The 56863-nt window shown below is 63.3% G+C and carries 54 protein-coding genes, 1 pseudogene and 1 other annotated feature (1 of these 56 cut by a window edge); of the genes and pseudogenes, 34 read left to right on the forward strand and 21 right to left on the reverse strand.

Going from position 1 to position 56863, the window contains the following annotated elements:
* From dnaA to ahpF, 5 genes are all read left to right on the forward strand, one after another.
* Entirely contained in the window at positions 1-1446 is a 1446-nt protein-coding gene (dnaA, locus tag LW136_RS00005; protein WP_045666536.1) for a chromosomal replication initiator protein DnaA, read from the forward strand.
* 33 nt (positions 1447-1479) lie between these two features.
* A complete protein-coding gene (gene dnaN, locus LW136_RS00010; protein WP_014818479.1) occupies positions 1480-2583 on the forward strand; it encodes a DNA polymerase III subunit beta in 1104 nt (367 codons plus the stop codon).
* A 9-nt stretch (positions 2584-2592) separates the two neighbouring features.
* A complete protein-coding gene (gene recF, locus LW136_RS00015) occupies positions 2593-3705 on the forward strand; it encodes a DNA replication/repair protein RecF (protein ID WP_234174313.1) in 1113 nt (370 codons plus the stop codon).
* The gene (gyrB, locus tag LW136_RS00020; protein ID WP_023446448.1) at positions 3702-6116 is read left to right on the forward strand and encodes a DNA topoisomerase (ATP-hydrolyzing) subunit B; all 2415 of its coding nucleotides are present in this window, start codon (positions 3702-3704) and stop codon (positions 6114-6116) included. Before recF ends, gyrB begins: the two co-directional genes overlap by 4 nt.
* 215 nt (positions 6117-6331) lie before the next feature.
* A complete protein-coding gene (ahpF, locus tag LW136_RS00025) occupies positions 6332-7894 on the forward strand; it encodes an alkyl hydroperoxide reductase subunit F (RefSeq protein WP_234174314.1) in 1563 nt (520 codons plus the stop codon).
* A 66-nt stretch (positions 7895-7960) separates the two neighbouring features.
* On the opposite strand, the gene LW136_RS00030 is transcribed toward ahpF, so the two are convergent.
* From LW136_RS00030 to glyQ, 5 genes are read right to left on the reverse strand one after another with little or no spacing between them, the layout of a single operon-like run.
* A complete protein-coding gene (locus LW136_RS00030; RefSeq protein WP_234174315.1) occupies positions 7961-9340 on the reverse strand; it encodes a GGDEF domain-containing protein in 1380 nt (459 codons plus the stop codon).
* Positions 9341-9393: 53 nt separating this feature from the next.
* Positions 9394-10143 carry a lysophospholipid acyltransferase family protein gene (locus LW136_RS00035; protein WP_014818493.1) on the reverse strand — a complete coding sequence of 250 codons (750 nt, stop codon included), beginning with the start codon at positions 10141-10143 and terminating at the stop codon, positions 9394-9396.
* The gene (gene gmhB, locus LW136_RS00040; protein WP_234175300.1) at positions 10140-10682 is read right to left on the reverse strand and encodes a D-glycero-beta-D-manno-heptose 1,7-bisphosphate 7-phosphatase; all 543 of its coding nucleotides are present in this window, start codon (positions 10680-10682) and stop codon (positions 10140-10142) included. Before gmhB ends, LW136_RS00035 begins: the two co-directional genes overlap by 4 nt.
* A 4-nt stretch (positions 10683-10686) precedes the next feature.
* Positions 10687-12741, reverse strand: a complete 2055-nt coding sequence (gene glyS, locus LW136_RS00045) for a glycine--tRNA ligase subunit beta (protein ID WP_104098668.1) — start codon at positions 12739-12741, stop codon at positions 10687-10689.
* On the reverse strand, positions 12738-13685 hold the full coding sequence (gene glyQ / locus LW136_RS00050) for a glycine--tRNA ligase subunit alpha (protein ID WP_003284253.1): 948 nt from the start codon (positions 13683-13685) through the stop codon (positions 12738-12740). Before glyQ ends, glyS begins: the two co-directional genes overlap by 4 nt.
* A gap of 107 nt (positions 13686-13792) precedes the next feature.
* Between glyQ and LW136_RS00055 the strand changes: the two genes are divergently transcribed.
* From LW136_RS00055 to LW136_RS00065, 3 genes are all read left to right on the forward strand, one after another.
* On the forward strand, positions 13793-14365 hold the full coding sequence (locus LW136_RS00055) for a DNA-3-methyladenine glycosylase I (RefSeq protein WP_234174316.1): 573 nt from the start codon (positions 13793-13795) through the stop codon (positions 14363-14365).
* A 92-nt stretch (positions 14366-14457) separates the two neighbouring features.
* A complete protein-coding gene (locus tag LW136_RS00060) occupies positions 14458-15345 on the forward strand; it encodes a lysophospholipid acyltransferase (protein WP_234174317.1) in 888 nt (295 codons plus the stop codon).
* Between the two features lie 33 nt (positions 15346-15378).
* A complete protein-coding gene (locus LW136_RS00065; protein ID WP_014818498.1) occupies positions 15379-15645 on the forward strand; it encodes a PilZ domain-containing protein in 267 nt (88 codons plus the stop codon).
* A 22-nt stretch (positions 15646-15667) separates the two neighbouring features.
* On the opposite strand, the gene LW136_RS00070 is transcribed toward LW136_RS00065, so the two are convergent.
* The 9 genes from LW136_RS00070 to def form a co-directional block, all read right to left on the reverse strand.
* Positions 15668-15985, reverse strand: a complete 318-nt coding sequence (locus LW136_RS00070) for a tetratricopeptide repeat protein (protein ID WP_014818499.1) — start codon at positions 15983-15985, stop codon at positions 15668-15670.
* Positions 15986-16130: 145 nt separating this feature from the next.
* A complete protein-coding gene (gene ehuA, locus LW136_RS00075; protein WP_041013091.1) occupies positions 16131-16967 on the reverse strand; it encodes an ectoine/hydroxyectoine ABC transporter ATP-binding protein EhuA in 837 nt (278 codons plus the stop codon).
* Positions 16964-17623, reverse strand: coding sequence for an ectoine/hydroxyectoine ABC transporter permease subunit EhuD (ehuD, locus tag LW136_RS00080; protein WP_234174319.1), 660 nt, complete (start codon positions 17621-17623; stop codon positions 16964-16966). The genes ehuA and ehuD overlap by 4 nt, the downstream gene beginning before the upstream one ends.
* Positions 17620-18279, reverse strand: coding sequence for an ectoine/hydroxyectoine ABC transporter permease subunit EhuC (ehuC, locus tag LW136_RS00085; RefSeq protein ID WP_234174321.1), 660 nt, complete (start codon positions 18277-18279; stop codon positions 17620-17622). Before ehuC ends, ehuD begins: the two co-directional genes overlap by 4 nt.
* Positions 18280-18399: 120 nt before the next feature.
* Positions 18400-19257: an ectoine/hydroxyectoine ABC transporter substrate-binding protein EhuB gene (gene ehuB / locus LW136_RS00090; RefSeq protein ID WP_234174322.1), complete on the reverse strand. Its 858-nt coding sequence runs from the start codon at positions 19255-19257 to the stop codon at positions 18400-18402.
* Positions 19258-19592: 335 nt separating this feature from the next.
* Positions 19593-20966, reverse strand: a complete 1374-nt coding sequence (trkA, locus tag LW136_RS00095; RefSeq protein WP_234174324.1) for a Trk system potassium transporter TrkA — start codon at positions 20964-20966, stop codon at positions 19593-19595.
* A 75-nt stretch (positions 20967-21041) separates the two neighbouring features.
* Positions 21042-22364: a 16S rRNA (cytosine(967)-C(5))-methyltransferase RsmB gene (gene rsmB, locus LW136_RS00100; protein ID WP_234174326.1), complete on the reverse strand. Its 1323-nt coding sequence runs from the start codon at positions 22362-22364 to the stop codon at positions 21042-21044.
* Positions 22361-23305, reverse strand: a complete 945-nt coding sequence (gene fmt / locus LW136_RS00105) for a methionyl-tRNA formyltransferase (RefSeq protein ID WP_014818506.1) — start codon at positions 23303-23305, stop codon at positions 22361-22363. The genes rsmB and fmt overlap by 4 nt, the downstream gene beginning before the upstream one ends.
* Before the next feature lie 55 nt (positions 23306-23360).
* Positions 23361-23867 (reverse strand): peptide deformylase, encoded by a 507-nt coding sequence (gene def / locus LW136_RS00110; protein WP_014818507.1) that lies wholly within the window; start codon positions 23865-23867, stop codon positions 23361-23363.
* 148 nt (positions 23868-24015) lie between these two features.
* Between def and LW136_RS00115 the strand changes: the two genes are divergently transcribed.
* From LW136_RS00115 to tsaC, 3 genes are all read left to right on the forward strand, one after another.
* Positions 24016-25041, forward strand: coding sequence for a LysM peptidoglycan-binding domain-containing protein (locus tag LW136_RS00115; RefSeq protein ID WP_234174327.1), 1026 nt, complete (start codon positions 24016-24018; stop codon positions 25039-25041).
* A gap of 86 nt (positions 25042-25127) precedes the next feature.
* On the forward strand, positions 25128-26225 hold the full coding sequence (gene dprA / locus LW136_RS00120) for a DNA-processing protein DprA (RefSeq protein ID WP_234174329.1): 1098 nt from the start codon (positions 25128-25130) through the stop codon (positions 26223-26225).
* A 176-nt stretch (positions 26226-26401) separates the two neighbouring features.
* The gene (gene tsaC / locus LW136_RS00125) at positions 26402-26959 is read left to right on the forward strand and encodes an L-threonylcarbamoyladenylate synthase type 1 TsaC (RefSeq protein WP_234175301.1); all 558 of its coding nucleotides are present in this window, start codon (positions 26402-26404) and stop codon (positions 26957-26959) included.
* 55 nt (positions 26960-27014) lie between these two features.
* On the opposite strand, the gene LW136_RS00130 is transcribed toward tsaC, so the two are convergent.
* On the reverse strand, positions 27015-27992 hold the full coding sequence (locus LW136_RS00130) for an NADPH:quinone reductase (protein WP_234174330.1): 978 nt from the start codon (positions 27990-27992) through the stop codon (positions 27015-27017).
* 153 nt (positions 27993-28145) lie between these two features.
* Here LW136_RS00130 and hemF point away from each other — a divergent pair, with 153 nt between their 5' ends.
* Positions 28146-29063, forward strand: coding sequence for an oxygen-dependent coproporphyrinogen oxidase (gene hemF, locus LW136_RS00135; RefSeq protein WP_041013095.1), 918 nt, complete (start codon positions 28146-28148; stop codon positions 29061-29063).
* A 43-nt stretch (positions 29064-29106) separates the two neighbouring features.
* Positions 29107-29919 carry a shikimate dehydrogenase gene (gene aroE, locus LW136_RS00140; protein WP_234174332.1) on the forward strand — a complete coding sequence of 271 codons (813 nt, stop codon included), beginning with the start codon at positions 29107-29109 and terminating at the stop codon, positions 29917-29919.
* On the opposite strand, the gene LW136_RS00145 is transcribed toward aroE, so the two are convergent.
* Positions 29916-30527 (reverse strand): NAD(P)-dependent oxidoreductase, encoded by a 612-nt coding sequence (locus LW136_RS00145; RefSeq protein WP_234174334.1) that lies wholly within the window; start codon positions 30525-30527, stop codon positions 29916-29918. The genes aroE and LW136_RS00145 overlap by 4 nt on opposite strands.
* 12 nt (positions 30528-30539) lie before the next feature.
* Positions 30540-30848 carry an ElaB/YgaM/YqjD family protein gene (locus LW136_RS00150; protein ID WP_003282345.1) on the reverse strand — a complete coding sequence of 103 codons (309 nt, stop codon included), beginning with the start codon at positions 30846-30848 and terminating at the stop codon, positions 30540-30542.
* Positions 30849-31082: 234 nt separating this feature from the next.
* Between LW136_RS00150 and pbpG the strand changes: the two genes are divergently transcribed.
* The 7 genes from pbpG to LW136_RS00185 all read left to right on the forward strand — a co-directional run bounded on the left by pbpG (position 31083) and on the right by LW136_RS00185 (position 39399).
* Positions 31083-32021: a D-alanyl-D-alanine endopeptidase gene (pbpG, locus tag LW136_RS00155; protein ID WP_042925900.1), complete on the forward strand. Its 939-nt coding sequence runs from the start codon at positions 31083-31085 to the stop codon at positions 32019-32021.
* A 154-nt stretch (positions 32022-32175) separates the two neighbouring features.
* On the forward strand, positions 32176-32568 hold the full coding sequence (locus LW136_RS00160; protein WP_046621973.1) for a DUF2946 family protein: 393 nt from the start codon (positions 32176-32178) through the stop codon (positions 32566-32568).
* A 120-nt stretch (positions 32569-32688) separates the two neighbouring features.
* On the forward strand, positions 32689-34737 hold the full coding sequence (locus tag LW136_RS00165; RefSeq protein WP_234174335.1) for a TonB-dependent receptor: 2049 nt from the start codon (positions 32689-32691) through the stop codon (positions 34735-34737).
* 5 nt (positions 34738-34742) lie between these two features.
* Positions 34743-36296: a PepSY domain-containing protein gene (locus LW136_RS00170; protein ID WP_234174337.1), complete on the forward strand. Its 1554-nt coding sequence runs from the start codon at positions 34743-34745 to the stop codon at positions 36294-36296.
* Between the two features lie 57 nt (positions 36297-36353).
* Positions 36354-38423 carry a maltose alpha-D-glucosyltransferase gene (gene treS / locus LW136_RS00175; protein ID WP_102833131.1) on the forward strand — a complete coding sequence of 690 codons (2070 nt, stop codon included), beginning with the start codon at positions 36354-36356 and terminating at the stop codon, positions 38421-38423.
* Positions 38424-38502: 79 nt separating this feature from the next.
* Entirely contained in the window at positions 38503-39108 is a 606-nt protein-coding gene (locus LW136_RS00180; RefSeq protein ID WP_234174338.1) for an eCIS core domain-containing protein, read from the forward strand.
* A gap of 105 nt (positions 39109-39213) precedes the next feature.
* Positions 39214-39399, forward strand: coding sequence for a hypothetical protein (locus LW136_RS00185; RefSeq protein ID WP_234174339.1), 186 nt, complete (start codon positions 39214-39216; stop codon positions 39397-39399).
* 16 nt (positions 39400-39415) lie between these two features.
* On the opposite strand, the gene pgm is transcribed toward LW136_RS00185, so the two are convergent.
* Complete coding sequence (gene pgm, locus LW136_RS00190) at positions 39416-41080, reverse strand: phosphoglucomutase (alpha-D-glucose-1,6-bisphosphate-dependent) (RefSeq protein ID WP_234174340.1); 1665 nt, start codon at positions 41078-41080, stop codon at positions 39416-39418.
* Positions 41081-41339: 259 nt separating this feature from the next.
* Between pgm and LW136_RS00195 the strand changes: the two genes are divergently transcribed.
* From LW136_RS00195 to LW136_RS00205, 3 genes are all read left to right on the forward strand, one after another.
* A complete protein-coding gene (locus tag LW136_RS00195; protein ID WP_234174342.1) occupies positions 41340-41537 on the forward strand; it encodes a DUF2934 domain-containing protein in 198 nt (65 codons plus the stop codon).
* Between the two features lie 184 nt (positions 41538-41721).
* Complete coding sequence (locus tag LW136_RS00200) at positions 41722-43203, forward strand: YdgA family protein (RefSeq protein ID WP_234174343.1); 1482 nt, start codon at positions 41722-41724, stop codon at positions 43201-43203.
* 427 nt (positions 43204-43630) lie between these two features.
* A complete protein-coding gene (locus tag LW136_RS00205) occupies positions 43631-45673 on the forward strand; it encodes an ATP-binding protein (RefSeq protein WP_234174345.1) in 2043 nt (680 codons plus the stop codon).
* Between the two features lie 11 nt (positions 45674-45684).
* On the opposite strand, the gene LW136_RS00210 is transcribed toward LW136_RS00205, so the two are convergent.
* Positions 45685-46572, reverse strand: coding sequence for a LysR substrate-binding domain-containing protein (locus tag LW136_RS00210; protein WP_234174347.1), 888 nt, complete (start codon positions 46570-46572; stop codon positions 45685-45687).
* A gap of 131 nt (positions 46573-46703) precedes the next feature.
* On the reverse strand, positions 46704-47243 hold the full coding sequence (locus LW136_RS00215) for a DUF421 domain-containing protein (RefSeq protein ID WP_234174349.1): 540 nt from the start codon (positions 47241-47243) through the stop codon (positions 46704-46706).
* A gap of 434 nt (positions 47244-47677) precedes the next feature.
* Here LW136_RS00215 and LW136_RS00220 point away from each other — a divergent pair, with 434 nt between their 5' ends.
* The 11 genes from LW136_RS00220 to LW136_RS00270 all read left to right on the forward strand — a co-directional run bounded on the left by LW136_RS00220 (position 47678) and on the right by LW136_RS00270 (position 56700).
* Entirely contained in the window at positions 47678-48532 is an 855-nt protein-coding gene (locus LW136_RS00220; RefSeq protein ID WP_234174350.1) for a TIR domain-containing protein, read from the forward strand.
* Positions 48533-48616: 84 nt separating this feature from the next.
* Positions 48617-48961 carry a hypothetical protein gene (locus LW136_RS00225; protein ID WP_234174352.1) on the forward strand — a complete coding sequence of 115 codons (345 nt, stop codon included), beginning with the start codon at positions 48617-48619 and terminating at the stop codon, positions 48959-48961.
* A 91-nt stretch (positions 48962-49052) separates the two neighbouring features.
* Positions 49053-49421, forward strand: coding sequence for an SMI1/KNR4 family protein (locus tag LW136_RS00230; protein WP_234174353.1), 369 nt, complete (start codon positions 49053-49055; stop codon positions 49419-49421).
* A 98-nt stretch (positions 49422-49519) separates the two neighbouring features.
* Complete coding sequence (locus LW136_RS00235; RefSeq protein ID WP_234174355.1) at positions 49520-50206, forward strand: hypothetical protein; 687 nt, start codon at positions 49520-49522, stop codon at positions 50204-50206.
* Between the two features lie 47 nt (positions 50207-50253).
* Positions 50254-51476, forward strand: a protein-coding gene (locus LW136_RS00240) for an IS3 family transposase (protein WP_101152418.1) whose coding sequence is annotated in 2 segments (ribosomal slippage) — positions 50254-50539 and positions 50539-51476 — 1224 coding nt in all. Because the reading frame shifts where the segments join, the coding sequence is not laid out codon by codon here.
* Positions 50532-50648 (forward strand) — a sequence feature (AL1L pseudoknot). (Overlaps the previous gene by 117 nt.)
* A gap of 297 nt (positions 51477-51773) precedes the next feature.
* A complete protein-coding gene (locus LW136_RS00245; RefSeq protein WP_234174356.1) occupies positions 51774-52232 on the forward strand; it encodes a DUF1993 family protein in 459 nt (152 codons plus the stop codon).
* A gap of 220 nt (positions 52233-52452) precedes the next feature.
* Positions 52453-54288, forward strand: a complete 1836-nt coding sequence (locus LW136_RS00250) for an ABC transporter ATP-binding protein (protein ID WP_234174358.1) — start codon at positions 52453-52455, stop codon at positions 54286-54288.
* 156 nt (positions 54289-54444) lie between these two features.
* On the forward strand, positions 54445-55071 hold the full coding sequence (locus tag LW136_RS00255; RefSeq protein WP_234174360.1) for a Type 1 glutamine amidotransferase-like domain-containing protein: 627 nt from the start codon (positions 54445-54447) through the stop codon (positions 55069-55071).
* Between the two features lie 214 nt (positions 55072-55285).
* The gene (locus LW136_RS00260) at positions 55286-55579 is read left to right on the forward strand and encodes a GNAT family N-acetyltransferase (protein WP_125860557.1); all 294 of its coding nucleotides are present in this window, start codon (positions 55286-55288) and stop codon (positions 55577-55579) included.
* A 116-nt stretch (positions 55580-55695) separates the two neighbouring features.
* Entirely contained in the window at positions 55696-56100 is a 405-nt protein-coding gene (locus tag LW136_RS00265; RefSeq protein ID WP_042925965.1) for a hypothetical protein, read from the forward strand.
* A 96-nt stretch (positions 56101-56196) separates the two neighbouring features.
* Positions 56197-56700 (forward strand): DUF4126 family protein, encoded by a 504-nt coding sequence (locus tag LW136_RS00270; protein WP_234174361.1) that lies wholly within the window; start codon positions 56197-56199, stop codon positions 56698-56700.
* Between the two features lie 99 nt (positions 56701-56799).
* Here the strand turns inward: LW136_RS00270 and LW136_RS00275 are convergent.
* Positions 56800-56863: pseudogene (locus LW136_RS00275) on the reverse strand (hypothetical protein); it runs 330 nt beyond the window's last position.

Raw genomic sequence — 56863 nt, forward strand, 5'->3', positions numbered from 1 at the left:
GTGTCGGTGGAACTTTGGCAGCAGTGTGTTGAGCTTTTGCGCGATGAACTGCCTGCTCAGCAATTCAACACATGGATTCGTCCACTACAGGTGGAAGGCGATGGTGATGAGCTGCGCGTCTATGCGCCCAATCGCTTCGTGCTCGACTGGGTCAACGAAAAGTACCTTTCCCGATTGTTGGAACTGCTGTCGGAGCGTTCAAGCGGAATCGCACCGGCGCTTTCTCTCCTTATAGGCAGTAAACGGACGTCATCCGCCGCTCTTCCTTCGGCTGCTGCTGCACGTGCTCAGCCACAGCCAATGGCAGTAAGCGCTCCTGCGCCGGCCATGCAGGCGCCACGCTTCGAGCCGTTGTCGGCTGACACCAGTGAACCCGAGCAGCCGCGTGTCGAGCGTACCGTGCAGGTCGAGGGTGGGCTCAAGCACACCAGCTACCTGAACCGGACCTTTACCTTCGAAAATTTCGTCGAGGGCAAATCCAACCAGTTGGCGCGAGCCGCTGCCTGGCAGGTTGCCGACAATCCCAAGCATGGCTACAACCCGCTTTTTCTGTACGGCGGTGTTGGCCTGGGTAAGACTCACCTGATGCATGCAGTGGGTAATCACCTGCTGAAGAAGAACCCCAACGCCAAAGTGGTTTACCTGCACTCCGAGCGCTTCGTGGCCGATATGGTCAAGGCACTGCAGCTCAATGCCATCAACGAGTTCAAGCGCTTCTATCGCTCGGTCGATGCACTACTGATCGACGATATCCAATTCTTCGCCAAAAAAGAGCGTTCGCAAGAAGAGTTCTTTCACACCTTCAACGCGCTGCTCGAAGGTGGCCAGCAGGTCATCCTCACCAGTGACCGCTATCCCAAGGAAATCGACGGCCTTGAGGAACGTCTGAAATCGCGTTTTGGCTGGGGGCTGACCGTTGCCGTCGAGCCGCCCGAGCTTGAGACTCGTGTAGCGATCCTGATGAAGAAGGCGGACCAGGCGAAGGTGGACCTGCCCCACGACGCGGCTTTCTTCATTGCCCAGCGGATCCGTTCGAACGTCCGTGAACTCGAAGGAGCGCTGAAGCGGGTCATCGCCCATGCTCACTTCATGGGGCGCGATATCACGATTGAACTGATTCGCGAATCGCTGAAGGACTTGCTGGCGTTGCAGGATAAACTGGTCAGCGTCGACAATATCCAGCGCACCGTGGCCGAATACTACAAGATCAAGATCTCCGACTTGCTGTCGAAGCGGCGATCGCGATCGGTCGCCCGACCGCGGCAGGTGGCCATGGCCCTGTCCAAGGAGCTGACCAACCACAGCCTCCCTGAGATTGGCGACGCGTTCGGTGGGCGGGATCACACCACGGTTCTGCATGCTTGCCGTAAAATCGCCGAACTACGGGAAACTGACGCGGATATACGTGAAGATTACAAGAATTTGCTGCGAACTTTGACAACCTGAGTGCGACCTAATCTATAGGCAAGGGACCAGACCATGCATTTCTCCATTCAGCGCGAAGCCCTGTTGAAACCCCTGCAGCTGGTTGCTGGCGTCGTTGAGCGCCGTCAGACCTTGCCGGTGCTGTCCAACGTACTGCTTGTGGTGCAAGGACAGCAATTGTCGCTGACCGGTACCGATCTCGAAGTCGAACTGGTCGGCCGTGTTGCCCTTGAAGAGGCCGCCGAGCCAGGCGAGATCACCGTTCCGGCGCGCAAACTCATGGACATTTGCAAGAGCCTGCCGAGCGATGCGCTGATCAATATCCGTCTCGATGATCAGAAGGTTGTTATCAAGTCCGGGCGCAGCCGCTTTACCCTTTCAACTTTGCCGGCCAATGACTTCCCTACGGTTGAAGAAGGTCCAGGTTCGCTTTCCTTCACCGTCGAACAGGGCAAGCTGCGCAAGCTGATCGAGCGCAGCAGCTTTGCCATGGCGCAGCAGGACGTTCGCTACTACCTCAACGGTATGCTCATCGAAGTTTCAAGCGGAATGCTGCGCGCCGTAGCGACGGACGGCCACCGCCTGGCGATGTGCTCGATGCAGGCGGGGATCGAGCAACCCGATCGGCATCAGGTCATCGTGCCGCGTAAGGGTATCCTCGAGCTCGCGCGGCTGCTCAACGATCAGGACGCCGAGGTCAGCATCGTTCTGGGCCAGCACCATATTCGCGCCACCACTGGCGAGTTCACCTTCACCTCCAAGCTGGTGGACGGCAAGTTCCCGGACTATGAGCGCGTGCTGCCGCGTGGTGGTGACAAGCTAGTGGTGGGAGATCGTCAGTTGCTGCGTGAAGCGTTCAGTCGCACGGCGATTCTCTCCAACGAAAAGTACCGCGGCATTCGTCTGCAGCTGGAAAGTGGGCTGTTGAAGATTCAGGCGAACAACCCCGAACAGGAAGAAGCTGAGGAAGAGGTTGCGGTCGACTACAACGGCAGTTCGTTGGAGATCGGTTTCAACGTCAGCTATCTGCTCGATGTGCTGGGCGTGATGACCACCGAACAGGTGCGTCTGATTCTGTCTGACGCGAACAGCAGTGCTCTGGTTCAGGAATTCGATAACGATGATTCCGCATATGTCGTGATGCCGATGCGTCTGTAAACCAGCTTCATGTCCCTCAGTCGCCTTTCCGTCACCGGGGTCCGCAATCTGCACCCGGTGACGTTATCTCCCTCCTCTCGAATCAACATCCTCTTCGGCGATAACGGTAGCGGAAAAACCAGCCTGCTCGAAGCCATTCACCTGCTCGGGCTGGCGCGCTCGTTTCGTAGCGTTCGGCTGAACCCCGTCATCACCTATGAACAATCAGCGTGCACAGTTTTTGGTCAAGTTGATCTGCCAGATCAGCACAGTCGTGCGTTGGGGGTTTCCCGGGATCGTAGCGGTGACGTCCGGATCCGTATCGATGGACAGGGGGTCAGGTCAGCCGCGGAGCTTGCCGATACGCTGCCTTTGCAACTGATCAATCCAGATAGTTTCCGCCTTCTCGAAGGCGCACCGAAATTACGTAGGCAGTTTCTTGATTGGGGCGTGTTCCACGTGGAACATCGGTTCATGCCAGCCTGGCTACGCATGCAGCAGGCGCTCCGGCAACGGAACTCGTGGCTGCGGCATGGTACACTGGACGGCGCTTCGGATGCGGCCTGGAGCCGGGAACTGACGCTGGCAAGTGATGAAATTGACGGATATCGACGGGCCTATATTCAGGCACTTAAACCTGTATTTGAATCGACCCTCGCGGCCTTGCTCGACTTGGACGGCCTGAAGCTGAGTTATTACAGGGGCTGGGATAAAGACCGCTCCTTGACTGATGTGCTGGTGTCTTCGCTGGAACGGGATAGGTCATTAGGGCACACCCAATCCGGGCCGCAGCGTGCGGATCTGCGATTGAAGGTTGGCAATCACAACGCGGCTGAAGTGCTATCGCGCGGCCAGCAGAAATTGGTGGTGTGTGCATTGCGTATTGCTCAGGGCCATCTGGTTAGCGAAACCAAGCGCGGTCAGTGCATCTATCTTGTCGACGACCTGCCGTCCGAACTGGACGCCCAACATAGGTTGGCGCTGTGCAAGTTGCTTGAGCAACTTAACTGTCAGGTGTTTATCACCTGCGTAGATTCATCCATTTTGCAAGAAGGCTGGCATGAACAGACGCCAGTCTCAATGTTTCACGTGGAACATGGGCAAATTACCCAGATCCACGGCCCCTCGGGAGTGAAGGCATGAGCGAAAACCACACGTACGATTCGTCGAGCATCAAGGTACTCAAAGGCCTTGATGCAGTGCGCAAGCGCCCTGGCATGTACATCGGCGATACCGACGACGGCACCGGTTTGCATCACATGGTCTTCGAGGTCGTCGATAACTCGATCGACGAAGCGCTGGCCGGGCATTGCAGCGACATCTCCATCACCATCCATACCGATGAATCCATCACCGTTCGCGACAACGGTCGCGGCATTCCGGTGGATATCCATGAGGAAGGTGTTTCGGCGGCAGAGGTCATCATGACCGTGTTGCACGCCGGCGGTAAGTTCGATGACAACTCCTACAAGGTATCCGGTGGACTCCACGGCGTGGGTGTTTCGGTGGTCAACGCGCTGTCCGAGGAGTTGATGCTGACCATCCGCCGCGAGGGCAAGGTCTGGGAACAGCTCTACCGCCATGGCGTGCCCCAGGCACCTTTGGCTCCGGTAGGTGAAACTGATACCTCGGGTACACAGATTCACTTCAAGCCGTCGTCCGAGACCTTCCAGAACATCCATTTCAGCTGGGATATTCTGGCCAAGCGTCTGCGCGAACTGTCATTCCTGAACTCGGGTGTCGGTATCGTCCTGCGGGACGAGCGTACCGCCAAGGAAGAGCTGTTCAAGTACGAGGGCGGTCTGAGCGCGTTCGTTGCTTACCTGAACACAAACAAAACCCCCGTCAACGAGGTGTTTCACTTCAACGTTCAGCGTGACGACGGCGTTGGTGTCGAGGTGGCGCTGCAGTGGAACGACAGCTTTAACGAGAACATTCTCTGCTTTACCAACAATATTCCTCAGCGTGACGGCGGTACTCACCTGGCCGGCTTCCGCTCCGCGCTGACGCGAAACTTGAATTCCTACATTGAGCAGGAAGGCCTGGCCAAGAAGCACAAGATCGCCACTACCGGCGACGATGCCCGCGAAGGCCTGACTGCGATCATTTCGGTGAAGGTTCCGGATCCTAAGTTCAGCTCGCAGACCAAGGACAAACTGGTTTCCTCGGAAGTGAAAACGGCCGTGGAACAGGAGATGGGCAAGTACTTCGGTGATTTCCTCCTCGAGCATCCGGGCGAGGCCAAGGCCGTGGTCGGCAAGATGATCGACGCCGCCCGTGCTCGCGAGGCTGCGCGCAAGGCTCGGGAAATGACCCGTCGTAAAGGCGCTCTGGATATCGCCGGCCTGCCGGGCAAACTTGCTGACTGCCAGGAAAAGGATCCCGCGCTTTCCGAACTCTACATAGTGGAGGGTGATTCTGCGGGTGGCTCGGCCAAGCAAGGTCGTAACCGCAAGACTCAAGCAATTTTGCCGCTCAAGGGCAAGATCCTTAACGTCGAGAAGGCGCGTTTCGACAAGATGATCTCATCCCAGGAAGTGGGCACCCTGATTACTGCTCTGGGCTGTGGTATCGGGCGTGAAGAGTACAACATCGACAAGCTGCGCTATCACAACATCATCATCATGACCGACGCCGACGTCGACGGTTCGCACATCCGGACGCTGCTGTTGACCTTCTTCTTCCGTCAGCTGCCTGAGCTGATCGAGCGCGGCTATGTATATATCGCCCAGCCGCCGCTCTATAAGGTCAAGCGTGGCAAGCAGGAGCAGTACATCAAGGACGACGAGGCGATGGAGGAATACCTCACCCAGTCGGCCCTGGAAGACGCCAGCCTGCACGTCAATGAGCATGCCCCAGGCCTTTCTGGTGGAGCGCTGGAGAAGCTGGTCAACGATTACCGTACGGTGATGAAAACTCTGCAGCGCCTATCGCGTCTGTATCCGTTGGAGTTGACTGAACACTTCATCTACCTGCCGCGTGTTTCAGTAGAGCAGTTGGCCGATCACACCGCGATGCAGGCCTGGCTGGAGCAGTACAGCGCGCAACTCAAGGTCGGTGAACGCTCCGGTTTGATCTACAACGTCAGCTTGCGTGAAGACAAAGAGCGCCACCTGTGGCTACCGGAAGTCGAGATTAGCTCCCACGGCCTGGCCAGCTACATCACCTTCAACCGTGATTTCTTCGCCAGCAACGATTACCGGACGGTAACTGCTCTCGGTGAGAAGCTGAACAGCCTGCTCGAAGAGGGAGCCTATGTTCAGCGCGGTGAGCGCAAAAAGCAGGTATCCACCTTCAAGCAAGCGCTGGAATGGTTGATGACCGAAGGCACGCGCCGCCACAGCGTTCAGCGATACAAGGGACTGGGCGAGATGAACCCGGATCAACTGTGGGAAACCACCATGGATCCAAACGTACGGCGCATGTTGAAAGTGACGATCGAAGATGCCATTGGTGCAGATCAGATCTTCAATACCCTGATGGGCGATGCAGTTGAACCGCGTCGCGACTTCATCGAAACCAACGCTCTGGCAGTGTCTAATCTGGACTTCTGATTCGATTCGCTCGCCGCCGTTCCAGACCAAGGCAACAAAACACAACCCCGACTCACAAGGTCGGGGTTTTTGTTTTTAGGGATAGGTTGTCTAAATCGAACTGACTGTTTTAATCAATTTCGAAATAGACCCCTTCCGGCGTAAGGTTGCTTCATTCGAGATTCATCACCTTACCGAGCCCTCCGGGCCACCATAGTTCACGAGGACAGTTGCCAATGTTGGACACCAATCTCAAGACTCAGTTGAAAGCCTACCTGGAGAAGGTCACCCAGCCCTTCGAGATCGTCGCGTCCCTCGATGACGGCGAGAAATCCCGGGAAATGCTGAGCCTGCTGCAGGACATCGTCGAGCTCAGCGACAAGATCACCCTCAAGACCGATGGCAACGATGCGCGCAAGCCGTCGTTCTCGCTCAACCGCATCGGCGGCAACATCAGCCTGCGTTTTGCCGGCATCCCTATGGGTCACGAATTCACCTCGCTGGTCCTGGCCCTGCTGCAGGTCGGCGGTCATCCGTCGAAGACTGCACCGGAAGTGATCGAGCAGATCAGGGCGCTGGATGGCGACTACAGCTTCGAAACCTACTTCTCGCTGTCCTGCCAGAACTGCCCGGACGTGGTCCAGGCGCTGAACCTGATGGCGGTGCTCAACCCGAACATCAAGCACGTCGCCATCGACGGCGCACTGTTCCAAGACGAAGTCGAAGCCCGTCAGATCATGTCGGTGCCGAGCATCTACCTCAACGGCGAGCTGTTCACCCAGGGTCGCATGAGTGAGGAAGAGATCCTCGCCAAGCTCGATACCGGCTCCAGCGCCCGTGACGCCGAGAAGCTCAAGGCCAAGGACGCCTTCGACGTGCTGGTGGTCGGCGGTGGCCCGGCCGGCGCCGCAGCGGCGATCTACGCGGCGCGCAAGGGCATCCGCACCGGTGTCGCCGCCGAGCGCTTCGGCGGTCAGGTGCTCGACACCATGGCCATCGAGAACTTCATCTCGGTGAAGGAAACCGAAGGCCCGAAACTGGCCCGCGCGCTGGAAGAGCATGTGCGCGAGTACGAGGTCGACATCATGAACCTGCAGCGCGCCAGCCAGTTGATCCCGGCCGGCGACGACGGCCTGCACCGCGTGCAGTTCGAGAACGGCGGCGAGCTCAAGGCCAAGACCCTGATCCTCGCCACCGGCGCGCGCTGGCGCGAAATGAACGTGCCCGGCGAGCAGGAATACCGCGGCCGTGGCGTCGCCTATTGCCCGCACTGCGACGGCCCGCTGTTCAAGGGCAAGCGCGTGGCGGTGATTGGCGGCGGCAACTCTGGTGTCGAAGCGGCCATCGACCTGGCCGGTATCGTCGCTCATGTGACCCTGCTCGAGTTTGGCGAAGAACTGCGTGCCGATGCCGTGCTGCAGCGCAAGCTCAACAGCCTGCCCAACGTCCGCGTGCTGAAGATGGCGCAGACCACCGAGGTCAAGGGCGACGGCCAGAAGGTCACCGGCCTGGTCTACAAGGACCGCAGCAGCGAAGAAATGCACAGCGTCGAGCTGGAAGGCATCTTCGTGCAGATCGGCCTGCTGCCCAACAGCGAATGGCTCAAGGGCACCCTGGAGCTGTCACGCTTCGGCGAGATCATCGTCGACGCCAAGGGCCAGACCAGCATCCCCGGCGTGTTCGCCGCCGGCGACGTGACCACGGTGCCGTACAAGCAGATCGTGATCGCCGTCGGTGAAGGCGCCAAGGCCTCGCTGAGCGCCTTCGATCACCTGATCCGGTCGTCGGCGCCGGCCTGAATCGAAGCGCAATAAAGAAGGGGAGCAGCCGCGAGGTTGCTCCCCTTTTTCATTGCGTGCCGTTTGCTAGGCGAGCGCCGGACTGTGAAGCACGCAGCGATTGCGCCCTTCGTGTTTTGCCTGATACAGCGCCTGATCGGCTTGTTGCAGCAGACGTTCGTAATCCGGATGGCCGTCATGCACTGCCATACCGATGCTGACGGTGACCTGCAGAACTGCTCCATTGGATAGACGGAACTGCTCACGGGCGATGCGCTCGCGCAACTTCTCTGCCGCGGCAAACGCCTTGTTGGCATCTATGTCCACTAGTACCAGCAGGAACTCTTCGCCGCCCAGGCGGAACGCATAGTCGCCACCGCGGGTGTTGCTGGCCAGCAGCGCACCGACCTGCTGCAGAATCTGGTCACCGCCGTCATGGCCATGGGTGTCGTTGATGCGCTTGAAGTGGTCGACATCGATGGCGAGCACGCCGAAGGTGTTGTTCGACTGGCGCGCGTAAAGCACTTCCTTGGCCATCACCACCGGCAGGAACTTGCGGTTGAGTAGCCGCGTCAGCACGTCTCGGCCGGCCTCCAGGTCGTTGGCCTGTTCGAACAGGCTGTCGAGCAAAAACTTGATCGAGCGGGTCTGTTCGCGGATCTGATGCAGCTTGCCCAGCCGCGCACTGGCGTCCTGCAGCCCGCCAATGGCTTTGAGCTCCTGATCGATGCGCTCGATATAGTCGAGGATACTGGCGCTTTCCGGTGAACCCTGGAACGCGTGGGAGGCCTTGTGGCGGAACCACAGGCCGAACTCGGAACCCGCCAGTTGCGGCAGCGCGCCGGTCAGGTTGCCGATCGCCAGGTCGAACATCAGCTGATTCTCCCAATCAAGCAGTGCCGCGCGCTGTCGCTCTTTTTCGACGCCGATGTTCTGCGAGACGGAGAACAGCCGATAGGCCTCCTCGGCGCGGGAGTTGCGATCGTGAGACTGGGAATAGGCGAAGCAGATGATCTCCACCGCCAAGTCGATCAGGTCGGAACCCATGCTGGCCGCTTTGCGTCGCACTGGCTCGGCGAGATCTCGCTGTTCCAGCAACTGGCGCAGGCGGCCCTTGAGCGAGCGGGAGCCGCGCAGCACCAGGCTGACCGGAATCTCGATGCGGGCGTGGATGTCGCCGACCTTTCGCTGCAGGTCGATGACGGCGTCGAGGTCGCTATGGGCCGTCGACGAACATACCGTAACGATCCACTTCTGCATCGATTTGCCGAGGCGGTTCTTCACCTGATCGTGGGACAGGAAGCTGGCCGAATGGGGATCGGCAAGCATCTGGGAATAGAAATGCTCGGCCAGCTCGGCGCTCTTTTCTTCGGCAACGGCCTGCAGTGCGATAGCCGCTTCGGTAGGATAGCCGTCCAGCAGGCGCAGCCATTCTGCGACCAGCTGGTGGTTGGGTATTTGCTGCATAGAGGGACTCGTGAAGCTGAGGCGCGCGTCCCTGCCCTGCCTCAGCGTAGTGATCAGAGGGTCGGGCGACCCTGAGCTTCGAGCTGGCTGACTTGCGCGTTGATCCAATCTTCGGCGCGTTGATTGAGCTCGGCGATGGCCCGCGGGCTCTCGCTGTCGGCGAACATGGCTGGGCCGATCACCACCTGGATAGTGCCGGGACGCTTGCCCCAACCGGCCTTCGGCCAGAACATGCCGGCGTTGTGCGCGATGGGCAGCACTGGCAGACCGGCGTTGACTGCCAGGGCCGCGCCGCTGCGGGAGAACTTGCCCTGCTCACCCACTGGTACGCGGGTGCCTTCCGGGAATATCAGCACCCAGGCGCCCTGCTCCAGACGCTCGTGACCCTGCTTGGCGACCTGGCGCAGCGCCGCCTTGGGGTTGTCGCGATCAATGGCGATCGGCTTGAGCAGCATGATCGCCCAGCCGAAGAACGGCACGCGCAACAACTCACGCTTGAGCACCTGAGTCAGCGGCTCGAAATAGGCCGAGAGAAAGAAGGTTTCCCAGGTGCTCTGGTGCTTGGCCAGGATCACGCAGGGACGCGCCGGCACATTTTCCGCGCCATGCACCTCGTAGCGCAGGCCAACCAGCGTCTTGCCCAACCACACGGCGCAGCGACACCAGTTCTGTACCACGAAGCGATAGCGCGCGCGGAACGCCATGAACGGGGCGAACACCAGACTCACCAGGCACCAGGCGAACGCGGTGAACGCCAGCATGAAGTAGAACAGGGCGATACGAACGGGTAACAGGAGGCTCATCGAGAACTCTCGAGTAGATGATCGACAACAGCGGCAAGGTCATCGAAGACCTGAGTGCCCGGCGGCAGAGCACCCTCCAGGGTGCGCAGACCTTTGCCGGTCCTGACCAGATAAGGCACGCCGCCGAGCAGCATGCCGGCGTGTAGATCGCGGTGACTGTCGCCTACCACCGGTACACCCTTCAGGTCCGCCAGGCCGAAATGCTCGGCGATGCTGCGGAACATTCCAGGCTTCGGCTTGCGGCAGTTGCAGCCGTCGTCCGGGCCGTGTGGGCAGTGCACGATCAGGTCGATGCGCCCGCCCTGCTCCATCACCAGCTGCTGCATCTTGAAATGCATGTCGCCGAGGGTGCTCAGATCGAACTTGCCGCGCGCGACACCGGACTGGTTGGTGGCAACCGCCACCGTCCAGCCGGCTTTGCACAGCCGCGCGATGGCTTCCAGCGACCCGGGAATGGGGATCCACTCCTCCATCGACTTCACGTACTTGTCGGAGTCCTCGTTGATTACCCCATCGCGGTCCAGCACGATCAGCTTCACGGGCTTAGCCAAGTGCGGAAATATCGGCAACGCCAAGGAACAGTCCTCTCAGCCGGGCCAGCAAGGCATAACGGTTGGCACGTACCGAAGCGTCTTCGGCATTTACCAGCACCGCCTCGAAGAAGGCATCCACCGGGCCACGCAGGTGCGCCAAACGCTCCAGCGCTTCGCGGTACTGACGCGCGGCGGCCAACGGTTGTACCGCCTGCTCGGCCTGCTGAATCGCCGAGTACAGCGAGAACTCGGTGGCGTTGTCGAACCAGCGTGGCTCTACCGCTTCCGGCAGCTTCGCATCGAACTTGCTCAGCAGGTTGGAGACGCGCTTGTTGGCGGCAGCCAGGGACGCCGCTTCCGGCAATGTGCGGAACGCCTGCACGGCCTGCACGCGCTGGTCGAAGTCCAGCGCCGAACCAGGCTGCACGGCACGCACCGAGAGGTAGGCAGCGACGTCGACGCCTTCGTCCTCGTAGCGCGCACGCAGGCGATCGAAGATGAACTCCAGGACCTGATCGGCGAGGCCGGCCGACTTGACCTGCGTACCGAACTGGCCGATGGCGAAGTTCACTGCCTCGACCAGATTCAGGTCCAGCTGCTTCTCGATGAGGATGCGCAGCACGCCAAGGGCGGCGCGGCGCAGGGCGTAGGGATCCTTGGAGCCGGTCGGCAGCATGCCGATGCCGAAGATCCCGACCAGGGTGTCGAGCTTGTCCGCGACCGCCACAGCAGCACCGGTGAGTGTGCTCGGCAGCTCGCCGCCGGCACCGCGCGGCATGTACTGCTCGTTCAGCGCCAGCGCCACATCTTCCGGCTCGCCGTCGTTGAGCGCGTAGTAGTAACCGGCAACGCCCTGCATTTCCGGAAACTCGCCAACCATCTCGGTGGCCAGGTCGCACTTACAGAGCAGGCCGGCGCGCGCGGCGCGCTGCTTGTCGCCGCCGGTACGCTCGGCGATCAGCCCGGCCAGGCGCGAGACGCGCTCGGCCTTGTCGTACACGGTGCCGAGCTGGGCCTGGAATACCACGTTTTTCAGGCGTTCGTTGAAGCTGTCGAGCTTCTGCTTCTTGTCCTGCTTGAAGAAGAACTCGGCGTCGGTCAGGCGCGGGCGTACGACTTTCTCGTTGCCGGAAACGATCTGCGCCGGGTCCTTCGATTCGATGTTCGCCACGGTGATGAAGCGCGGCAGCAGCCTGCCGTTGGCGTCCAGCAGGCAGAAGTACTTCTGGTTGTCCTGCATGGTGGTGATCAGCGCTTCCTGCGGCACTTCGAGGAAGCGTTCCTCGAACGAGCAGACCAGCGGCACCGGCCACTCGACCAGCGCGGTCACTTCATCGAGCAGCGCCGGCGGCACGATGGCCGTACCGTTCTGCTCGGCAGCCAGCTGCTCGACGCGCTTGGCGATCAGCTCGCGGCGCTCGACGAAGTCGGCGATCACATGGGCGCCACGCAGGTCTTCCAGATAGCTGGAAGGCTTGGAAATATGCACCTGGCCCGGGCTGTGGAAGCGGTGGCCGCGGGATTCGCGTCCGGCGCGCTGGGCGAGGATCTCGCAATCGATGACCTGCTCGCCGAAGAGCATCACCAGCCACTGGGTCGGACGGACGAACTCTTCCTTGCGTGCGGCCCAGCGCATGCGCTTAGGGATCGGCAGATCGTTCAGCGAGGTCGCGACGATACCCGGCAGCAGTTCGGCAGCCGGTTGGCCCTCGATGGTACGGCTGAACTTGAGCTTCGGCCCGCTGCGATCGATCTCGGCGAGGTCGACGCCACACTTGCGGGCAAAGCCCAGGGCAGCCTGGGTCGGCTCACCGTCGGCGTCGAAGGCGGCCTGCATCGGGGGGCCGTCGAGGTTGATGCTGCGATCAGGCTGCTGAGTCGCCAGCTGCTCGACCAGCACCGCCAGGCGGCGCGGCGCGGCGTAGGCCTGGGCTTTCACGAAGTCCAGGCCGGCGTCCTTCAGGCCCTTCTCGATACCGGCGCAGAAAGCTTCGGCCAGCTTGGCGAGCGCCTTCGGTGGCAGTTCTTCGGTACCCAGTTCGACGAGGAAATCCAGTGCACTCATTCTGCAGCCTCCAGCTTGGCCAGCACTTCGTCACGCAGTTCGGGGGTGGCCATGGGGAAGCCGAGTTTGGCCCGGGCCAGCAGGTAGCTCTGGGCGATCGAGCGGGCCAGGCTGCGCACGCGCAGGATGTATTGCTGGCGCGCGGTGACCGAAATGGCACGGCGGGCATCGAGCAGGTTGAAGGTGTGCGACGCCTTGACCACCATTTCGTAGGCCGGCAGCGGCAGCTCGGCAGCCATCAGACGGTTGGCCTCGCTCTCGTAGAAATCGAAGAGTTCGAACAGCTTCGGCACATTGGCGTGCTCGAAGTTGTAGGTCGACTGCTCCACCTCGTTCTGGTGGAACACATCGCCGTAGGTCACGGTGCCGAACGGGCCATCAGCCCAGATCAGGTCGTAGACCGAGTCGACGCCCTGCAGGTACATGGCCAGGCGCTCGAGACCGTAGGTGATCTCGCCGGTGACCGGGTAGCACTCCACGCCGCCGACCTGCTGGAAGTAGGTGAACTGGGTGACTTCCATGCCGTTGAGCCAGACTTCCCAGCCCAGACCCCAGGCGCCCAGGGTTGGCGATTCCCAGTTGTCCTCGACGAAGCGTACGTCGTGCACCGAGGTGTCGACGCCGATGCGGCGCAGCGACTCCAGGTACAGGTCCTGGATGTTGTCCGGGTTGGGCTTGAGCACCACCTGGAACTGGTAGTAGTGCTGCAGGCGGTTGGGGTTCTCGCCATAGCGGCCATCGGCCGGGCGGCGCGAAGGCTGAACATAGGCGGCGTTCCAGGTCTCGGGACCGATGGCGCGCAGGAAGGTGGCGGTGTGGAATGTACCGGCGCCCATTTCCATGTCATAGGGCTGCAGGACCACGCAACCCTGCTCGGCCCAGTAGCTTTGCAGGGCGAGGATCAGGTCTTGGAAGGTGCGCACGGCAGGCGTAGTCTGGCTCAAAATTTCACCTGTGCTGGGCTTCGACAGAAAGCCTCGAAGTATACCCCCCGCATGGTCGCGCTTGCGATGGTTTCGGCCATCGGACGAGGCCTGCGCAAGGAGATCACATGCCACGTTGCACCTGGTGCGGCACGGACCCGCTGTACATCGACTACCACGATCGCGAATGGGGCGTACCGGCCCGCGATCCGCAGGTACTGTTCGAATTCCTCTTGCTCGAAGCCTTTCAGGCCGGGCTCTCCTGGATCACCGTGTTGCGCAAGCGCGAGCGCTACCGGCAGGTACTGTTCGGTTTCGATGCCGAACGCCTGGCGCGCATGACCGATGCCGAGATCGACGAGCGCATGCAGAACCCCGGCATCATCCGCAACCGTCTCAAGCTCAAGGCGGCGCGGCAGAATGCCCGCGCCTGGTTGCAGCTGGAGGATCCGGTGGGTTTCGTCTGGTCGTTCGTCGGCGGCGAGCCGAAGATCAACCGCTTCGAGCGCATCGATCAGGTGCCGGCGGTCTCCCCCGAGGCCGAGGCGATGAGCCGCGCGCTGAAGAAGGCCGGCTTCAGCTTCGTCGGCCCGACCATCTGCTACGCCTACATGCAGGCCTGCGGCATGGTCATGGACCACCTGACCGATTGCGAGCGCCACGCCGAGCTGGCCGGGATGCTTGAAACACTGCACGCCTGAGCTGCCAGGACGTGTGTCGTTGCCGCCGCTGCGCCTGAAAGCCGGCGACGGTTGCAGGTAGACTAGGCAACCTGAAAATTTCGGAGTGCGGTGTGGAAAAGCTCAAAGGTGCCATCGTCGTCGGCTCCCTGCGACTGTTCGCTCGACTGCCCTGGCGCATGGTCCAGGGCCTGGGCTCGATGATCGGCTGGCTGATGTGGAAGCTGCCGAACCGCTCGCGGGACGTCGCGCGAATCAACCTGCACAAGTGCTTCCCCGAGCTGAGCCCGGCGGAACTCGACGCCCTGCTCGGCCGCACCCTGCGTGAAACCGGCATGACCTTCACCGAAAGCGCCTGCGCCTGGATCTGGCCGGCAGCAAAGACCCTGAAGCTGGTCCGCGAAGTCGAAGGCCTGGACGTGCTGCAAGCGGCGCTGGCTTCGGGTAAGGGCGTGGTCGGCATCACCAGTCACCTGGGCAATTGGGAAGTGCTCAATCATTTCTACTGCGCGCAATGCAGGCCGATCATCTTCTACCGACCGCCGAAACTGAAGGCGGTGGACGATCTGCTGCGCCAACAGCGTGTACAGCTGGGCAATCGCGTCGCGCCCTCGACCAGGGAAGGCATTCTCAGCGTCATCAAGGAGGTTCGGCGCGGTGGTGCGGTCGGTATTCCGGCGGACCCCGAGCCGAGCGAAGGCAGTGGCATCTTCGTGCCCTTCTTCGCCACCCAGGCGCTGACCAGCAAGTTCGTGCCCGGCATGCTCGCCGGCGGCAAGGCGGTTGGGGTGTTCCTTCATGCATTGCGTCTGGAGGACGGTTCGGGCTACAAGGTCGTCCTCGAGGCCGCACCCGAAGGGATGTACAGCGAAGATGCGGAAACTGGCGTAGCGGCGATGAGCGCAATGATCGAGAAGTATGTGCGCGCCTATCCCAGCCAGTACATGTGGACCATGAAGCGCTTCAAGAAACGCCCCGCCGGCGAGAAGCGCTGGTACTGATCAGGCTCAAACAACAACAACAGGGACGAGCGCATGCAAAACCAGAGACAGCATCCGCGTACCAACATGAAGTGCCGCATCCGCATTGCGCATCCGGCCTTTGGCGAGGTCTTCGCGCAGACCCGTGATCTATCCGATGGCGGCGTCTACGTCCGGCATCCGGAGCTGGTGGTGCTGCATCCCGGCGACGAGGTGACCGGCCAGGTCCAGGACCTGCCGATTCCGGCGCCGGAACTGCGAATGGTGGTGATGCGGGTGGATGCCGAAGGGGTCGGCCTGCAGTTCGTGCACGAAACCTGACCGCTGGCCGCGGCGCGCCGGTTCAGTCGGGCGTCAGCCGGTCGAGCCGGCGCAGGAATACGGTCATTTCCTTTTCCGCCTGCTTGTCGCCCTGGGCGTTCGCCGCGGCGATTCCGCGCTCCCACGCCTGATGGGCGCCGGGCTTGTCGCCATCGGCCTGCAGCGCCTTGCCCAGCAGTTTCCAGGCAGCGGAGTATTTCGGATCGAGTTCGACGCAGCGGCGCAGGTGCTCTGCCGCCCGCCCCGGCTGCCCGGCATCCATGTAGCCCTTGCCGAGGCCGAAACGCAGCATCGGATTGTCCATGCCTTGGGAAAGCATCTTTTCCAGCGATTCGAGCATCTTGAAGACCTTTTCGGTTCAGCGCTCCGGGGCGTTTCCTCACTTTAGTGCATCGCCGCCGGCGGGCAATAGCGGCAGCATACGCCATTGGTCTTAGCTGTTGCGGGGCTTTCGCCGTCTTCGTGTGGGCTGGGCTGCAAGCGGCTCAGTGGGCCTCGTTGACCGCGCTGAGAAACTCCCGGGTGCGTTCCTCGCGCGGGTTGTTGAACAGCTCGTCCGGGCTGCCCTGTTCGTGAATCCGGCCCTGATGGAAGAAGCACACGCGATCGGCGAACTCACGGGCAAAGCCCATCTGGTGGGTCACCATCAGCATCGTCAGGTTGTGCGCCTCGCCGAGGCGCCGGATGACATTGAGCACTTCGCCGCAGAGCTCCGGGTCCAGCGCCGAGGTCACTTCGTCGAACAGCATCACCTTCGGCCGCATCGCCAGTGCGCGGGCAATCGCCACGCGCTGTTGCTGACCGCCGGAGAGTTGCGCCGGGAAGTGCTCCAGCTTGTCCTCCAGGCCGACCATGGCCAGCAGCTCCTCTGCCCGCTCGCGGGCCTCGCGCTTGCTCAGCCCGAGCACCTGTACCGGCGCTTCCATGACGTTCTGCAACGCGTTCATGTGCGGGAACAGGTTGAAGCTCTGGAACACCATGCCGACCTTGCCACGCACACGTCGCAGGTGACGGGCATTGGCCGGGACCAACTGGCCGCTGGCGTCGGGCATGTGCGTCAGCGGCTCGCCGTCGACCTCGATCACGCCCTCGTCAATGCCTTCCAGGGTCATCAGCACCCGCAACAGGGTGGATTTGCCCGAGCCGCTGGGGCCGATGATCGCGACCTTCTCGCCTTCCTCGATCTGCAGGTCGAGCCCGTCGAGCACGGTCAGTTCACCGTAGCGCTTGGTCACGCCGGCGAAGCGCACCAAAGGTTGCGCCTGCTCCGGCTGTTGCGGCGTCGGGTTCAGGGTGTCCGTGGACTGCATCGGCGTATTCATCGGGCCAGCTCCATGCGGTTTTCCAGACGGCGCACGCACCAGGCGAGGCCGAGGCTGAGAATGAGAAAGAACAGGCCGACCATGGTGATCGGCTCCAGATAGCGGAAACTCTCCGAGCCGATGTTCTTGGCCCGCTGCATGATTTCCACCACGGTGATCGCCGACAGCACCGGCGTGTCCTTGAGGATCGAGATCAGGTAGTTGCCCAGCGCCGGCAGCACCGGACGCAGCGCTTGCGGCAGGATCACGTCGCGGTAGGCCGTCCAGGGCTTCATGTTCAGCGCGGTGACGGCTTCCCATTGCGAACGGGGTACCGCGTCTAGGCCGGCGCGGTACACCTCGGCGGTGTAGCAGGCGTAGTGCAGGGCGATACCGATGATGCCCGCCTGCATCGCGCTGAGGCTGAGGCCGTAGTTGGGGAACACGTAGAAAAGGAAGTACACCTGAATCAGCAGCGGTGTGCTGCGGATGAACTCGATCAGTCCGGTGATCGGCCAGGATAGCCAGCGCAGGCGGCTGCGGCGGCCAATGGCGAGGAACAAACCTAGCACCACGGCAATGGCGAAACCGGCCAGGGCGATGCCGATGGTGGTCAGCGAGGCATCCAGCAGGCGCGGCAGGATCTCGCGGGCGAACTGCCAGTCGAAGAAATTCATGACAGGCCTCCGCGCATCCGCCCGCGGGCCAGCCGGCGTTCCAGCTGGCGCATGCCGAAGTTGATCGCCTGGGCCAGGACGAAGTAGATCACCAGCGCCAGGCCGAAGATCTCCATGGTCATCAGCGTCGCCTGATCCAGCTGGCGGGCGCGGAAGGCCAGATCCGACAGGGTGATCAGCGACACCAGCGAAGTGTTCTTCAGCAACTCGATCAGCAGGTTGGTGCCGGGCGGAATTGCCGCGAGCAACGCCTGCGGCAGGATGATTCGGCGCATGCGTGTCAGCGGCGTCATGTTCAGCGCCTGACAGGCTTCGTGCTGGCCCTTGTGTACCGAGCGGATCGCGCCGCGCAGCACCTCGGCCCCATAGGCGCCGATGTTCAGGCCCAGGCCGACCACGGCCACGGCGAAGGCACTCATTTCGACATTGAACGGTGGCATCGGCAGCACGAAGTACAGCCAGAACAGCTGCACCAGCAGCGACGAGCCGCGGAAGACCTCGATATAGGTGATGGCCAGCCAGCGCAATGGCGCCACTGGCGAAAGCCGCGCCAGCGCGGCGATCAGCGCGCAGGCGATGGCCAGCAGTGAGCCGAAGAAAGTCACCTTCACGGTGACCCAGGCACCCTGCAGCAGCAGAGGAAGCAGTTCGATCATGATGGCGCTATCCGGTTTTCCGGAGCGCTGAGCGAGGCTGCGCAAACAGCGGCGCAGCCTTGGTCAGCGTTCACAGGCGGGACAGCGGTCGGCGGCGCCAACCAGCCGCCCCGACGGGCTTCAGGCGCCGCAGAGCTCGGCGGCAGTCTTGTCGGTGATGTTGGAGCGATCAAAGCCGAATGGCTCGATGGTCTTCAGATGCTCCTCGCTGCCCAGCCACTGCTTCAGCTCGGCATTGACCGCGTCACGCAGCGCCTTGTCCTGCGGACGGAAGGCCAGCGCGCCGTAACCGGCACGGGCTGGATCGTCCTTGAAGTCGGCGATGGCCTCGACATCGTCACCGGCCTTGTCCGCCAGCCCCTTCATGGTCAGCTGGGTACCGATGGCGGCATCGGCGCGACCACCGCGCACGGCCTGCAGCTGCGAGGTGGTATCCGGGACCTGCAGAATCTGCGAATCCTTGATGCCGGCCTTGCGCGCATAACCGAGGTTCACCGTGCCGGACATGATGGCGATCTTCACGTCTGGGTTGTTGGCGATGTCTTCGTAGCTGCGCAGGTTCTTCGGGTTGCCTTCGGCCACCAGCAGGGTGTCGAGCAGGCGGTAGTGCGGATCGGTGAACAGCACCTGCTTGCAGCGTTCAGGGGTGATGTACATGCCCGCTGCGATGAGGTCGAAGCGCCCGGCGCGCAGACCGGGGATCAGCGAGCCCCACTCGGTGAGTACCGGTTTGATGGTGTCAATCTGCATGCGCTCGAACACCTTGCGCACGATCTCTGGCGATTCGCCGGTGACGCTGCCGTCGAGCGCGGTATAGGCGAAGGGGGTTTCATTGGCGTAGCCGATGCGGGCGCTGCTGCTGTCCTTGATGTCTTCCAGGGTATCGGCCTGGGTCAGGCTGGCGAAACCGATGCTGGCCAAGGCGGCGCAGCCGATCAGCAGCCGGCGGGAGCGTGTCGGGATGGTGCTGTTCCTCATGGAGTTTCTCCTGTTCCTTGTAGAGACCCGAGGAATCGGATCGTTATTTGTCTAGGAGGGGCAATTGCTCGAGCTCATTTAGGGACTCTTCTGACGACGAATGGTGCGGTGAAACCGAGCGACGATAGCTTGGCTCAATCGTCAGGCCGCACAGGCGGCAAGCCAGGAGGGTACAAAAGCTGGCCATAAAATGGAAATCGGAGGGCATCGGGATCGAATGGAGGCGATCGGTGGGAATGCCGTCTATTTCCGCTGATCGGGCCGGCAGTCGTGGGTAATTGAAAAAACGAAACGGCCCGCCGAGTGGCGGGCCGTCCATGCAGCCGCAATGATCGCTAGAAGAAGGTCAGGCCGGCCTGGAACAGGCGCTCAACGTCGCGAATATGCTTCTTGTCGACGAGGAACAGGATGACGTGATCGCCGGACTCGATCCGTGTGTCGTCATGGGCGATCAGCACCTGGTCGTCGCGAATCACCGCGCCGATGGTGGTACCCGGGGGCAGCGCGATCTGCTCGATGGGGCGCCCAATCACCCTGCTCGAACGCGGATCGCCGTGGGCGATCACCTCGATGGCTTCGGCCGCGCCACGGCGCAGCGAGTGGGCGCTGACGATGTCGCCGCGGCGTACGTGGGTCAGCAGGGTACCGATGGTGGCGAGCTGCGGGCTGATGGCGATGTCGATCTCGCCGCCCTGCACCAGGTCGACGTAGGCCGGGTTGTTGATGATGCACATGACCTTGCGCGCACCGAGGCGCTTGGCCAGTAGCGAGGACATGATGTTGGCCTCGTCGTCGTTGGTCAGGGCGAGGAACACATCCGCTTCGTTGATGTTCTCTTCCACCAGCAGGTCGCGGTCCGAGGCGCTGCCCTGCAGGATGATGGTGCTGTCCAAGGTGTCGGAGAGGTAGCGGCAGCGCGCCGGGTTCATCTCGATGATCTTGACCTGGTAGCGGCTCTCGATGGCCTCGGCCAGGCGTTCGCCGATGTGCCCGCCGCCAGCGATGACGATGCGCTTGTAGTTCTCGTCGAGCCGGCGCATTTCGCTCATCACCGCGCGGATATGGCCCCTGGCGGCGATGAAGAAAACCTCGTCATCGGCCTCGATCACCGTGTCGCCACGGGGCAGGATGGCCTGGTTGCGCCGGAAGATGGCGGCCACGCGGGTATCGACGTTGGGCATGTGGCGGCGCAGCTGGCGCAGCTCCTGGCCGACCAGCGGACCGCCGTAGTAGGCGCGCACCGCCACCAGCTGCGCCTTGCCTTCGGCGAAGTCGATTACCTGCAGCGAGCCGGGATGTTCGATCAGGCGCTTGATGTAGTTGGTGACCACCTGTTCCGGGCTGATCAGCACGTCGACCGGGATCGCCTCGTTGGCGAACAGACCGGAGCGCACCAGGTAGGCCGCTTCGCGCACGCGGGCGATCTTGGTCGGCGTATGGAACAGGGTGTAAGCGACCTGGCAGGCGACCATGTTGGTCTCGTCGCTGTTGGTCACCGCCACCAGCATGTCGGCGTCGTCGGCCCCAGCCTGGCGCAGCACCGTCGGAAACGAGCCGCGGCCCTGGATGGTGCGGATGTCCAGGCGATCGCCGAGATCGCGCAGGCGGTCGCCGTCGGTGTCGACCACGGTGATGTCGTTGGCTTCGCTGGCGAGGTGTTCGGCGAGGGTACCGCCGACCTGGCCGGCGCCGAGAATGATGATCTTCACGCGATCACTCCTGAAAGGCGGATGTTTGCCGCCGCTTCCATGTTGGGCCCGCGCGCACTGCGCCGGGATTTCGACTCACCCACTGACACCACGTGGCTGCGCCGCGATCTTGATCAGCTTGGCATAGTAGAAGCCGTCGTGGCCGCTCTCCTGCGGCAGCAGCTGGCGACCATGCGGCTGCTGCAGGCCGAAGCCGCCCGGGAGGTCCAATTCGCGCGCGCCGGGCGTGCGTTCGAGGAAGGCGCCGATCACCTCGCGGTTCTCGGTCGGCAGCACCGAGCAGGTGGCATAGAGCAGGATGCCGCCGACGTCGAGGGTCGGCCACAGCGCATCGAGCATCTCGCCCTGCAGCGCGGCAAGGGGGGCGATGTCATCGGCCTGGCGCGTCAGCTTGATGTCCGGATGGCGGCGGATCACGCCGGTGGCCGAACAGGGTGCGTCGAGCAGGATGCGCTGGAACGGCTTGCCATCCCACCAGCGCTCGGTGGCACGGGCGTCGTCGGCGACCAGTGCGGCGTTGAGCTGCAGGCGCTCGAGGTTTTCCCGAACGCGCACCAATCGCTTGGGTTCCAGATCCAGCGCAATCAGCCCGGCCAATTGCGGCTCGCGTTCGAGCAGGTGACAGGTCTTGCCACCCGGTGCGCAACAGGCGTCCAGCACGCGTTGGCCCGGCGCCAGGTCGAGCAGCGAGGCGGCCAGCTGTGCGGCTTCATCCTGCACGCTGACCCGCCCTTCGGCAAAGCCCGGCAGCTGATGTACGTCGCACGGCGCAACCAGGCGAATGCCGTCCTCACTGAACTCGCACGGATGGGCGTCGATTCCAGCGGCCTGCAACTCAGCCAGATAGGCGTCGCGGCTGACCTGGCGGCGATTGACCCGCAACATCATCGGCGGATGGGCATTATTGGCCGCGCAGATGGCTTCCCAATGTTCGGGCCAATGCGCCTTGAGCGCCTTCTGCAGCCAGCGCGGATGGGCAACGCGAATCACCGGGTCGTGTTCCAGCTCCGCTAGCATCGCTTCGCCCTCACGCTGGGCGCGGCGCAGCACGGCGTTGAGCAGGCCCTTGGCCCAGGGCTTCTTCAGCTTGTCGACGCAGCCGACGGTTTCGCCGATGGCGGCATGGGCCGGGATGCGGGTATGGAACAGCTGATACAGACCGACCAGCAGAAGGGCTTCGACATCGCGATCGGCAGCCTTGAATGGCTTCTGCAGCAGCTTGTCGGCCAAACCTGCCAGGCGCGGATGCCAGCGCGCGGTACCGAAGGCCAGGTCCTGGGTCAGGCCGCGGTCGCGCGCGTCCACCTTGCCGAGTACCTCGGGCAGGCTGCTGCCCAGCGAGGCCTTGCCCGAGAGCACGACACTTAGCGCACGGGCTGCGGCCAGGCGCGGGTTCATTGACCGAGCACCAGGCCAGGGGCGAACTGCTCGCGGCGGCTGTTGTACAGGTCGCCGAAGCCAAGCGACTTGCCGCCGGGCAGTTGCAGACGAGTCAGCGACAATGCGCCTTCACCGCAGGCAACGGTCAGCCCTTCCTTGCTCGCTTCGAGAATGCGTCCGGGCTCGCCCTGGCCTTCGCCTAGGCGTGCCGCGTGAATCTTCAGCGTTTCGCCATTCAGCGTGCTGTGGCAGATCGGCCAGGGGTTGAAGGCACGGATCAGCCGCTCCAGCTCGACGGCCGGGCGAGTCCAGTCGATGCGCGCCTCGTCCTTGCTCAGCTTGTGCGCATAGGTGGCGAGGCTATCGTCCTGCACATCCCCTGTCAGCGCGCCGTCGGCCAGGGCGTCGATCGCCTGCACCACCGCCTGCGCGCCGAGAATGGCGAGACGGTCGTGCAGCGTGCCGCCGGTGTCGTCGTCAGTGATCGGCGTGCTGACCTTGAGCAGCATCGGACCGGTGTCCAGGCCCGCTTCCATCTGCATCACGGTGACGCCGGATTCGCTGTCACCGGCTTCGATCGCTCGCTGGATCGGCGCGGCACCACGCCAGCGCGGCAATAGCGAGGCATGGCTGTTGATGCAGCCCAGGCGCGGCAGGTCGAGCACCGCTTGCGGCAGGATCAGGCCGTAGGCGACCACCACCATCAGGTCCGCCTGCAGGTCCGCCAATTCCGCCTGCGCCGCCGGGTCACGCAGCGTCTGTGGCTGGAATACCGGAATGTCGTGCTGCACGGCGAGCTGCTTGACCGGGCTGGGCATCAGCTTCTGGCCGCGGCCTGCGGGGCGATCCGGCTGGGTGTAGACGGCAACGATCGATTTGCCCGCGTCGAGCAGGGCTTGCAGATGCTGAGCGGCGAATTCCGGGGTGCCGGCGAAAACGATGCGCAAGGGCTGGGTCATGAGGGCTCGCTAACAAAAAAGGCTTGCGTAGCAAGCCTTCGGGATTCGGGAATGATCAAGCCTGCTGGCGATGGATCTTTTCCAGCTTCTTCTTGATCCGGTCGCGCTTGAGGCTGGAGAGATAGTCGACAAACAGTTTGCCGTTGAGGTGATCGCATTCGTGCTGGATGCACACCGCGAGCAGGCCTTCGGCGACCATCTCGTAGGGTTTGCCGTCACGATCCAGCGCCTTGATCCGCACTTTCTGCGGACGGTCGACGTTCTCATAGAAGCCCGGTACCGACAGGCAGCCTTCCTGGTACTGGTCCATCTCGTCGGTCAGCGATTCGAATTCGGGATTGATGAAGACTCGCGGCTCGGACCGGTCTTCGGACAGGTCCATCACCACCACGCGCTTGTGCACATTGACCTGCGTCGCGGCCAGGCCGATGCCTGGAGCCTCGTACATGGTCTCGAACATGTCGTCGATCAGCTGACGGATCTCGTCATCGACCACATCCACCGGTTTGGCGATGGTGCGCAGCCGCGGATCGGGAAATTCAAGGATGTTCAGAATGGCCATATGCGTTTGTGATGCACTTATGGAATAAAGTCAAAAGCCGCTGCTAAGATGCCGAGCAGCATGGAAAACGGCTTAATGCCGCGATCCAAAAGGGTTCCGCGGCGCTAGGGCGCTTTACGTGAAGGCACATAATAAAGGGATTCACCACATGAGGAAATCACTACTCGCCCTGCTGCTGGTGGCCGTCGGCGGGCTCGCCCAGGCCGCGGTGCAGCTCAAGGACAACCATCCGGAGCGTTATACGGTGGTGAAGGGCGACACACTCTGGGACATTTCCGGCCGCTTCCTGCGCGAACCGTGGAAATGGCCGGAGCTGTGGCATGCCAACCCGCAGATTGCCAACCCTCATCTGATCTATCCCGGTGACACCCTGAGCCTGGTCTACGTCGACGGCCAGCCGCGTCTGGTGCTCGACCGCGGCGCCTCGCGCGGCACCATCAAACTGTCGCCGACCGTTCGCACCACGCCGATGGCCGAAGCCATTCCGACCATTCCACTGGAAGCGATCAACAGCTTCCTGCTGAGCAACCGCATCGTCGACACCGCCGAGCAGTTCCAGGGTGCGCCCTACATCGTCGCCGGCAACGCCGAGCGGGTGGTCAGCGGCGCGGGCGACCGCATCTACGGCCGCGGCAGCTTCGAAGAAGACATGCCGGCGTACGGCATCTTCCGCCAGGGCAAGACCTACGTCGATCCGGAAACCGGCGAATTTCTCGGTATCAACGCCGATGACATCGGCACCGTGGACATCGTCGAAGTCGAAGGCGATATCGCCACCATGCACCTGACCCGTACCACCCAGGAAGCCCGCATCGGCGATCGTCTGTTCCCCAGCGAGGAGCGTGCGGTCAACTCGACGTTCATGCCCAGCTCGCCTGAGACGGAGGTGGACGGTGTGATTCTCGATGTACCGCGCGGCGTTACCCAGATCGGCCAGTTTGACGTGGTCACCCTGAACAAGGGCGCTCGCGACGGTCTGAAGGACGGCAACGTGCTGGCAGTCTACAAGACCGGCGAAACCGTACGTGACCGCGTGACGGGTGAGAACGTGAAGATTCCGGACGAGCGTTCCGGCCTGCTGATGGTGTTCCGCACCTACGACAAGCTCAGCTACGGCCTGATACTGCAGGCCACCCGCTCACTGGCGGTGAGCGACAAGGTCCGTAACCCCTGAAACAAGAGAGCCCCGCGAATGCGGGGCTTTTTCATGCTGCGACAGCACCGCACGGATGCGGTGCAAAGAGACAAGGAGTGTTTGCCATGCCTGCCATTTCCCTTGCCGAGCTGGAAGCCCGGCTGCGTCTGCATCTATTGCCCGAACTCGGCCCACGCCGCCTGCGCAAGTTGCTGAGCGCCTTTCCCGATGCCGCATCGGCGTTGAGCGCGCCGGCCAGTGCCTGGCGGTCGCTGGGATTGCCGGCCAGTTGTGCCGAGCCACGACGCAGCGCCGACATCCGCGAGCGTGCCAGTGCCACCCTTGCCTGGCTGGAGCAGCCGGACCGGCATCTGCTCTGCTGGGACGACCCGAACTACCCCGCCTTGCTGGCTGAACTGCCGGATGCGCCACCGCTACTGTTCATTTCCGGCGATCCCGGCTTGCTCGAGCGACCCCAGCTGGCGATGGTCGGCAGCCGCCGCGCCTCGCGCAATGGTCTGGACAATGCCCGAGCGTTCTCCCGCAGCCTGGCCGGTGCCGGCTTCGTCATCACCAGCGGGCTGGCATTGGGCATTGATGGTGCCGCGCATCAGGGCGCGCTGGACGCCGGCGGCAAGACCGTCGCGGTGCTCGGTACCGGTCTCGAACGGCTATATCCGCAGCGTCACGTCGGCCTCGCCCAGCAGATCGTCGACGAAGGCGGTGCGCTGGTGTCCGAGCTGCCACTGGACTGCCCACCGCAGGCGAGCAACTTTCCGCGGCGCAATCGCATCATCAGCGGCCTGTCGCTGGGCGTGCTGGTGGTCGAGGCAAGCCCGTCGAGCGGTTCGCTGATCACCGCGCGACTCGCTGCCGAGCAGGGCCGCGAGGTCTACGCGATTCCCGGCTCGATCCATCATCCCGGCGCCCGAGGCTGCCATCAGCTGATTCGCCAGGGCGCGGCGCTGGTGGAGTCGGTCGAGGATGTGCTCGAAGCCCTGCGCGGCTGGCAGCGCGTCGACTTGCCCGACGGCGAAGGCCCGGCGCCGAAGCAGTCGGACAACCCCCTGCTGCGCGAGCTGCTGGCCGCCCCGCGCAGCAGTGAAGCACTGGCCATGGCGCTCGATCAGCCGCTGGGGCAGGTGCTGGCGCAGCTGACCGAACTGGAAGTCGACGGGCTGGTGGCCTGCGACAACGGCTTCTGGACGGCGATCTCGCGCTAGGCGGAGCTGAGTCGCACAGCAGACCTGTCGTGCGCCTGCCGATTCACGCCCTGTTGTTTGCGCGCTCGAAATGCGGAGGGTCTGTTGCAGGCTGTTGCGAATCGACCGCCCAGCCCCCTGCTCGACGGCAGATGCCTTGGGTAAACTGCCGGCTTTTCATTCAGGCAGAGGTCGGCATGATCGGCGATTGGCGTGTGCAGCAAGTGGCGCGGGTGGTTCGCGCCGGCGGAGTGATCGCCTACCCGACCGAAGCGGTCTGGGGCGTGGGTTGCGACCCATGGGACGAAGAGGCGGTGCTGCGTCTGCTGGCGCTCAAGGAGCGGCCGGTGGAGAAGGGCCTGATCCTGATCGCCGACAGCATCGAGCAGTTCGACTTCCTGCTGGACGATGTGCCCGAGCGCTGGCTCGACCGCCTGGCTGCTACCTGGCCGGGGCCGAATACCTGGTTGGTGCCGCATCGCGGTCGCTTGCCGAAGTGGATCACCGGGCGGCACGACAGCGTCGCGCTGCGGGTGACCGATCATCCACTGGTCACGCGGCTGTGTGCGTTGACCGGCCCGCTGGTCTCGACGTCCGCCAACCCTGCCGGCCGTCCAGCAGCGCGCTCGAGGCTGCGGGTCGAGCAGTATTTCCCGCGTCAGCTCGACGCCGTGTTCACCGGCCCGCTGGGTGGGCGACGTAACCCAAGCGTTATTCGCGATCTGCGCACGGGCGAAGTGATTCGTCCGGCCTGAGTCGGCGGTGAAAACCCGCTGTGCGGCTGTCCCTATAAAGGCAGCCGCCGCGGCGTCAGGGCAGCAGAATAGTCGATCCGGTGGTTTCCCCTGCCGCCAGTTTGCGCTGGGCTTCGGCGGCTTCGCTGAGCGGGTAGCGCTGGCCGATCTCGACCTGAATCCTGCCGCTGCCGATCATCTCGAACAGTTCATCGGCCATGGCCTGCAGACGTTCCGGCGTGTCAGCGTAGCCGGCCAGAGTTGGCCGAGTGACGAACAGAGAGCCCTTCTGCGCCAGCACACCCAGGTTCACCCCGGTGACGGCCCCGGAGGCGTTGCCGAAACTGACCAGCAGGCCGCGCGGGGCGACGCAGTCCAGCGAGATTTCCCAGCTGCTTTTGCCCACCGAGTCGTAGACCACCGGGCACTTCCTGCCTTTGGTCAGCTCCAGCACGCGCTGCACCACGTCCTCGCGAGTACGATCGATGGTGGCCCAGGCGCCCAGGGCCTTGGCTCGCTCGGCCTTTTCCGCCGAGCCCACCACCCCGATCAACTGCGCGCCGAGTGCGCGCGCCCACTGACAGGCGATCAATCCGACACCGCCGGCGGCGGCATGGAACAGCACCGTCTCGCCGGCCTGCAGCGAGTGGGTCTGGCGCAGCAGGTACTGGCAGGTCAGGTCCTTGAGCATCACTGCGGCAGCCTGCTCGAAGCTGATGGAGTCCGGAAGCTTGACCAGATGCCGAGCCGGCAGCGTGTGGTGCTCCCCGTAGGCGCCGAGCGGGCCGGTGGCATAGGCGACCCGGTCACCCGGCTGCAGGTGCTGCACACCCTCACCCACCGCATCGACCACACCGGCACCCTCGGTGCCCAGCCCGGATGGGAGGCTCGGCGGCTGATACAGACCGCCGCGGAAATAGGTGTCGATGAAGTTCAGGCCGATGGCATGGTTGCGCACCCGCACTTCGCCTGCAGCCGGCGCGCTGAGCGGCATATCGACCTGTTCCAGGACTTCGGGACCGCCGTGCTGGCTGAATTGGATGCGCTGGGACATGTCGGGCTCCTGGTCATTGAAAGAGGGTCTATCCAACCCGCCGGGGCTGCGTTCGTCAATCGGCTGAATGCTATGCTTGCCGGCCGACCCCGTTTCAAAGCACCGCCCAGTCGCGCCTCAAGGGCTGCGTGCGGTCATTCGCAAGGTGATTTCGTGAACCACAGGACCGAAGCCGTCAAAGCCTATCTGCTCGATCTGCAGGACCGCATCTGCGCTGCGCTGGAGGCCGAAGACGGCGGCGCGCGCTTCGCCGAGGACGCCTGGACGCGGCCCGGTGGCGGCGGTGGCCGGACGCGGGTGATCGAGAACGGCGCACTGATCGAGAAGGGCGGGGTGAACTTCTCCCACGTGCATGGCGACAGCCTGCCGCCGTCGGCCAGCGCTCATCGCCCGGAGCTGGCTGGGCGCGGCTTCGAGGCGCTTGGTGTGTCGCTGGTGATCCACCCGCACAATCCGTATGTGCCCACCTCCCACGCCAACGTGCGCTTCTTCATCGCCGAGAAGGAAGGCGAGGAACCGGTCTGGTGGTTCGGCGGCGGCTTCGACCTGACGCCTTATTACGGCGCCGAGGAAGACTGCGTGCACTGGCACCGGGTCGCGCGGGACGCCTGTGCGCCGTTCGGTGCGGATGTCTATCCGCGCTACAAGGAATGGTGCGATCGCTATTTTCACATCAAGCACCGCCACGAACCCCGTGGTGTCGGCGGGCTGTTCTTCGACGACCTGAACCAGTGGGACTTCGACACCAGTTTCGCCTTCATGCGCGCAGTCGGCGATGCCTACCTCGACGCCTACCTGCCCATCGTTCAGCGGCGTAAGGCCACGCCGTTCGGCGAGCGCGAGCGGCAGTTCCAGCTGCTGCGCCGCGGCCGCTACGTCGAATACAACCTGGTCTATGACCGCGGCACGCTGTTCGGTCTGCAGTCGGGCGGGCGTACCGAATCCATCCTGATGTCGCTGCCGCCGCAAGTGGCCTGGGGCTATGACAAGCACCCCGAGCCGGGCACGCCGGAAGCGCGGCTGACCGAGTATTTCCTGCAGGACCGCGACTGGCTCGCCGAGCAGCCCTGACCGTCGATTGCTACCTGTATCCAACACCGCGCAAGGATCACCCATGGATCGCTACGGCGTCTTCGGCAACCCCATCGGCCACAGCAAATCACCGCAGATTCACGCCCTGTTCGCCGCGCAGACCGGCCATGTGCTTTGCTACGAGGCACTGCTGGCGCCGCTGGACGACTTTCCGGGGTTCGCCCGTACATTTTTCCGGGACGGTCAGGGCGCCAACGTCACCGTGCCGTTCAAGGAACAGGCCTATGGGATGGCCGATCAACTCACCGAGCGCGCCCGCCGTGCCGGCGCGGTGAATACCCTGAAGAAGCTCGAAGACGGCCGCCTGCTCGGTGACAACACCGACGGTGCCGGGCTGGTGAGCGATCTGCTGAACGCCGGTGTATCGCTGGCGGGCCAGCGCATTTTGCTGCTCGGCGCTGGCGGGGCCGTGCGTGGCGTACTCGAGCCGTTGCTGGCGCAAAAGCCCGCGGCGCTGATCATCGCCAACCGCACGCCGAGCAAGGCCGAACAGCTGGTGCAGGAATTCGCCGAACTGGGGCCGCTGTCCGCCAGCACCTTCGCCGATCTTGCCGAACCGGTTGACCTGATCATCAATGGCACCTCGGCCAGCCTCGGCGGCGAACTGCCACCGCTGGCCGATAGCCTGATCCGGCCAGGTCAGAGCTTCTGCTACGACATGATGTACGCCGCTAGGCCCACGGCGTTCTGCCAGTGGGCGGCAGCGCTGGGTGCGGACACCCGGGACGGGCTCGGCATGCTGGTGGAGCAGGCGGCGGAGGCGTTCGAACTGTGGCGCGGCGTACGCCCGGACACGGCGCCGGTGCTCGCCGAACTGCGTCGGCAGCTTAGCTAGCCGCTGAAGTGAATGCGCTGATGAATGTGCTGGGGGGTTTCCAGTTCATCGACGATGCCGGCGGCGATGCGCTGCAGATCCCGATAGGGATTGGCGTCACCCTTGCCAGCCGCTTCGGCCAGCGCCTCGATGGTCAGCTGGTTACCGGCTGACGGCGCGTCTACCAGCGTCCAGCGCAGCGGATGGGCTATCAGCCGTTGCAGGGCAGCCTCGACCTCTGGCTGCAACTCGATTGCCGGAAAGTCGGCAACCAGCAGCAGGCGTTCGACCTTGGCGCGCTCCAGCCCGAGCAACAGCGCCTCCACTGCCTGGTAGAAATCGTGCTGGGGCGACTCCCCGGTAACCGTATCGGCACCCGGCAGACGCGGCGTCTGAAACAGACAGACCACCGCATCCATCCCGGCCACGCTCTCGCTGACGCTCACTGCATCGAACGGATCGCCCGGCTTGGTCCGCAGACCTGGCCGGGCGGCTATCGAATTGAGGTCGTCGAGCAATGCCACGGCCTCATGCTGGCGGCTGAGCAGCTCCACCAGCAGCGCGCTGCCAAGGTCGTCGTGAGCGCCGTAAAGGGCGAACTTCAACCGCGGCGTTTCGGCATTGAGCATGACGGCTGCCGATCAGCGACGGGTGATCAGATAGCCGATCACGGCAAAGGCGCCCGCGGCCAGAGCCAGGGTACCCAGCGGATGCTCCTTGGCGCATTCGCGCGCAGCACGGCTGGCTTCGCGGGTGCGTCGGGAGATATCGGCATAGTGCTCATCCCAGTCGTTGTCGTGCCAGAGTGACTCGGCACGCGAACGCAGTGCGCTCAGGCGCTTGCGCGAGTCGTGGGCGGCATCGTGCTTGAGCTCATCGAGCGCGCGCATCAGGCTGTCGATCTCGTGTTGGACTTCTTCGCGGGTGGTGGCTTTGCTGAAACGGGACATGGTGGGACCTCCCCTCGGTAAGTGTGGTTGTTTGACTCCGAAAACAGGCAGAGGTGCGGCCCGATCTTTGCGCGCAACATCGGCCGGATCGTCACGCGGCCGCTCTGGCGCTGCTCTTCCGACGAACCGCTCATCGGAAAGAGGCGAGCCTGCGGGCGATTCCCTATACTGGCGAAACGTCTACCACGTCGCATTCAGCGCATTTCGCCCTTCCATCGCGGGGAAACACCCATCGTGAACTTTCGTCGTACCCTCGCCAGTCTGCTGTTCGCCTGCCTGGCCTCGTTGCCGGCCATCCACGCCCAGGCCGCCAAGCCGGCCGTTCAGGAACTCGCCTCCGGCAGCGCCCTGCTGGTCGATCTGAAGACCAACGAAGTGCTCTACTCCAGCAATCCAGACATGGTGGTGCCGATCGCCTCGGTGACCAAACTGATGACCGCCATGGTCGTGCTGGACGCCAAGCTGCCTCTGGATCAGGCGCTGCCGGTGACCATCCGCGATGCCAGGGAGATGCAGGGCGTGTTCTCCCGCGTGCGTATCGGCAGCGAGATCAGCCGCCGCGAGATGCTGCTGCTGACCCTGATGTCTTCCGAGAACCGCGCCGCCGCCAGTCTTGCCCACCACTATCCGGGTGGCTACTCGGCCTTCATCCAGGCGATGAACGCCAAGGCGCGGGCGCTGGGCATGACCCGCACACATTATGTCGAGCCTACCGGGCTGTCCGAACGCAATGTCTCCAGTGCCAATGACCTGGTCAAGCTGATCCGCGCCAGCCGCCAGTACGCGCTGATACAGCAGTTCAGCACCACCGACGAGAAGACCGTCGCCTTCCGCAAACCCAACTACACCCTCGGCTTTCGCAACACCAACGCCCTGGTGCGCAAGAACAACTGGGACATCCAGTTGAGCAAGACCGGTTTCACCAATGCCGCCGGGCATTGCCTGGTGATGAGCACCACCATGAAACAGCGGCCGGTGGCGTTCGTGGTGCTCGATGCGTTCGGCAAGTACACCCATATGGCCGATGCCAACCGCCTCAAGAAGTGGCTGGAAACCGGCACCGTGACCCCGGTACCCGCCGCCGCGCTGGCCTACAAGCAGCAGAAGCAGGCCCAGCGCCAGCTGGCCGGCCAACCGGCGGACGCTGCCCAAGCGCTGCTGAAAACCCGCTGAGGTCTGCCGTTCGCTGCGTGACGATGGCGTCGCGCAGCGAACCTGACCGGCAGGCCTGACGATCAGCGAACATTCTTGAGTTTGCTCAACTCTTTTTGCTGAGAGTCGTTCCTATCATGAACGCCATTCGCACCCGCGCCTGATCGGATCGTCGATGACACGCCGCCGCCTTCCCGCCTGGCTCGCCAGCCTGGCCCTGCTGATCCATCTGCTGAGCATGCCGCTGTCGGGCCTGTTGCCGGCAGAGAGCAAGCGGCTGCTCGGCTGGAGCGGACATTGCCCGTTGATGCAGGCACAGCTGCAGCAGTCGCACGCACTGCACGGGTCGGCGGAGCATGGCGAGCATGAACCGGCAACCCATGGCGGGATGCCGCCGTGCTGCTGCTGCGCCGGCTCGATGGGCCTGGCAGCGCTGCCCGGCGCCGCACCGCTGCTACCGCAGGAAATTCGTGGCGGCCCGGTCCTCGCTGTCGAAGCAGGCGCCCATCGGCCGTCGCCACGGCAACAATGGCCGGCCCTCAATCCTCGCGCCTCCCCCCTCGCCTGACGCCGCTGGCGTCACCCTTCGTTGCTTCGCCTGAACTGTCTGCACCGACCACGGTGGTGCTGGCGTTTGCCTGCGGCTATTCGCCGTGCGGCCCTGTCTGTTGCACAAGGAACATGTGAGATGCTCGATCATCCTGCGCACCCTTCGCGGCGCTCTGCGCTGCCACGTCTTGTTATCGCGGCCCTGGCCGCTGCCTATCTGCCGGCAAGCCTTGCCGATACCGCCGCCTCCGCGCTGTCGCTGGGCAGCAGCACCGTCACCGCCACCCAGTCGGGTGGTGGTCTGTCGACCAGCAGCGTGATCAGCTCGGTCGATCTGCTCGGCGGCGACATTCTCGAACAGCAACCGGTGCTCTACAGCTGGGAGCTGTTTCGTCGCGCGCCGGGAGTGATGCTCACCGAGTTCGGCCAGGGCACCAGCTCCGGCAAGCTGTCCTTTCGTGGCTTCAACGGCGAGGGCGAGGTCAATGCGGTCAAGCTGCTGATCGACGGCATCCCGAGCAACAGCAACGACGGCAACATGCCCTATCTGGACATGCTGTTTCCGCTGGAGATCGACGGCATCGAGGTGGTGCGTGGCACCAACGATCCGCGCTACGGCCTGTACAACATCGCCGGCAACGTCGCCGTGCAGTCGCGCATCGGCGGTGACTACGGCAAGGCGCGGCTGCGCTACGGCAGCTACGACACCCAGGAGCTGCAGCTGGCCAAGGGCATCGAAAGCGGCAACTGGACGCAGAACTACTTCATCGGTCAGCAGAAGAGCGATGGCTACCGCGACCATGCCGGCAGCGAGCGCACCAGCCTGTCCGGCAAATGGTTCTACACGCCGGACGCCGGCAACTGGCGCCTTGGCCTGATCGCCCGGCATTACGAGGCCGAGGCCGACGAGCCGGGTTACCTGTCCCGCGAGGACGCGCGGCACTCGCCCCGTCAGTCCTACGCGCTGTCATCCAGCGACATGGGCGAGCGGCGCATGAATCAGCTCAGCCTGCATCTGGACAGCCAGCTGGCCAGCGATCTCAGCTGGGCGACCAAGGTCTGGCTCAACACCCTGGACGACGACCGCTGGGTGCGTTTCTCGCAATCGGCGCCACAGCAGCGGCGTACCAGTGAGGAAAAGCACTACGGCGCCCGCACCTCGCTGACCTATCGCCCGGACGTGTCCTGGCTGCATGACCTGGCCATTGAAGGCGGGCTCGACACCGAGCAGCAGCGCAACCGCAGCGAGCGCTACACCACCGTCGAGCGCCATGCCGTGACCCAGACCCGCGACCAGCGCTTCGACTACGACAGCTACGGCGCCTACCTGCAGGCGGTGATCCAGCCGGTCGAGTCGCTGAAGATCATCCCGGCGTTTCGCGTCGACCGCATCGAGGGCGACTTCACCGATGAGCTGAGCGGCAACGATTACGCGATCAACGACTACGGCAGCATCGAGCAGCCGAAGATCAGCCTGATCTACACCCCCATTGAGCAGCTGAGCCTGTATGGCAACTGGGGCCGGACCTTCCAGATCGGCACCGGCGCGGCCGCCTACAAGGTGCCGCCACGCACCAGCGATCTCTCGCCGTCGATCAACGATGGCTGGGAAGCCGGCATCAAGTTCAGCCCGGCGCACTGGATCGACGGCCGCATCGCCTACTGGGAGCAGGTGGCCACGGACGAGGTGCGGCGTCGGCTCAACGACCCCAGCGGTGAATCGGAGAACCTCGGGCAGACTCGCCGCTGGGGCTACGACGCCCAGCTCAACCTCTACCCCGCCAGCGATCTGAATCTGTGGCTGGCGCACTCCTGGCAGTTCTCCGAAATCGAGAAGGCCGACCCGAGCCTGCCGGCCAGTCAGGGCCAGCAGATCGACCACGTGCCGCAGCGGCTGTACTCGGCCGGCAGCAGCTACCAAGCGACGCCGGACCTGCAGCTCAGCGCCTGGCTCAACGGCCAGACCGACTACTACCTCGAACGCGAGAACACCCAGGGCAAGTACGGCGGCTACGTGCTGTTCAACCTGGGCGCCAGCTATCAGCTGACCGAGCAGCTGGCCGTCGACCTGCAGCTGAAGAACCTTACCGACCGCTATTACGAGTACGTCTGGTTCGACGGCGCGCAAACCCTGCATGCGCCGGGTGATGGCCGCGCGCTGTATGCGGCCGTGACCCTGGACTTCTGACTGGCATGAAACGCTATCTGTACCTCGCACACCGCTGGCTGGGCATCGGGCTCGGTCTGTTCGTCCTGCTCTGGATCGTCAGCGGCGTGGTGATGCTCTTCGTCGGCTACCCCAAGCTGACGCCAGAGGAGCACCTGTCACGCCTGCAGCCGCTAAGTGCCGATTGCTGCGTCGCACCAGGCGCAGCGCTTGCCGCCAGCGCAGACCCGCGCACGCCGCTCAGCCTGCGTCTGACCGGTGCCGGTGGCTCGCCGCGCTACCTGCTGGACTACGGCGACGGCCCGCTGCTGGCGGTGGACGCGCGCAGCGGTCGGCGCATCGAGCGCATCGGCCCTGCCGAGGCGCTGGCCAGCGCGGGGCAGTTCGCCGGTGCCGGGGTGCACTTGCTCGACCAGGTCGAGGAGGATGCCTGGACGCGCAACCACGCCCTGGCTCGCGAGCGACCGCTGTATCGCGTACAGGCGGACGATGCGGAAGGGCATCTGCTGTACGTCTCCAGCCATACCGGGCTGGTGGTGCGCGACGCCACCGCCCACGAGCGCGCCTGGAACCTGCTGGGCGCCTGGCTGCACTGGATCTACCCGTTGCGTGAAGTCATGCCGAAGGCGATCTGGTCGGTGGCGCTGGTCTACGGTGCGCTGCTGGCCGCGGTGCTGGTGCTGCTGGGCATGGCGATCGGGCTGCTGCGCTGGCGCTTCGCCGGTCGCTACCGCAACGGCTCGCACTCGCCCTACCCGGCTGGCGCTGGCCGCGTGCACCACGTTGGCGGGATGCTGGTCGGCGTGGCGATGCTGGTCTGGCTGGTCAGCGGCATCCTGTCGATGGAGCCCTGGGGGCTGTTCGAGAAACGTTCGACCGTCGATGCCGCCGCGCTAAGAAAGGCGCCGCTAAATGCCGAGGCGCTGGATTCGGATCTGGCCTCCGCGCTGGCCCGATTCCGCCAGGCTGGTATCGAACCGGTGGAGCTGCAGTGGCAGGTGCTCGGCGATCAGCACTATCTGCTCGGTATCGATGCCGGGGGTGAAACACGCATTCTGCTCGCCACCCATTCCGAGCCGGCACAGGATCGCCTTGAGCGCGCCCTGCTGGAACGCGAGGTCCGCCAGGCCTGGCCGGAGCAGTCGCTGCATTTCGACTGGCTGGAACACGAGGATTTCCACTACTACGCCCGCAGCGAACCGAGCCTCTACAGCCATCTGCCGCGCCGCTTGCCGCTGCTACGGGTGCGTTTCGACGATCCGGCCGCGACCTGGCTGCACATCGATCCTTACAGCGGCGCCCTTATCGAACAGCTCGACCAGCGCCGGCGTGCCGTGCGCTGGGTGTTCAAGCTGCTGCACAGCTGGGACTGGCTGCCCTTGCTGCAACGGCCGCTGCTGCGTGACGGCCTGCTGCTGGCATTCAGCGCCGGCATGCTGGTGATCGCCGTCAGTGGCGTGCTGCTGGGCTGGCGCCGCCTGCGTGGTCGGCCACGGCGCGTCAGGCCACGGGCCGCGCCGGATGCCCGGTCGTCGCGGCTGGTCGGGACAACTTCGGCGGACGATTCGATGCAACGATGACGGAACACCCGACTCAAACGACTACATTTCCCTTAGCACAGCGGGAACCGACGTCGAATGAGCACCCCAGACGATAGCTATATCCAGTGGCTGGTGGACCAGTCCATGTTGCACGCGGCGCGCGAGCGGTCGCGCCTCTACGCCGGTCAGGCGCGGCTCTGGCAGCGGCCCTACGCCCAGGCGCGGCCGCGCGATGCCAGCGCCATCGGCTCGGTGTGGTTCACCGCCTATCCGGCAGCCATCATCACCCCCGAGGGCAGCTCGGTGCTCGAAGCGCTGGGTGACGATCGCCTGTGGAGCGCGCTCTCCGAGCTGGGTGTGCAGGGCATCCACAACGGCCCGATGAAGCGTTCCGGGGGCCTGCGCGGTCGCGAATTCACGCCGACCATCGATGGCAACTTCGACCGCATCAGCTTCGATATCGACCCGAAGCTGGGCACCGAAGAGCAGATGCTGCAGCTCAGCCGGGTCGCCGCCGCGCACAACGCCATCGTCATCGACGACATCGTCCCGGCGCACACCGGCAAGGGCGCCGACTTCCGCCTCGCGGAAATGGCCTACGGGGACTACCCGGGGCTGTACCACATGGTGGAGATCCGCGAGGAGGACTGGGAATTGCTGCCCGAGGTGCCGCCGGGACGCGATTCGGTCAATCTCGAACCGCCGGTCGTTGATCGCCTGCATGAAAAGCACTACATCGTCGGCCAGCTGCAGCGGGTGATCTTCTTCGAGCCCGGCATCAAGGACACCGACTGGAGCGCCACCGGGGAAGTCACCGGGGTCGACGGCAAGGTCAGGCGCTGGGTCTACCTGCACTACTTCAAGGAAGGCCAGCCCTCGCTGAACTGGCTCGATCCGACCTTCGCCGCCCAGCAGCTGATCATCGGCGATGCCCTGCATGCCATTGATGTGGCCGGCGCCCGCATGCTGCGCCTGGATGCCAACGGCTTTCTCGGTGTCGAGCGAAGGGCCGAGGGCACCGCCTGGTCCGAGGGCCATCCGCTCTCGGTCACCGGCAACCAGCTGCTCGCTGGCGCGATTCGCAAGGCCGGTGGCTTCAGCTTCCAGGAGCTGAACCTGACCATCGACGACATTGCCGCCATGTCCCACGGCGGCGCCGACCTGTCCTACGACTTCATCACCCGTCCGGCCTACCATCACGCGCTGGTGACCGGCGACACCGAGTTCCTGCGCATGATGCTGCGTGAGGTGCACGCCTTCGGCATCGACCCGGCCTCGCTGATCCATGCGCTGCAGAACCACGACGAGCTGACCCTGGAGCTGGTGCATTTCTGGACCCTGCACGCCTACGACCACTACCACTACAAGGGCCAGACGCTGCCCGGCGGGCATCTGCGCGAGCTGATCCGTGAGGAGCTGTACGAACGGCTGACCGGCGAGCATGCGCCCTACAACCTCAAGTTCGTCACCAACGGCGTGGCCTGCACCACCGCCAGCGTGATCGCGGCAGCGCTGAACATTCGCGATCTGGACGCCATCGGCCCGGCTGAAGTGGAGCAGATCCAGCGCCTGCATATCCTGCTGGTGATGTTCAATGCCATGCAGCCCGGCGTGTTCGCCCTATCCGGCTGGGATCTGGTCGGCGCCCTGCCGCTGGCGCCGGAGCAGGTCGAGCACCTGATGGGCGACGGCGACACGCGCTGGATCAACCGTGGCGGCTATGACCTGGCGGACCTCGCACCCGAGGCGTCGACGTCCGCCGAAGGTTTGCCGAAAGCCCGCGCCTTGTACGGCAGCCTGGCCGAGCAGCTGCAGCACGGCGGCTCTTTCGCCTGCCAGCTCAAACGCATCCTCAGCGTGCGTCAGGCCTACGACATCGCCGCGAGCAAGCAGATCCTGATTCCCGATGTGCAGGCGCCGGGGCTGCTGATCATGGTTCACGAGCTGCCGGCCGGCAAAGGCGTACAAATCACCGCACTGAACTTCAGCGCCGAGACCATCAGCGAAACCGTCTGCCTGCCCGGCGTAGCGCCCGGCCCGGTGGTGGACATCATCCACGAGCGCGTGGAAGGCGACCTCACCGAGAACTGCGAGCTGACCTTCAACCTCGACCCCTACGAAGGCCTGGCCCTGCGCGTGGTGAGCGCGGCATCGCCGGTGATCTGAAGGCCCTCTTCGCGAGCCCCGGGCGCACGGCTATAGTGCGCACCGGCCCGGGGCTCGCCCTCGCCTTCGAGGACTTCGCGTGTCGTTCACCCCGCTTCTTCGCCGCCTTTCCCTGCTGCTCGCCTGCATGGCATGGGCCGGCGCTCCGGCTCTTGCACAGACGGCCTGCCCGCCTGGCCAACAGCCAATCTGCCTGAGCGGCAGCTGCCTCTGCGTGCCCGGCTCGGCCAGCGATACCCAGGCCGTCTACGACCGTGTGCAGCGCATGGCCGCGCTGGCGCTGCAGAACTGGATTCAGCAATCGCGGGATCGCCTGATGGCCAGCGACGTCGAGCCGATGCCGCTGCATATCCGTTCGCAGCTCGAACCGTTCTTCGATCTCGCCGTGCTGGAAAGCGCGCACTACCGCGTCGGCGACGAAGTGGCGCTGAATGCCGGCAACACCCTGCTGCGCAATCCGGACGTCAACGCCGTGACCCTGATCGACGTCATCGTCTTCCGCCACGCCAGCGATGCGCAGGACAACGTCGCGCTCTGGGCCCATGAGCTGAAGCACGTCGAACAGTATCTGGATTGGGGCGTCGCCGAGTTCGCCCGACGCTACACGCTGGATCATCGCGCCGTGGAACAGCCGGCCTATGCGCTGGAAATCGAGGTGGAAAAGGCGCTGGATGCGCGACCCTGAGCGGTCGCTCGCGTCGCAGCGGATGCTCGGCGCCCGGTTTCAGCGGATCGCATCGGCCGCGGCGCAGTCAGATGCCAGACAGCACCCGCCAACAGGAGCCGCGGCATGAGCGTGAGCCTGACCAAGCTCGAAGGCGACGACATCCCCGAACATCTGCGCCACCCGGATATCGCCAGGGTCTATCGGGTCACCGATGTCCATGGCAACAGCCGTTACCTGACCGACGCTGTCGAAGCCGCGCAGCTGGCGGTCAGCATCAGTGACCGCCAGCAGCTGGAGCCCGACGCCTGAGGCCGGGCCCTGTTTCTCAGCCGGCCAGTACCGAGTCCACCAGCGCCTTGGCCTCGGCCTGGATGCGCGCCAGGTGCGCTTCGCCTTCGAAGCTCTCGGCGTAGATCTTGTAGACGTCCTCGGTGCCGGACGGCCGCGCGGCAAACCAGCCGTTTTCGGTTTCCACCTTCAGCCCGCCGATGGCCGCGCCGTTGCCCGGTGCCTCGGTGAGGATGCGCGTGATCGGCTGACCGGCCAGCTCCTTGGCACTCACCTGCGAGGCAGAGAGCTTGCCCAGGCGCGCCTTCTGCTCGCGGTTGGCCGCGGCGTCGATGCGCTGATACACCGGCGCGCCGAAGCGGTCGGTCAGCGCCTTGTAGCGCTCGCTTGGGTCCTTGCCGGTCACTGCGGTGATCTCCGCGGCGAGCAGGCCGAGGATCAGTCCGTCCTTGTCGGTGGACCAGGCGCGGCCCTGCTTGTCGAGGAACGAAGCGCCGGCCGATTCCTCGCCGCCGAAGCCCAGGCTGCCATCCATCAGGCCGTCGACGAACCACTTGAAGCCCACCGGTACCTCCACCAGCCGACGCTCGATGCCGGCGGCGACGCGGTCGATCATCGACGAGGACACCAGCGTCTTGCCGATGCCGGCCTCGGCGCTCCAGCCCGGGCGATGGGTGAACAGGTATTCGATGGCCACGGCCAGGTAATGGTTGGGGTTCATCAGGCCGCCGGAGCGGGTGACGATGCCGTGGCGGTCGTGGTCGGTGTCGCAGGCGAAGGCCACGTCGAAGCGGTCCTTGTTCTCGATCAGCCCGGCCATGGCATGTGGCGAGCTGCAGTCCATGCGGATCTTGCCGTCCCAGTCCAGGCGCATGAAGCGGAAGGTCGGGTCGACCACCGTGGACAGCACCTCCAGCGGCAGGCCGAAGCGCTCGGCGATGCGCGGCCAGTAGTGCACGCCGGCGCCGCCCAGCGGGTCGACGGCGAACTTCAGACCCGAGCCGCGGATGGCGTCGAGGTCGATCACCCGCTCCAGCCCGCCGACATAGGCGTCGATGAAATCGAAGCGCTGGGTGGTCGAGGCCTTCAGCGCCTGGCGGTAATCCATGCGCTTGACGCCATCGAGTCCGGCGACCAGCAGCGCATTGGCGCGTTCCTGAATCCACTTGGTCACACCGGTGTCGGCCGGGCCGCCATTGGTGGGGTTGTACTTGAAGCCGCCATCGCCCGGTGGGTTGTGCGAAGGCGTGATGACGATGCCGTCGGCCAGCCCGCTGCTGCGGCCGCGGTTGTAGCTGAGGATCGCGTTGGAGATCGCCGGGGTCGGCGTGTAGCCCGGCTCGCCGCTGGTTTCCGGGCAACCGGCGTCGATGCGCGTCTCGATGCCGTTGGCTGCCAGCACTTCCAGCGCCGAGATGAACGCCGGTTCGGACAGCGCGTGGGTGTCCATGCCCATGAACAGCGGGCCGTCGATGCCTTCCTGGCGGCGGTAATCGCAGATCGCCTGGGTGGTGGCGAGGATATGCCACTCGTTGAAGCTGCCCTTGAGCGAGGAGCCGCGGTGCCCGGAGGTGCCGAACGCCACCTGCTGCGCCGGGTCGGACGGGTCCGGCCGGTCGCTGTAGTAGCGCGCCACCAGGCGCGGCAGGTGGGTCAGGGTGTGCGGGTCGGGCAGGCGTCCTGCGTTGGCGGCGATACTCATCGGTCAGTCCTGTGCGAAAAGGCGGTACGCCGGCCCAGGCGGGCGTGGCGCGAAGCGAATGAAACGCCAGTCGGCGCCATTTATCCAGAGCTTCGACCGCATCAGCGCCGGCGGTTCCATGCGCGATGTTATCCAGCCTGCGACGCCACGGCGCAACCAGGGCCATGCGCGCTCGTCGCCCCGCCGGAACCTCCGCCACAGCCCCCTTTCCACTGCTTAGCGGCTCGCGTTCGCGAGCCCGTGACCAGGAGGTTGTCACATGAACGTCGACGAACGAATCCGCCAGCGCGCCTATGAAATCTGGCAAGCCGAAGGCCAGCCGGAAGGCAAGGAAAGCGAGCATTGGCAACAGGCCCGCGAGGAAATCGAACCCTTCTACAAGGAAGGCGACGCCGAGGCCGGCAGTGTGGAAAGCAGTGTGGCGATACCCGTGCCAAAATCGGACAACATGCATTAACCACGCAGGCAGGGCGGCGAAGGCGCAGCAGGCGTCGTCCCGCCCGAATCTGCTGCCACGTTCTCACCCTTCCCATCCTCTGCCCCGGCGCGCTGGAGCCTGCCGCTGCGCGCTGCTAGAGTGCCGCCGCTTGCCAACCACCGGCTGACAGGACGTCTGCCCAGCCACCGCACAGGATGCCTCCATGAAAAAGCTCGCACTCGCCGTTGCCGTACCTCTGGCCCTCTTCGGCGCCGCCACCTTCTACACCAGCACCCAGGTCGAATCGACCGCCCGTGATGCCGTCGACCAGGCCAACCTCAAGCTGCGCGAGATGGGCGTCGGCGCCGGTGCCGAGGTCGGCCTCACCCTGCTCAGCTTCGAACGCGGCCTGCTCTCCAGCACCGCGCATTACCAGATCGACATCGAAGTGGCGGACGACGAAGGCAACACCGAACACTACGCCCTGCTGCTGCAGGATCGCCTCGAGCACGGTCCCTTCCCCATGTCGCGCCTGACCCGTGGTCAGCTGATGCCGGTCGCCGCGCAAAGCCATTTCGAACTCGAACGCACGCCGCTGACGCAAAAGCTGTTCGACGCTGCCGCCGGCGAAGTGCCGCTGGTGGGTGACGTGACCATCGGCTACGACGGCGGCCAGGCCGGCGACCTGCGCACCGCCGCGCTGAACATCAAGGACGAAGACGGCAGCGTGCGCATCGCACCGGCCAACCTCAACTTCGAGGCGAACAAGGCCGGCAGCGACGTACGCATGGACGGTGAACTGGCGGAAGTCGACATCGACCTGCAGCGCAGCGACAGCGGCCAGCCGGTACAGGTGAGCCTGCGTGGCATCGGCCTGAGCGCCGACAAGCAGGACTATGACGCGGGCTTCGGCTTCGGCCCGTCCGCCATCACCCTGGAACGCATGGAGATCAAGGCCGGCGACGAACCTGCCGTGGTCATCCAGCAGGCCTCCGTCGAGGAGTCGCTGAGCCGCGGCAGCCGTGGCCTCGACCAGACCATCGCCTACCGCATCGGCGAGGTCAGCGCCAAAGGCCAGACTTTGCGCAACCTCGCCCTCGCCTTCAGCCTGCGCAACCTCGAGGAAAGCAGCCTCAAGGCGCTGGTCGCGAGCTACAAGGAAATTCTCGACAGCAGCGCCACCCCGCAGGAATCTTTCGCCGGCATGACCGCCGCCCAGCAGCAGGAGCTGCAGGCGCATGGCCTGCAGCTGCTGGAACACAAACCCACCCTGGCCCTCGACGAGTTCGGCTTCGAAACCGCTCACGGCTCGGCTCGCCTGTCCGTCGTGCTCGACCTGCAATCGCCGAGCGCAGACGCCTTCACCCCGGACGCGATGATCACCAGCATGCTCGCCTCGCTCAAGGCCGACGCCGGTATCGACAAGAACCTGGTGCGCGACATCGCCGGGCTGGTCGCGCAGAACAACCAGCCTGACGGCCAGCTCGACCCGGCGGCACTGCAGCAGGAAAGCGATGCCGCCACCGAGCTGTTCAGCGGCATGGCGCTGGACACCGGCTGGTCGCGCCTGGAAGGCGAACGCCTGGTCAGCTCGCTGCACTACGCCGACAACCGGGTGACCTTCAATGGCCGGGAAATGAGCGTGCAGGAGTTCATCGGCTTCGCCTTCGGCTCGGCACAGAGCGCCGGCCTGCTCGGCCAGTAAGCGCCAGCCTGCGGATGCGTCCGCAGTAACAGAAATACCCCGCGGCCCTGTTCAGCACCTCGCTGGGCAGGGCCGTCTGGTTCTGGGCCGGCTGCGGCCAGCCCGACCCGCTTCATCATCCTGAACCGCCCTTCCCCAGCCGGCCATGCGACCGCGATCCGCGCGACCGCTGCCTGCATCGCATGCCACCCGCCCGTCTGCGCGAATGACCCACGCGTCGGTCGTATTCGCCTGCGCTCCGTCAGGTGGCTGGAACCATCATCGCCCTCGCCGCCTCTGCTGAATATGACAGATGCGCCCGGTGGAGCCGGGACTTGGCCGATTCCGGCCTGACGCAGCGAGAAGCACACGCTCATTCAAACCATGCAGACCCCGGCCGGCGGCAAACCACCCTGCCGGGGATTCATTCAAAGGGCCCGTTTGTCCGATGACGCAGACGCTCAATTATCAGGCGATATTCGAAGCCGTCCCCAACCTGCACCTGATCCTGGCGCCTGACCGGGACTTCACCATCCTCGCCGCGAGCGATGCGCAACTGCGCGCCACTCATACGCGCAGGGAAGGAAGCATCGGCAGACCGGTCTTCGACGTGTTCCGCAAGAACCCGGACGATCCGACCGAGTTCGGCACCAGCGTACTGCGCGATTCACTCGAACGCGTGGTGCGTACCCGTGCGCCGGATCGCATGGCGATCACTCGCTATGACATCCCGCGGCCTACTGCGCAGGGCGGCGGCTTCGAGCTGCGCTACTGGCGGCCTTTGAACGTGCCGGTGCTCGATGAGCAGGGCGAGCTGCTCTACATCATCCACCAGGTCGAAGACGTGACCGAGGAAGTCAGGCGCCAGAAGAAGGCCAGTCTCAGCCACTCCGAAGAGCTCTTTCGCGCAGCGCTGCTCGCCTCCGGTACCGGCACCTTCACCTGGTTGCTCAGTGATGGCAGCCTCAGCCTGGACAGTGCGCTGGAGCAGCTCTTCCGCCTGCCGCTCGGGCTGAAGGTGGCCAACGTCGATGCCTTCGTCGAGCAGGTCCATCCCCAAGACCGCGCCGATGTGCGGCTGGCCTTCGAACACTACGCCAGGGGCGATGACTACACCGCGGAGTTTCGTCTGCTGCGTACCGGCGCGGAGTGCTGGCTGGCCTGCAAGGCCAAGGCGTTCCGCGATGCTGATGGCAGGCTGGCCTACGTAGCCGGGGCCTGCACCGACATCAGCGCCCGCCGCCGTGCCGAAGACGCGCTGCGCGTCAGCGAGAACAGCCTGCGCCAGCTCAACGAGACCCTCGAAGCGCGGGTGGCCACCGAGGTCGCCGAGCGCAGCCGCGCCGAAGAAGCCCTGCGCCAGGCGCAGAAGATGGAAGCCGTCGGCCAGCTCACCGGCGGCATCGCCCACGACTTCAACAACCTGCTGACCGGTATCATCGGCAGCCTCGACCTGATGCAGCGGCGCCATCAGCGCAACGAGCCGCTGGAGCTGGAGCGCTACATCGGCGCCGCTGTGACGTCCGCCCAGCGCGCCGCCGCGCTGACCCAGCGGCTGCTGGCCTTCTCCCGGCAGCAGGCGCTCGACCTCAAGCCGGTCGACGTCAACCAGCTGGTGGCCTCGCTGGAGGATCTGCTGCATCGCACCACGGGCGAAAACATCACCATCGAGACGCGCCTCAGCGCCGGGCTGCTGCCCGCCTGCATGGACGTCAACCAGCTGGAAAGCGCGCTGATCAACCTCGTCATCAATGCGCGGGATGCCATGCCCTACGGCGGTCGCATCACCCTGTCGACCGCCAGCTTCACCATGGGCGACACGCCCGATCCGAAGAAGCGCGGCATGAGCGCCGGCGAGTACGTGCTGCTCAGCGTCACCGACACCGGCACGGGCATGGCGCCAAACGTCATGGCGCGGGCCTTCGAGCCATTCTTCACCACCAAGCCGATCGGCCAGGGCACCGGGCTCGGGCTGTCGATGGTGTATGGCTACATCAAGCAGGCCAAGGGCTACATCCAGATCGAGTCCGAGCCGGACATCGGCACGCGGGTGCACCTCTACCTGCCGGTGCATCAGGGCGAAGCCACCGCCCTCGCCCACGAACCTGAGCGCACGCCCACAGGCGCTGGCGAAACCATCCTGGTGGTCGAGGATGAGCCGGTGGTCCGCTTGCTGGTGGTCGAGGTGCTGAACGAGCTGGGCTATGAAACCCTGGAGGCCGGCGAAGCCAGCGAAGCGCTCTGCATCACCGAGAGCGAGCAGCGCATCGACCTGCTGATCTCCGACGTCGGCCTGCCCGGCATGAACGGCCGGCAACTGGCCGATATCGCCCGCCAGCAACGCCCCGGCCTGAAGGTCCTGTTTGCCACCGGCTATGCCGAAAGCTTCGCCGCCAATGATTTTCTCGGTCCGGACATGGCGGTGCTCACCAAGCCCTTCGCCATCGACGTCTTTGCCAGCAAGGTCGGCGAGATGCTCGGCAACGGTTGAGGCGTGGCCGGCTACGCGCCCAGGCGCTCGCTGAGAAAGTCGATAAAGCAGGCGATGCGCGAGGCCAGCGCGCTGTTGCGGTAGTACACCGCGTTGATCGGCTGGCGCACGTCGACGCGCTGCGCCGCCAGCACCTCCACCAGCTCGCCGCGCTGGCGATCCTTCTCGGTCATGAAGTCGGACAGGCACACCAGCCCCTCGCCGGCCAGCGCCAGTTCACGCGCCGTATCGCCGCTGGAGACACGCAGCGCCGGGGTGATCCGCCAGCTCTCCCCCAGCGCATGGCACAGCGGCCAGTCGTTGAGCCGATCAGGCTCGGTAAAGCCGATCAGGCTGTGCGCGGCCAGCGCCTCGACGCTCTCTGGCACGCCATGCCGCTGCAGATAGGCCGGGCTCGCCAGCACCCGGCGCATGGTGTGGCACAGCGGCCGTGCATGCAGGCTGGAATCCGGCAGCGGGCCAATGCGGATGGCCAGGTCGGTACGCCGCTCCAGCAGGTCGATGATGCGGTCGTCGCTGTACAGCTCCAGCTCGATCTGCGGGTAGCGCGCGCGAAAGTCGCCGATCAGCGGTGCGATCACATGCAGCATGAACGGTGAAGCGGTGTTGACCCGCAGACGCCCCGCCGGTGTCTGCCGCCGCAGCGCCATCTGCTCCTCGGCCTCCTCCACGCTGGCCAGAATGCGCCGCGCCTGCGCCAGGAACACCTCGCCCTCCTCGGTCAGCTCGAGGCGCCGTGTGGTGCGGCGCAACAGCGTCACCGCCAGCTTCTCTTCCAGCCGACTCAACGCCCGGCTGACGCCCGAGGCGGTCTGTTCCAGCTGCACGGCGGCGGCGCTGATCGAGCCACTGTCGACCACGCTGACAAAGGCGAGCATTTCGTCGAGGTTGGTTTTCATCGGTGAGGTCGCATCGAAGGGGTGGCGGAAAGCAACGAGTCTGGCGGCACCACCGCGTGGCGGCAGCCGAACCTGCGCGGCCGCCCGGCGGCAGGCGCGTCGATCAGCCGCCGGCGAAAGGTGCCACGGCCTCAAACGCCCTTTTCATTCGGCCCCGGCACATTCACCCCGTCCAGCGTGGAACGGCTGTCGCCAGCGCCATCGGTGATCACGCTGAAACTGCCATCGGTCTCCAGCACCACCGCCTCGATGCCATCCAGCGCGGCCAGCCCCCGACTGCGCGCGGCGGCCCGCACCTCATCCTCGGTCACCCGCGCCACACGGATGGCATCGCCGAGAAAACGCCCGCGAAAGAACAGTAACGCCGGCTCGCCCGTCACCGTACGCCGCACCCATGCCACCCGCACGCTGGACCAGGTGACGGTGTACTGCAGCCCGATCAACAGCGCCAAGGCCAGCACCCCCTCGGCCAGCGACACATCACGATTGAGCAGAATCGTCGCGAAGGTCGAACCCAGCGCCACCGTCACCACCAGATCGAACGCATTCATCTTCGACAACGTCCGCCGCCCCGACAGACGCAACAACAGCATCAGGCTGATATAGGCCAGCACGCCCACCACCAGCGTGCGTATCAATGTCATTCCGCTACTGAAAAACATGCCTTCCACAATCACCTCCGCAACCGAGCCATGCAGGGGTGGACAGGGAAGGCGGGCGGAAAGTGCACACGGCGCGAGTGACCGCGTGTTAGGCGACAGTGTGAAAACCGAGGATTAATCCATCGTCTGCTTTACCCATACGGAAGCAGTGGCTAATGTGCCATCACGCGCAGCAACTGCGATTTGTTCGTGGTTCCGCTGTGACATTACGAGCTACTCCGGCCCATTTGCGCTCGCGGCTCCATCATAAGGGCCAGCCCCCGAGCGAAAGCGTTGGCGCATAAAAAGCAATATGGGCGCTGATATCCCTGTATTGCCCGAGCGAGAGCAGATCTGTGCGAAACGAAGAGAATGTTATACACCACGCCCGTTCGGCGTGTTATGCACCAATTGGTTTCTAATTATAGTTAGTTTCCCAAGCACACTCTAAGGCCCGAACAAACATGAAAGTATTTATTAGCTGGTCAGGCGACACTAGTAAAAAAGTAGCCGAGGCTATTCGAGGTTGGCTGCCAACTGTTTTACAAACAGTAAAACCATACTTCACCCCAAGTGATATTGAAAAGGGCACGCGATGGTCATCAGATATCGCAAGAGAGCTAGATGATTCAACGGCAGGAATATTCTGCGTAACGAGCGATAACATAAACAGTCAATGGCTCATGTTTGAGGCAGGCGCCATTTCCAAAAAAGTAGATCAATCTCTTGTATGCCCAATACTTGTCGGAATTGAAAATTCAGATATAAACGGTCCCCTGACGCAATTTCAGACCACCCTTTTTGAGAAAGCTGATTTTAAAAGGCTTGTATCCGATCTAAATAAAGCAAACAAATCGAACACTCTAGAAGAGAGTGTACTCCATACGGTTTTTGAAAAGTTTTGGCCTGAATTAGAAAGCAAAATCAATAGCATCATTGAATCCAGCAACTTAGGAGAAGCCAGCTCAAGCGATTTACGTTCAGACCGAGAAATTCTTGAAGAGGTTCTTGATCTTGCTAGAGCGTTAGCAATCCAAAAATCAGGTGGATTCAAGGCTCACAAAGAATTAAACCAGTTGATATCAGATTTCCTTACGGCCTTTGATGTTATTTTCAATATTGACTGGGAGCACACAAAAATGTGCTTAGAAGACAGCCAGCATTTCATTAGCCCGACAGGTACATTTGTCGAACCCAGGGTTGATGATGAGAGTAACAATTGGGGAAATAGGCCTTTTCTCCTAGAGACATATCGAAAGCTAGTAAATTATATTGACGCTAACAACATCGATATTCAAACAAGCTATCGCGGAAACTAACAAGTGGTTCAAATCGTTCGCTTCGCTCACTGGGACGGGCTAAAGCCCGCCCCTTAACCAAACGTTAGAGCCTAGGTAAATTTCATGCTTTATTCAAACCAAGAAGAAGCTATCGCGGAGAGCTACTTCACGTTTGCAAACGACATTGCGGGAATTCTTGCCGTGACTCTCGCCGCTACGGCGCTCCAGTTCGAGCATCCGGAACCGTTTGCATGGTTTTTCCTTTTCATAATTGTTCTCTGGGCGTTTAGCAAGGGAGCCGATTACAGAAGAATTGCAAAAAGGTACGTGGCCAGATTTAAGGGAGTGTTTGGGTATATAGCTTTATTTTGGAAAATTAAGATATTTTTTATCGGCACCATGTGTCTGACCTATGTTGGAGCCGGAGTTATAACAAAAAACGTAATCTATAAGTTGTCAGGCTTCTAACTATGCCCTCAACACCGTTCGCTTCGCTCACTGGACTCGCAAAAGCTACGCTTTTGCTCACCCGTTAGCTTAATCGTTAGGCAATATCATCATGAACAACGATCCATTTCGAATCCCTACAGATGCCGAAATCGCCACCGCAGAGTGCAGGCTTGGCATTAGGTTTCATGATGGCTACCGATGCTTTTTAAAGTCTGGCAGCGATGTTGCAAATGCTACTTTTGAAGCGGCGGTAGTTCTGCCTGGCTCTGGACATCTTGATATCTTTGAAATTGCCGAAACAGCCTGGAATGTCATGGGCCTTCCGAAAGACCTGTTACCGTTCATTGAGGACAATGGCGACTATTTCTGTATATCAAAGTCGGGCGAGATAATTTACTGGTCTCACAATGGCAGCACTAATGAAAAGTGGCCTAATCTTGCTGCGTGGCACAAGCAGGTCTGTGTAGACCTTGAGTAATGGCGGAACGCCTAACTAGTGGTTCAAATCGCTCGCTTCGCTCACTGGGACGGGCTAAAGCCCGCCCCTTAACCAAACGTTAGGTATCAAAGATACTCATGCCTACACCAACCAACAACGCAGATAAAGAATCAACAATCTCTATTGCATACTGGGGAGGAATTTACTCGCTTCTAGTTGCGATACTTTACTTATGGGGTTACTGGTCACCGTTTAGCGTCAACATACTGGAGCACCTGAGTCTTTCAGATGTAGTAAAAACAGCAGCTTACCCAATCGCATCTGTATTTATATTCTTAGCGCTTGGGGCTTTTATGGGGGAAATAATGCTGCCCAACGGCTTCATGCCTCAAGGCGGGGTAGCCAATAGTCGAGCCGGAGTTATTCTACGCCGCTACGCTCCAGCGTTAGCAACGATATATATTTTATTCGTGCTGTTCTTATTTATTTTTGCCCCCATCGAAAAATGGAAAATACTACCAGCACTTATTGCCATTCCCATATCGCTCGCCCTAAAGAACACTATCCCTCTAAGCTCAATTATAAAGTCAGAGCAAACCCATACCACATTACTTTTTCTTCTGGCAGCACTCCCGCCTTTCGCATACGGGCAAGGAATACTAAGAGCAAACGATATTATCAGCGGCAAAAGCTATTCGTATGTAATTTCCAATACTCAACCTTCCGAATCCAAAGCAAGTTCTGTGCAAAGCCCCCATCTCCGATACATAGGAAAAGCAGGCGATCAATATTTTCTCTACTCACCTGCAACTGAATCGGTGTGAATCGCCCCGGGTTTCGTGGAGGCCTCAACTCTTGAGAAGATGAGGCTATGAGAAAGACTACGACCTACTCCCCCGAAGTCCGTGAACGTGCTGTGCGCATGGTTCTGGAGCACCTGAACGACTACCCCTCCGAGTGGGCGGCCATTGAGGCCATCGCCCCGAAGATTGGTTGTGCAGCGCAAACCCTGCATGGCTGGATTCGTCGCCACCAGACTGATGCCGGTCAGCGTCCTGGGCCGACCACCGAAGAGCGCGAACGCATCAAAGCCCTGGAGCGTGAGAACCGTGAGTTGCGCAAAGCCAACGAGATTCTGCGCCTGGCCAGTGCGTATTTTGCCCAGGCGGAGCTCGACCGCCGCACCAAGTCCTGAGGGCATTTGTCGATCAGCATCGTGACCGTCTCGGGGTCGAGTCGATCTGCCGTGTCTTGCAGATCGCCCCGTCCGGTTACCGCCGGCACGCGGCGCAGCAGCGCAACCCGGAACTGCGCTGTTGCCGTGCTCGGCGCGATGACGCGTTGATCTTGGAAATCCAGCGGGTGTGGAACACCAACATGCAGTGCTATGGCGCGGTGAAGGTCTGGAAGCAACTCCGGCGAGAAGGCATCGAGACGGCCAGATGCACGGTGGAACGGTTGATGCGTCGGGCTGGATTGCAGGGCATTAGGCGCGGCCAGGTCGTGCGGACAACGGTGGCCGGCGACAAGTCGCTCTGCCCGCTGGATCGCGTACAGCGCCAGTTCCATGCCGATCGCCCGAACCAGTTGTGGGTGTCGGACTTCACGTACGTGTCGACCTGGCAGGGCTGGCTGTATGTGGCCTTCGTGATTGACGTATTTGCGCGACGGATCGTCGGCTGGCGAGTCAGTACCAGCATGAAGACCGACTTCGTGCTGGATGCCCTGGAGCAGGCCCTATACGCCCGCCAACCGCATCGCACTGGCGGCCTGATCCATCACAGCGACCGTGGCAGTCAGTACGTCTCGATCCGCTATACCGAGCGACTGGCAGAGGCCGGTATTGAGCCCTCAGTTGGCAGCAAGGGCGATAGCTACGACAACGCCTTGGCCGAAACAATCAACGGGCTGTACAAGGCCGAGCTGATTTACCGTCAATCATGGAAGAGCCGCGAAGCTGTTGAGATGGCGACTTTGAAATGGGTGCACTGGTACAACCACCAGCGGTTGCTGAGTTCAATCGGCTATATCCCGCCTGCGGAAGCTGAGGCAAACTTCTACCAGCAACAAGCAGGTCAGGCCATGGCGGCCTGACTTAAACGAAACGGCCTCCACAAAAGCCGGGGCGATTCAGTGCTTGTCATCGCAGCAAGCGAAACCATTGAGTTAAAGAAATTTAAAAAACAAAGTGATCAATCACACCACAACCTCCAATAAAACCATTAGCGAAGCCCCTAAGCCTGAGAGTTGAACCTAACAACTGTATATGGACTCTCCCCACAAGCAGTGAGGAATAGCTTTTTTCGAGCCTGTCGTCAGTGCGGTTGCATTCCCCTCTCCGGCTGGCTAAAGAAGGCGCAGGCCCAGTTACCGGAAGCGGAGGCGCAGGCGTTGTTATCCGCACGGCTGGCGCCGGATATGTTTCCGCTGTCGACCCAGGTTCGCTTTGCCTGTGTGCAGGCGCGGGAGGCTGTTTGCCGGTTGAGAGGCGAGGCGTTTCCGGCTGTGATCAACGAGTTGCTGGACGAGGGGAGGCAGGCTGGTGAGCGGCCGGGCACGCTGGCTGATGCCTATGCCCGGATCGATGAGACGGTGGCATTGCTCGACGGTCTCGCCGCCGATGCGCTGGATGCGAATGCGGACAAGCCAATCGCCCATGAGCTGGCAAACGGGATGATCTTCGACCTGACTGCGGACCAGTACGCCCGCGACTGGACGCTGGCGCAGTTCTACTTCCATGTGATGACCGCGTATTCGATCCTGCGTAAGGAAGGGATCGAGCTGGGCAAGGCGGACTACGTGGCGCATATGCTGCCGTATCTGCGCCCGGAGACTGTTCCGAAGGGGTAGCGAGGTAGCCTGAACGTAACTACGCATGCGCGGTGTCGGCAGAGGGGGGCGAGTGGCGTAGGGTGGACAACGCTGCGCTTGTCCACCGATGCGAATCGACGGGCAGGGCAGGTGGTTGGCGAAACGCTCGCGGGCTCCGGGCGTCCAACCGGGATGCCGCGCCAGAGCGGGCGTATTTGCGAACGACGTTCGCCCACCTCGCCACAAAGCAGACCTCCCCATGCTGTTCCGCCGTTTCGAAAACCTGATCAATGTCTTCAAGCCCAGCCCGGACGTTGCGCCGCCGGCCGGGATGCTGCGTTTCTATGCCCATTACCTGAAGCAGGTATGGCCATTGATGACCGCCGTGCTGGTGGTCGGCTTCTTCGCCGCGCTCATCGAGGTGGCGCTGTTCAGCTTTCTCGGCCAGTTGATCGATATGGCTCAGGCGACCGATGACGCGCGGACCTTCTTTGCCGAGCACCGCAACGAGTTGCTGTGGATGGCGGCGGTGGCGCTGGTCATCCGGCCGCTGGTGTTCGGCCTGCACAACCTGCTGACGCATCAGGCGATCAATCCGGGGCTGACCAATCTGATCCGCTGGCAGAACCATCGGTACGTGCTCAAGCAAAGCCTGAACTTCTTCCAGAACGATTTCGCCGGGCGCATCGCTCAGCGCGTGATGCAGACCGGGCCGTCGCTGCGCGATTCGGCCATGCAGGTGATCGATGCGCTCTGGCATGTGGTGGTCTATGCCGGCAGCGCGCTGTATCTGTTCGCCGCTGCTGACCTGCGCCTGATCGTGCCCTTGCTGCTGTGGATCGTCGGCTACAGCGCCGCACTCTGGTACTTCGTGCCGCGTATCCGCGCGCGCTCGGCGGCGGCGTCCGCGGCGCGTTCGAAGGTGATGGGGCGGGTGGTGGACGGCTACAGCAACGTCGCCACGCTGAAGCTGTTCGCCCATTCGCGGGAGGAGGAGAGCTACGCCCGCGAGGCGATGCAGGAGCTGCTCGGCAAGTTCCGCCTGCAGTCGCGGGTGATCACCAGCCTGGATTTCCTGATCACCTGCATGAACGGTTTGCTGATCGTCGGCACCGGCGCGCTGGCGCTGTGGCTGTGGAGCGAGGCGCTGATCACGACAGGCGCCATCGCCCTGGCGCTGGGCCTGGTGATTCGCATCAACAACATGGCCGAGTGGATCATGTGGGTGGTCAACGGCATCTTCGAGAACGTCGGCACCGTGCAGGACGGCATGAAGACCATCGTCCAGCCGCGCGACGTGCTCGACCCCGAGGACGCCAGGCCGCTGCAGGTGGAGCAGGGCGGCGTGCGCTTCGACGACGTGCATTTCCACTACGGCAAGCAGGGCGGGGTGATCAGCGGGCTGACCATCGACATTCGCCCGGGCGAGAAGATCGGCCTGGTCGGGCCGTCCGGCGCCGGCAAGTCGACGCTGGTCAACCTGCTGCTGCGCCTCTATGACCTGGAAAGCGGGCGCATCCTCATCGATGGGCAGAACGTCGCCGAGGTCAGCCAGGAAAGCCTGCGCGCCAATATCGGCGTGGTCACCCAGGACACCTCGCTGCTGCACCGTTCCATCCGCGACAACCTGCGCTACGGCAAGCCCGACGCCACGGAAGAAGAACTCTGGGCTGCGGCACGCAAGGCCCGCGCGGACGCGTTCATAGAGACCCTGGACGACAGCCAGGGCGGCCTTGGCTTCGAGGCGATGGTGGGCGAGCGCGGCGTGAAGCTCTCCGGCGGGCAACGGCAACGCATCGCCATCGCCCGGGTGCTGCTCAAGGACGCGCCGATCCTGGTGCTCGACGAAGCCACCTCGGCGCTGGATTCGGAAGTCGAGGCGGCGATTCAGGAGAGCCTGGATACCCTGATGGAAGGCAAGACGGTGATCGCCATCGCCCACCGGCTGTCGACCATCGCCCGTATGGATCGGCTGGTGGTGATCGACGGGGGCCAGGTGATCGAGACCGGCACCCATGCCGAGCTGATCGCCCGCGGCGGGCTCTATGCGCGGCTGTGGCAGCACCAGACCGGTGGGTTTGTCGGGGTGGATTGATTCGAACGGGCGTGGGATCGGTAGCGGGTGAGTCCGTCGAGGCGGTCGGAGCATGGCGCACTCGCGGCACTCCCACGCAGCGCAGCAGGTCTGTATCAGCTGTCCGGCCGTTTTCTCAAGAAGCAAGCCCAAAATCAATCGAGCGCAGAGGTAACCATGAATATCTTCCTGACATCCTCCTTTGCTGAGGTCGTGGACTTGTTTGTCAGGTTCACCGGAGGCGAGTGCCGCGGCAGGACGGTTACGCTGATTCCTACGGCGAGTCTTGCCGAGGAGGTCAATTCCTACCTTGTTGCGGCCAGGGAGGCGTTTGTCGAAGCCGGTCTGGTGATCGATGAACTCGAGGTTTCAACCGCAACTCAGGACGAGATCGTCAGCAAGCTCGAACGTGGCGATTACATCTATGTGTCAGGCGGCAACACCTTCTTTCTGCTGCAGGAGCTGAAGCGCACAGGCGCGGACAGGTTGATCGCGGAACAGGTCAGGGCCGGGAAGTGCTATATCGGCGAATCCGCCGGCTCCGCGATACTCGCCCCGAGCATCGACTATATTCGGGCGCTGGATGACGTCACTGCCGCGCCTGATCTGGAGTCCTATACCGCACTGGGGCTGGTCGATTTCTACCCGCTGCCGCATTACCGAAATGCGCCGTTCGACGAGGCCGTCGAGCAGGTGCTGAAGGAGTATGGGCAGGTGTTGGCGCTTCGCCCATTCAGCAATAACCAGGCGATCGTCGTGTCGGGCGGTCACGCTGAAATCCAAACGAGCGGCGAACGAGGCTAACGCCAGCTTCAAGGCCTGCCTGCTCTGCCAAGCCTCTATCAGTCACCAAATGCCCTTGCCGCCGCTACCTCTGGAGCAGTGGCCTGGCGCGGGCTTGCAAGGCCCTGAGCAACGCGCACGGCGCATTCCGGTTCGTCGTCGCGCCACCTGAACCCTCATACACTGCGCCCACTCGTACCTCTAGCGCAGTCATTCATCTGAGAGGGAGCCCGCCATGAGCGATAGACAAGCCAGCGTCCGCCACGATGCCGCGCAGCAGCGCTATGAGTTGCTGGTCGACGGCCAGCCGCTCGGCTTTGCCGAGTACAGCGAGCAGGGCGAGCGGATGGTCTTTACCCATACCGAGGTCGACCCCAGCCTGGCCGGGCAGGGGCTGGGCAGTGTGCTGGCCAAGGGCGCGCTGGAGGATGCGCGGCGCCGCGGCAAGCGGGTGGTGCCGCAATGCGAGTTCATCGCCAGCTACATCGAGCGCCACGAGCAATGGCAGGACCTGGTCGATCCGGCCTGACCAGCACACCCTCCAGGCGGGATTTATTGCCGGGGCTGATGCTCTTATCTGAGTGATCGCTGCCGCTGCGCCGTGTGGTGTCGCTTCAGCCGCTGGTTTCGTCAGAGGGCAAACGCGTGGATGGTCGAGAGTTTGTCTGGGCGCATTTCAAGCTCAATGCCGAGCAGCGCCTGCGTGGCTTCAACTTCTTCGTGGTGCTGGCGATTTTCGCCGATGGCGGCGTGCTGGCGGCGCTGCAGCGCGGCTTCTCGCCCGGGCTGCTGATTCTGCTCGGTGCCTTTACCGTCTTGCTGGCGCAGGTGTTCTGGCTGGTAGATGCACGCAGCCGGCAGCTGCTGGAACTGACCATCACCGCGCTCAAGGAGATGGAGGCCGAGTTTCCCGAGAGCCACCGGCTGTTCGCTGCCGATGCGCTGGGGCAGAGCCGGGTGATCAGCTACACCTTCGCCATCCGCGCGCTGCTGCTGGCGCAGATGGGCTTTGGTCTCGGCGTGTTCGCCTACGGGCTCTACCAGTGGTGAGCACTGCGAGCGTGTCATCCGTCGCTGGCTGCGCGCGCAGCCGAACGCTGGCGACGGGCACCCGGTCGGTATTGGTAACCACCGGGAGATCTGACGATGTCGACTTCGAGCAATCTGTTATGGGCCGCCCTGGCGATCGGGGCGGTGACGGGCATGCGCAGCATGCTGGCGCCGACGCTGGTCAGCCGGGCGTTGAGCGAGCGCGATGATCTCGCCGGGGCGGGGGAGGCCGCGCAACTGCTGACGTCGGACACCGCGCAGACCTTTCTGCCAACGCTCGCGGCCAGCGAGATGATCGGCGACAAGATGCCCTTCGCGCCGGATCGCACCATCGTGCCATCGATGATGTTTCGTGCGCTGTCCGGCGGCGTCAGCGCGGCGGCGTTGGCGGGTGTCCGTCGCGAGCCGGTGCTGGTGCCGGCGTTGCTTGGTGCGACGGCGGCGCTGGTCGCATCCAAGGTCGGGCTGAGCCTGCGCAAGCCCTATCAGCCGAGGCCGCTGGTCAATGCGGCGCTGGGTGCGGCGGAGGAATGTCTGGCGTTGGTGATTGGCCGAGCCGGGCTGCTGCGGGCGTTGGGCGCGGGGCGGCACGGGCGCTAGGAAGCCGTGAACTCTTCGCGTTTCGTGGGGTGCGGTGATGCAGGCGCGTGGAAAAGGCGTTGCCGTTTTCCACCCTGCGCGGGTTGCCCTCGGGGCCCGTCAGTCCTGGCTGATCTCGGTCTTGTGCGGATTGCTCTGCAGCAAGCGCGCGTGGGCTTCGGGG

This window comes from Stutzerimonas kunmingensis, from assembly GCF_021432085.1.
Lineage (GTDB): Bacteria > Pseudomonadota > Gammaproteobacteria > Pseudomonadales > Pseudomonadaceae > Stutzerimonas.

Excerpts from the sequence above, each read along its gene's own strand:
- glyS (WP_104098668.1), bottom strand. The coding sequence starts at position 12,741 with ATGAGTGCACTGGATTTCCTCGTCGAACTGGGTACCGAAGAACTGCCA.
- ehuA (WP_041013091.1), bottom strand. The coding sequence starts at position 16,967 with ATGAATACGCCGATGCAGTCCACGGACACCCTGAACCCGACGCCGCAA.
- rsmB (WP_234174326.1), bottom strand. The coding sequence starts at position 22,364 with ATGAACCCGCGCCTGGCCGCAGCCCGTGCGCTAAGTGTCGTGCTCTCG.
- LW136_RS00255 (WP_234174360.1), top strand. The coding sequence starts at position 54,445 with ATGAATATCTTCCTGACATCCTCCTTTGCTGAGGTCGTGGACTTGTTT.
- LW136_RS00225 (WP_234174352.1), top strand. The coding sequence starts at position 48,617 with ATGCTTTATTCAAACCAAGAAGAAGCTATCGCGGAGAGCTACTTCACG.
- LW136_RS00160 (WP_046621973.1), top strand. The coding sequence starts at position 32,176 with ATGACACGCCGCCGCCTTCCCGCCTGGCTCGCCAGCCTGGCCCTGCTG.
- aroE (WP_234174332.1), top strand. The coding sequence starts at position 29,107 with ATGGATCGCTACGGCGTCTTCGGCAACCCCATCGGCCACAGCAAATCA.
- LW136_RS00055 (WP_234174316.1), top strand. The coding sequence starts at position 13,793 with ATGCCACGTTGCACCTGGTGCGGCACGGACCCGCTGTACATCGACTAC.
- tsaC (WP_234175301.1), top strand. The coding sequence starts at position 26,402 with ATGATCGGCGATTGGCGTGTGCAGCAAGTGGCGCGGGTGGTTCGCGCC.
- dprA (WP_234174329.1), top strand. The coding sequence starts at position 25,128 with ATGCCTGCCATTTCCCTTGCCGAGCTGGAAGCCCGGCTGCGTCTGCAT.
- LW136_RS00210 (WP_234174347.1), bottom strand. The coding sequence starts at position 46,572 with ATGAAAACCAACCTCGACGAAATGCTCGCCTTTGTCAGCGTGGTCGAC.
- LW136_RS00200 (WP_234174343.1), top strand. The coding sequence starts at position 41,722 with ATGAAAAAGCTCGCACTCGCCGTTGCCGTACCTCTGGCCCTCTTCGGC.
- ehuD (WP_234174319.1), bottom strand. The coding sequence starts at position 17,623 with ATGAATTTCTTCGACTGGCAGTTCGCCCGCGAGATCCTGCCGCGCCTG.
- LW136_RS00270 (WP_234174361.1), top strand. The coding sequence starts at position 56,197 with ATGTCGACTTCGAGCAATCTGTTATGGGCCGCCCTGGCGATCGGGGCG.
- LW136_RS00070 (WP_014818499.1), bottom strand. The coding sequence starts at position 15,985 with ATGCTCGAATCGCTGGAAAAGATGCTTTCCCAAGGCATGGACAATCCG.
- LW136_RS00205 (WP_234174345.1), top strand. The coding sequence starts at position 43,631 with ATGACGCAGACGCTCAATTATCAGGCGATATTCGAAGCCGTCCCCAAC.
- LW136_RS00220 (WP_234174350.1), top strand. The coding sequence starts at position 47,678 with ATGAAAGTATTTATTAGCTGGTCAGGCGACACTAGTAAAAAAGTAGCC.
- LW136_RS00065 (WP_014818498.1), top strand. The coding sequence starts at position 15,379 with ATGCAAAACCAGAGACAGCATCCGCGTACCAACATGAAGTGCCGCATC.
- LW136_RS00145 (WP_234174334.1), bottom strand. The coding sequence starts at position 30,527 with ATGCTCAATGCCGAAACGCCGCGGTTGAAGTTCGCCCTTTACGGCGCT.
- def (WP_014818507.1), bottom strand. The coding sequence starts at position 23,867 with ATGGCCATTCTGAACATCCTTGAATTTCCCGATCCGCGGCTGCGCACC.
- LW136_RS00250 (WP_234174358.1), top strand. The coding sequence starts at position 52,453 with ATGCTGTTCCGCCGTTTCGAAAACCTGATCAATGTCTTCAAGCCCAGC.
- LW136_RS00195 (WP_234174342.1), top strand. The coding sequence starts at position 41,340 with ATGAACGTCGACGAACGAATCCGCCAGCGCGCCTATGAAATCTGGCAA.
- LW136_RS00130 (WP_234174330.1), bottom strand. The coding sequence starts at position 27,992 with ATGTCCCAGCGCATCCAATTCAGCCAGCACGGCGGTCCCGAAGTCCTG.
- LW136_RS00230 (WP_234174353.1), top strand. The coding sequence starts at position 49,053 with ATGAACAACGATCCATTTCGAATCCCTACAGATGCCGAAATCGCCACC.
- LW136_RS00150 (WP_003282345.1), bottom strand. The coding sequence starts at position 30,848 with ATGTCCCGTTTCAGCAAAGCCACCACCCGCGAAGAAGTCCAACACGAG.
- LW136_RS00030 (WP_234174315.1), bottom strand. The coding sequence starts at position 9,340 with ATGCAGCAAATACCCAACCACCAGCTGGTCGCAGAATGGCTGCGCCTG.
- ahpF (WP_234174314.1), top strand. The coding sequence starts at position 6,332 with ATGTTGGACACCAATCTCAAGACTCAGTTGAAAGCCTACCTGGAGAAG.
- LW136_RS00235 (WP_234174355.1), top strand. The coding sequence starts at position 49,520 with ATGCCTACACCAACCAACAACGCAGATAAAGAATCAACAATCTCTATT.
- LW136_RS00260 (WP_125860557.1), top strand. The coding sequence starts at position 55,286 with ATGAGCGATAGACAAGCCAGCGTCCGCCACGATGCCGCGCAGCAGCGC.
- pgm (WP_234174340.1), bottom strand. The coding sequence starts at position 41,080 with ATGAGTATCGCCGCCAACGCAGGACGCCTGCCCGACCCGCACACCCTG.
- fmt (WP_014818506.1), bottom strand. The coding sequence starts at position 23,305 with ATGACCCAGCCCTTGCGCATCGTTTTCGCCGGCACCCCGGAATTCGCC.
- LW136_RS00035 (WP_014818493.1), bottom strand. The coding sequence starts at position 10,143 with ATGAGCCTCCTGTTACCCGTTCGTATCGCCCTGTTCTACTTCATGCTG.
- ehuC (WP_234174321.1), bottom strand. The coding sequence starts at position 18,279 with ATGATCGAACTGCTTCCTCTGCTGCTGCAGGGTGCCTGGGTCACCGTG.
- dnaN (WP_014818479.1), top strand. The coding sequence starts at position 1,480 with ATGCATTTCTCCATTCAGCGCGAAGCCCTGTTGAAACCCCTGCAGCTG.
- treS (WP_102833131.1), top strand. The coding sequence starts at position 36,354 with ATGAGCACCCCAGACGATAGCTATATCCAGTGGCTGGTGGACCAGTCC.
- LW136_RS00170 (WP_234174337.1), top strand. The coding sequence starts at position 34,743 with ATGAAACGCTATCTGTACCTCGCACACCGCTGGCTGGGCATCGGGCTC.
- LW136_RS00115 (WP_234174327.1), top strand. The coding sequence starts at position 24,016 with ATGAGGAAATCACTACTCGCCCTGCTGCTGGTGGCCGTCGGCGGGCTC.
- gyrB (WP_023446448.1), top strand. The coding sequence starts at position 3,702 with ATGAGCGAAAACCACACGTACGATTCGTCGAGCATCAAGGTACTCAAA.
- ehuB (WP_234174322.1), bottom strand. The coding sequence starts at position 19,257 with ATGAGGAACAGCACCATCCCGACACGCTCCCGCCGGCTGCTGATCGGC.
- LW136_RS00165 (WP_234174335.1), top strand. The coding sequence starts at position 32,689 with ATGCTCGATCATCCTGCGCACCCTTCGCGGCGCTCTGCGCTGCCACGT.
- recF (WP_234174313.1), top strand. The coding sequence starts at position 2,593 with ATGTCCCTCAGTCGCCTTTCCGTCACCGGGGTCCGCAATCTGCACCCG.
- LW136_RS00185 (WP_234174339.1), top strand. The coding sequence starts at position 39,214 with ATGAGCGTGAGCCTGACCAAGCTCGAAGGCGACGACATCCCCGAACAT.